Source organism: Streptomyces sp. NPDC002513 (assembly GCF_053595355.1).
This window is the reverse complement of record NZ_JBSFXK010000015.1, coordinates 79,339-119,997: the sequence shown is the minus strand read 5'-3', so window position 1 is coordinate 119,997 and position 40,659 is coordinate 79,339. Positions and strand designations below refer to the sequence as shown.

Annotated in this window: 33 protein-coding genes and 1 tRNA gene (1 of these 34 only partly in view); 12 read left to right on the top strand and 22 right to left on the bottom strand. The window is 69.3% G+C overall.

Annotation, left to right across the window (positions count from 1 at the left end):
- Window positions 1-181: 181 nt before the first annotated feature.
- Window positions 182-2,008 carry a protein kinase domain-containing protein gene (locus tag ACWD5Q_RS13670; RefSeq protein WP_451427157.1) on the top strand — a complete coding sequence of 609 codons (1,827 nt, stop codon included), beginning with the start codon at window positions 182-184 and terminating at the stop codon, window positions 2,006-2,008.
- A 7-nt stretch (window positions 2,009-2,015) separates the two neighbouring features.
- On the opposite strand, the gene ACWD5Q_RS13665 is transcribed toward ACWD5Q_RS13670, so the two are convergent.
- Complete coding sequence (locus ACWD5Q_RS13665; RefSeq protein ID WP_451427156.1) at window positions 2,016-3,446, bottom strand: hypothetical protein; 1,431 nt, start codon at window positions 3,444-3,446, stop codon at window positions 2,016-2,018.
- Between the two features lie 191 nt (window positions 3,447-3,637).
- Window positions 3,638-3,766: a DLW-39 family protein gene (locus ACWD5Q_RS13660; RefSeq protein ID WP_221886882.1), complete on the bottom strand. Its 129-nt coding sequence runs from the start codon at window positions 3,764-3,766 to the stop codon at window positions 3,638-3,640.
- A gap of 335 nt (window positions 3,767-4,101) precedes the next feature.
- On the opposite strand from ACWD5Q_RS13660, the gene ACWD5Q_RS13655 reads away from it, so the two are divergent.
- A complete protein-coding gene (locus ACWD5Q_RS13655; protein WP_451427155.1) occupies window positions 4,102-4,458 on the top strand; it encodes a DUF6344 domain-containing protein in 357 nt (118 codons plus the stop codon).
- A 194-nt stretch (window positions 4,459-4,652) separates the two neighbouring features.
- Here ACWD5Q_RS13655 and ACWD5Q_RS13650 read toward each other — a convergent pair.
- The 9 genes from ACWD5Q_RS13650 to dnaA all read right to left on the bottom strand — a co-directional run bounded on the left by ACWD5Q_RS13650 (window position 4,653) and on the right by dnaA (window position 17,565).
- Window positions 4,653-4,729 (bottom strand) — tRNA-Ile (locus ACWD5Q_RS13650).
- 146 nt (window positions 4,730-4,875) lie between these two features.
- Window positions 4,876-5,592, bottom strand: coding sequence for a DUF3566 domain-containing protein (locus ACWD5Q_RS13645; protein WP_451427154.1), 717 nt, complete (start codon window positions 5,590-5,592; stop codon window positions 4,876-4,878).
- 18 nt (window positions 5,593-5,610) lie between these two features.
- Window positions 5,611-8,205 (bottom strand): DNA gyrase subunit A, encoded by a 2,595-nt coding sequence (gene gyrA, locus ACWD5Q_RS13640; RefSeq protein ID WP_451427153.1) that lies wholly within the window; start codon window positions 8,203-8,205, stop codon window positions 5,611-5,613.
- Between the two features lie 42 nt (window positions 8,206-8,247).
- Window positions 8,248-10,323, bottom strand: a complete 2,076-nt coding sequence (gene gyrB / locus ACWD5Q_RS13635; protein ID WP_451427152.1) for a DNA topoisomerase (ATP-hydrolyzing) subunit B — start codon at window positions 10,321-10,323, stop codon at window positions 8,248-8,250.
- A gap of 361 nt (window positions 10,324-10,684) precedes the next feature.
- Window positions 10,685-11,218 (bottom strand): DUF721 domain-containing protein, encoded by a 534-nt coding sequence (locus ACWD5Q_RS13630; RefSeq protein ID WP_451427151.1) that lies wholly within the window; start codon window positions 11,216-11,218, stop codon window positions 10,685-10,687.
- Entirely contained in the window at window positions 11,215-12,336 is a 1,122-nt protein-coding gene (gene recF, locus ACWD5Q_RS13625) for a DNA replication/repair protein RecF (RefSeq protein WP_451427150.1), read from the bottom strand. The genes ACWD5Q_RS13630 and recF overlap by 4 nt, the downstream gene beginning before the upstream one ends.
- A gap of 22 nt (window positions 12,337-12,358) precedes the next feature.
- A complete protein-coding gene (gnd, locus tag ACWD5Q_RS13620; RefSeq protein WP_451427149.1) occupies window positions 12,359-13,234 on the bottom strand; it encodes a phosphogluconate dehydrogenase (NAD(+)-dependent, decarboxylating) in 876 nt (291 codons plus the stop codon).
- A 176-nt stretch (window positions 13,235-13,410) separates the two neighbouring features.
- Complete coding sequence (gene dnaN, locus ACWD5Q_RS13615) at window positions 13,411-14,541, bottom strand: DNA polymerase III subunit beta (RefSeq protein WP_451427162.1); 1,131 nt, start codon at window positions 14,539-14,541, stop codon at window positions 13,411-13,413.
- Between the two features lie 1,110 nt (window positions 14,542-15,651).
- On the bottom strand, window positions 15,652-17,565 hold the full coding sequence (gene dnaA / locus ACWD5Q_RS13610; protein ID WP_451427148.1) for a chromosomal replication initiator protein DnaA: 1,914 nt from the start codon (window positions 17,563-17,565) through the stop codon (window positions 15,652-15,654).
- 420 nt (window positions 17,566-17,985) lie between these two features.
- Here dnaA and rpmH point away from each other — a divergent pair, with 420 nt between their 5' ends.
- The 9 genes from rpmH to ACWD5Q_RS13565 all read left to right on the top strand — a co-directional run bounded on the left by rpmH (window position 17,986) and on the right by ACWD5Q_RS13565 (window position 25,202).
- Entirely contained in the window at window positions 17,986-18,123 is a 138-nt protein-coding gene (gene rpmH / locus ACWD5Q_RS13605) for a 50S ribosomal protein L34 (RefSeq protein ID WP_003956500.1), read from the top strand.
- An 18-nt stretch (window positions 18,124-18,141) separates the two neighbouring features.
- The gene (gene rnpA, locus ACWD5Q_RS13600; RefSeq protein WP_451427147.1) at window positions 18,142-18,516 is read left to right on the top strand and encodes a ribonuclease P protein component; all 375 of its coding nucleotides are present in this window, start codon (window positions 18,142-18,144) and stop codon (window positions 18,514-18,516) included.
- Entirely contained in the window at window positions 18,513-18,866 is a 354-nt protein-coding gene (gene yidD / locus ACWD5Q_RS13595) for a membrane protein insertion efficiency factor YidD (protein ID WP_451427146.1), read from the top strand. The genes rnpA and yidD overlap by 4 nt, the downstream gene beginning before the upstream one ends.
- A gap of 3 nt (window positions 18,867-18,869) precedes the next feature.
- On the top strand, window positions 18,870-20,147 hold the full coding sequence (gene yidC / locus ACWD5Q_RS13590; RefSeq protein ID WP_451427145.1) for a membrane protein insertase YidC: 1,278 nt from the start codon (window positions 18,870-18,872) through the stop codon (window positions 20,145-20,147).
- Window positions 20,148-20,162: 15 nt separating this feature from the next.
- Window positions 20,163-20,675, top strand: coding sequence for a Jag family protein (locus tag ACWD5Q_RS13585; protein WP_451427144.1), 513 nt, complete (start codon window positions 20,163-20,165; stop codon window positions 20,673-20,675).
- A 388-nt stretch (window positions 20,676-21,063) separates the two neighbouring features.
- On the top strand, window positions 21,064-21,780 hold the full coding sequence (gene rsmG / locus ACWD5Q_RS13580) for a 16S rRNA (guanine(527)-N(7))-methyltransferase RsmG (protein ID WP_451427143.1): 717 nt from the start codon (window positions 21,064-21,066) through the stop codon (window positions 21,778-21,780).
- 306 nt (window positions 21,781-22,086) lie between these two features.
- Window positions 22,087-23,160, top strand: coding sequence for a ParA family protein (locus ACWD5Q_RS13575; protein ID WP_451427161.1), 1,074 nt, complete (start codon window positions 22,087-22,089; stop codon window positions 23,158-23,160).
- Window positions 23,157-24,254: a ParB/RepB/Spo0J family partition protein gene (locus tag ACWD5Q_RS13570; protein WP_451427142.1), complete on the top strand. Its 1,098-nt coding sequence runs from the start codon at window positions 23,157-23,159 to the stop codon at window positions 24,252-24,254. The genes ACWD5Q_RS13575 and ACWD5Q_RS13570 overlap by 4 nt, the downstream gene beginning before the upstream one ends.
- Before the next feature lie 330 nt (window positions 24,255-24,584).
- On the top strand, window positions 24,585-25,202 hold the full coding sequence (locus ACWD5Q_RS13565) for a GNAT family N-acetyltransferase (protein WP_451427141.1): 618 nt from the start codon (window positions 24,585-24,587) through the stop codon (window positions 25,200-25,202).
- Between the two features lie 99 nt (window positions 25,203-25,301).
- On the opposite strand, the gene trxA is transcribed toward ACWD5Q_RS13565, so the two are convergent.
- From trxA to ACWD5Q_RS13530, 7 genes are all read right to left on the bottom strand, one after another.
- Window positions 25,302-25,634: a thioredoxin gene (gene trxA, locus ACWD5Q_RS13560; protein ID WP_007383275.1), complete on the bottom strand. Its 333-nt coding sequence runs from the start codon at window positions 25,632-25,634 to the stop codon at window positions 25,302-25,304.
- Window positions 25,635-25,675: 41 nt separating this feature from the next.
- The gene (trxB, locus tag ACWD5Q_RS13555) at window positions 25,676-26,647 is read right to left on the bottom strand and encodes a thioredoxin-disulfide reductase (RefSeq protein WP_451427140.1); all 972 of its coding nucleotides are present in this window, start codon (window positions 26,645-26,647) and stop codon (window positions 25,676-25,678) included.
- 184 nt (window positions 26,648-26,831) lie between these two features.
- Window positions 26,832-27,434, bottom strand: coding sequence for a hypothetical protein (locus ACWD5Q_RS13550; protein WP_451427139.1), 603 nt, complete (start codon window positions 27,432-27,434; stop codon window positions 26,832-26,834).
- Window positions 27,435-27,757: 323 nt separating this feature from the next.
- Entirely contained in the window at window positions 27,758-28,471 is a 714-nt protein-coding gene (sigM, locus tag ACWD5Q_RS13545; RefSeq protein WP_451427138.1) for an RNA polymerase sigma factor SigM, read from the bottom strand.
- 27 nt (window positions 28,472-28,498) lie between these two features.
- Window positions 28,499-30,220, bottom strand: a complete 1,722-nt coding sequence (locus ACWD5Q_RS13540; protein WP_451427137.1) for a protein kinase family protein — start codon at window positions 30,218-30,220, stop codon at window positions 28,499-28,501.
- A gap of 118 nt (window positions 30,221-30,338) precedes the next feature.
- Window positions 30,339-32,645, bottom strand: coding sequence for a murein biosynthesis integral membrane protein MurJ (murJ, locus tag ACWD5Q_RS13535; protein WP_451427136.1), 2,307 nt, complete (start codon window positions 32,643-32,645; stop codon window positions 30,339-30,341).
- A gap of 46 nt (window positions 32,646-32,691) precedes the next feature.
- A complete protein-coding gene (locus tag ACWD5Q_RS13530) occupies window positions 32,692-35,118 on the bottom strand; it encodes a DUF6049 family protein (protein ID WP_451427135.1) in 2,427 nt (808 codons plus the stop codon).
- A gap of 243 nt (window positions 35,119-35,361) precedes the next feature.
- On the opposite strand from ACWD5Q_RS13530, the gene ACWD5Q_RS13525 reads away from it, so the two are divergent.
- Window positions 35,362-36,831: a CCA tRNA nucleotidyltransferase gene (locus tag ACWD5Q_RS13525; protein ID WP_451427134.1), complete on the top strand. Its 1,470-nt coding sequence runs from the start codon at window positions 35,362-35,364 to the stop codon at window positions 36,829-36,831.
- Window positions 36,832-36,933: 102 nt separating this feature from the next.
- Here ACWD5Q_RS13525 and ACWD5Q_RS13520 read toward each other — a convergent pair whose 3' ends face one another.
- The 4 genes from ACWD5Q_RS13520 to ACWD5Q_RS13505 all read right to left on the bottom strand — a co-directional run.
- A complete protein-coding gene (locus tag ACWD5Q_RS13520) occupies window positions 36,934-37,458 on the bottom strand; it encodes an LppU/SCO3897 family protein (RefSeq protein ID WP_451427133.1) in 525 nt (174 codons plus the stop codon).
- A gap of 85 nt (window positions 37,459-37,543) precedes the next feature.
- The gene (locus ACWD5Q_RS13515) at window positions 37,544-38,836 is read right to left on the bottom strand and encodes an MFS transporter (RefSeq protein ID WP_451427132.1); all 1,293 of its coding nucleotides are present in this window, start codon (window positions 38,834-38,836) and stop codon (window positions 37,544-37,546) included.
- Window positions 38,837-38,916: 80 nt separating this feature from the next.
- A complete protein-coding gene (locus ACWD5Q_RS13510) occupies window positions 38,917-39,999 on the bottom strand; it encodes an inositol-3-phosphate synthase (RefSeq protein WP_451427131.1) in 1,083 nt (360 codons plus the stop codon).
- A 44-nt stretch (window positions 40,000-40,043) separates the two neighbouring features.
- Window positions 40,044-40,659 carry the 3' portion of a helix-turn-helix transcriptional regulator gene (locus ACWD5Q_RS13505; RefSeq protein ID WP_451427130.1) on the bottom strand. It continues 65 nt past the right edge of the window, so the window shows 616 of its 681 coding nt (coding positions 66-681); its start codon lies beyond the right edge, outside the window; its stop codon occupies window positions 40,044-40,046.

Genomic DNA, 40,659 nt, shown 5'->3' with positions numbered 1-40,659 from the left:
GTCCAGCTCCATCTCCTCGACCTCCTCGGCCTGGAACCAACACATCCCCGCTGGCCAGAAACCTGAACGAGCTACCCGCGAAGTACGGAACTAGCCGAGACCTCGGCCGCCGGGGACTCCCGCGCCGGGGGGGTGCGCGGGAGTCCCCGGCACCGTCCGGAAGGGGGAGCGACGTACGACCATGGGTGAGGTCTTCGCCGGACGGTACGAACTGGTCGACCCCATCGGGCGCGGGGGAGCCGGCGCGGTCTGGCGCGCCTGGGACCACCGGCGGCGCCGCTATGTGGCCGCCAAGGTCCTGCTGCAGAGGGACGCCCACGCACTGCTGAGGTTCGTGCGCGAGCAGGCGCTGCGCATCGACCATCCCCATGTGCTCGCGCCCGCCAGCTGGGCCGCGGACGACGACAAGGTCCTGTTCACCATGGACCTGGTGGCCGGGGGCTCGCTGGTCCATCTCGTCGGGGACTACGGCCCGCTGCCTCCGGCGTTCGTCTGCACCCTGCTCGACCAGCTGCTGTCCGGGCTCGCGGCCGTGCACGCGGAAGGGGTCGTGCACCGGGACATCAAGCCCGCCAACGTGCTGCTGGAGGCCACCGGCACCGCACGGCCCCGGCTGCGGCTGTCGGACTTCGGCATCGCCATGCGCCTGGGAGAGCCGCGGCTGACGGAGGCCGACTACGTGGTGGGGACACCCGGCTATCTCGCGCCCGAACAACTGCTGGGCTCGGAACCGGACTTCCCGGCCGACCTGTTCGCCGTGGGCCTGGTCGCGCTGTATCTGCTCCAGGGCGCCAAGCCGGACGCCAGGGCCCTGGTCGAGCACTTCGCGTCCCATGGCACCCCCGGGGCACCGCGCGGCGTTCCCGGGCCCCTGTGGGAGGTCGTGGCGACACTGCTGCAACCGGACCCGGCCGCGCGCTTCCGCACCGCCACGGGGGCACGCAAGGCCCTCGGCTCGGCCAAGGAGCTGCTGCCCGAGCCAGGCGACGACGACGAACAGGTCGAGATCTTCGACCACCTCGGTCCGCTCCCGGCGGGATTCGGGCCCGAGGGGCCGCTGGGTACGGCGTCGGGGGTGACGGGGGGCGCGCGGCGCACGCGGGGCACCACCTTCGGCACATCGGGCGCCGCGGCCGCGGCATCGAGCGTTGCGGCCGACGCATCGGGCCCTGCGGCCGGTGGTGCGGAGGCGAGCGGTACGGGGAAGAGCGGCGTGGGGGCGAGCGGCGTGGCGTGGACCGCGTCCACCGGAGCCGGATCGCAGCGCCCGCAGCCGTCGCAGGGCGACTTCGCCGGGCCCGAGAGCGGACCGGCACGACTCACGACCGGTGCGATCCCGCCACGGCCGACCGCCGCCCCGGCGGCGTCCGGCACGCCCGCCGCCACGCCTGCCGCACCTCCTCCCGCTTCCGCACCTCCTCCCGCTGCCGCATCTTCTGCCGATTCCACCCCTTCTACCACTTCCGCCCCATCCGACCCTTTCATTCCTTCTCCACCTCTCGCCCCCTCCCCATCCGGGCCGCCTCCCCCCGCCGTACGACCGCAGGCCGCGCCGGGCGGCGTACCGCCCAGGCCGGCCGCCGATCCGACGCCTCCCGCGCGGCCGTCCACGATGTCGGACACCGGGAGCTTCCCGCTGCCGCCGCCGCTGCCACGAGCGCCGCTCGGTGCGCTGCCGGACGCGCCCGGGCCGCCGCCCACGCCCCCCGCCACCGTGGCGGCTCCGGCTCCGGCCCCCGTGTACACGGCCCCCGCCCCGCAGCACGAATCCACGTATGTGCCCGCCCCCGGCCCGCACACGGCCCCGGCGACGACAGCCGGGCAGGGCGGGGTCTACGCGGGCGCCGCGCCGTCGCCGTACGCCCCCACCCAGCCGCAGCGGGTCGCACGGCACGGCAGGAGAGCGGCCCCCCGGCGCGCGGGACCGCCGGCGAAGGTCACCGTGCCGGTCCTGCTCCTCGCGCTGGTCTGCTTCGCGGTGGGCTTCTGGGCCCTGACCCGCCTCTGAACGGCGGTCACCCCGCCCATCGGCGCCGGGCCCGCCGCCGGCCGGCCACCACCGTCCACGCCCCGAGCCACAGGACCAGCGCGCTTCCCGTGCCGATCCCGCCCACGGCGACCAGCTTCAGCGCGCGGGTGTCCCCCGCCGCCACGCTGCCGGCGCCGGCCGGGGCGGTGCGGGGCGAGGACCCGCCGGGACCGTTGCCTGCGCCCGCGTCGGACTCCGCCCCCGCGCCCGCCGTCGCTTCCGCCCGGTCCGCGGACGTGACCTCGAACACATCGCGCGGCGCGGACCGCCCGGCGTACACCGGCCCGGCCACCGGGGTCCCGCTCACCCGCACCCGCAGGGTCAGCCCGAACGGACCGCCGCCGAACCGCTCCGCCACGGGTGCCCCGAGGTGGACGGCCAGGTAGTACCAGCCCGCGAACCGCATACCGCCCGCACGGCTGCCGACGGCGCCGCGGTTGGCGTAGTCGACGGGCGGCAGCGGATCCAGCGCCGCCGAGGTCTGTGTGCCGCTGTACCCGGCGTCGGCGTCCTCGACGTAGGCCCGGACGGGGTTGTAGAGCGACATGGCCACGGCGGTGCCGACATAGCCGTCGCCGCCCCCGGAGCTGCCCATCTCCACGGTGGCGGAAAGCTGCTGTCCCCAGTCGACGGGCACCTTGTAGAAGAGGGTCTGCCCGGGCCTGATGCCGTCCTGCCAGACGCCCTGCCCCAGGGCGCTCGCCGTGGCGAAGCCCGCCCCGCCCGTGCGTCGCGCGGCCTCGCCGAGGACGGGCTCCGGGGACCCGGAGTTCCAGGTCCCGGGCGGGGTGAGGGCCCCGGCCCGGCGCGGGGCGGGTTCGGAGACGTAGTCCAGCTCGAGGTCCCAGCCGACGGGCACGGCGGCGGTCAGATCGCGCCGTTCTACGACCACGTAGTACGCCCCCGCCCTCTTGCACCCGTAGGTCCCGGGGCCGGTCTCGCGCGAGGCCCAGGCGGCGATCGGGTGCGGGCTCTGGGTGGGTCCGAAGTGCGAGGTGCCCGAGGAGCACGTGGTGCCGTCGGCGTCCTGGACGGACACCTTGAGGCCGTCGGAGGAGGTGACGCGCGCCCCCGCCCGCGGCACGGCCGTCGCGGAGACATAGGCGTTGGCAAAGGCGTCGAGGTCCAGACGGTAGTAGCGCTTGGCGCCCGGGGGCAGCGGGCTCCGGTAGAGGCGCCCGGGGTCCAGGCGTACGGCGTCCGTGGTGCCCGCCGCACCGGTGACCGTCCCGGCGTCGCGGGCGAACGCGTAGGGGGCGGGCGTGCCGTCGCCGACCGCGGGGGGTGGCGCGGCCCGCGCGGGGAGTGCCGAAACCGTGCCGAGCGCCACCGCCGCGCACAGGGCCGCGAACGCGTGCGCCGGCGTACGACCGCGCCACGAGGACCCGTCTCCCGCTTCCGTACGCCGCTGCCGCACGCTCCACCCCCGCCGTACTCCGCCGTCCCGGGCCCGTCGCCCATCCTGCCCCGCGGGCCACGGCGGCACCCCGGTATTGCGTACGAGCGGCCGAAACGCTTCCCCTCAGGAGCCGGGGGGACGGGAAAAACACAAAACCCCGACCGCACCGGCGGTCGGGGCCTGCTCTGCTGTCTTTTGTCCGTGTGGACTCACGAACCCGTGGACACGGAGTCGGTCGCCTCCGTCCACAGGTCCTGCTCGGCGCGATCCGCCTGGATCTGGCGGTACACGAGGAGCCCGCCGATGGCGGCCAGTGCGACCAGGAGGAGCTTCTTCACCGCGCGACCTCGTCTTTCCTTGACGTAGGGGACTTCTGCCGCCCGACTATACACACCGATCGATATCGATCGGTGACCTGAGCCGGTGCTCAACTCCGCCCCGGGACAGCGCAGTACGGCCGGACGCCCCCGCCGCGTCTCCGCGTGATCATTCCTCACAGAGGGTGACGTTCGGCGCCCTCCCCGCCTTTCCTGACTTTTCCGGGTCTCCTGCGTCCATCCGAGTGGTGTTCATCCGAAGATCGATGCGCCACGGGCGTCGGTCCACCACTTCGCGGCCTCTCTACACATCATGAGGAAAGTACGCAAATCGCTCGACCCGAAAGTGAGGGGTCATGGCCCGCACCCAGGTCATGAAGCTGTGGACCGCCGTCGTCACCGCCTTCCTCGCGCTGTTCACCGCGCTGGGATTCATCACCACGACCACCGCCGCCGCGGATGTACCCCGGCCCCAGCCGGCCCGCAACAGCACCACGGCCCAGGTGACACCCCAGCGACCGGCCCACGGACGCTACCGGTCCCTGCCCCCCACGATGAAACAACGGATCCGCGCCGAGGCCCACGGTTCCTCCCCGGCCTGCCGTCACCGCCTGCCGGTCTCCGCACCGACGCTCCGCCTCGCCCGCTGCGCCCTCAGAGCCCCCAGCCGGCCCGCCGATCCCCCCGATACGACCGGACGGCTCCAGCACTGACCAGACCTTCCGGCCGCGCCACCGCCCCCGCACCAGCGCCGCGGCCCCACCCCGGGCGAACTTGCGTACAACGCCCCACGACGAACGGCCCGGCACCCGCTCCCAGGTGCCGGGCCGTTGACACAGAGAAGGCGGCCGATGCCGGCCGTGAATGCCGAAAACCCCCAACCATAATCGGTTGGGGGTTTTCGCGCTGGTGGGGCTAACAGGATTTGAACCTGTGGCCTCATCCTTATCAGGGATGCGCTCTAACCAACTGAGCTATAGCCCCGCCGTGCTCCGCGGTGTGTGTCCCGCTCGCTGACCCCTGAAGATTAGCGCACGACGTGGGAAGTCCCAAAATCGGTTACCCGGCGGCGGACGGCCGGGCGCCCGGAGCCCGGCCCTCGGGTGCCGCCGCGCTCCTTGGGGCTCCGCTCACTCGTCCTCCGCCAGCGTCAGCTCGACGCCGCCCACGAAGCCCGCGGAAAGGTTGTAGATGAACGCGCCGAGCGTCGCGAGGGCGGTCGCCAGGATCACGTCGATGACCGCGATGATCGTCGTGAAGATGAGCACGTTCGACAGGGACAGGAACGACTGGAGGTCGAAGCCGTTCGCATCGTTGGAGCCGGTGGCCTCCGAGATCGTCCCGCCGACCGTGGAGAAGACCCCCATGGCGTCCATGACCATCCACAGCACCGCGGCCGCGACGATCGTGCAGATGCCGAGCGCGACGGAGAGCAGGAAGCTGACCTTCATCACCGACCACGGGTCGGCCTTCGCCACCCTGAGCCGCGCCTTGCGGGTGCGGGGGGTGGTGCGTGCGCCGGTCCGGGGGCGGCGCACGGCGCCCGTCGCCTGCTGCGCCGGGTAGGCCTGCGGCGGGTGGTAGGGCCCCGCGGCCTGCTGCGGGCGGCGCTCCCCCGGCAGGGGTGAGGCGTCGGCCGGCGGTGTGTTCGGCGCGGCCTGCTGGGCGCCCGGAGCGGCCGGGCCCGCTCCAGCCGCGTGCTGCTGGGTCTGCGGGCCTCGGGTGTCCGTCACAGTTCCCCCCTGGGATCCATGAGACTCATGGGAGTGTGCCGAGTCCGTGGCGGAGCCACGGCCGCCGCCGTCCGTGTCCGAACCGGTCGATCCGGCGCCCGTGGCTCCGCTCACGCTGACTCACTCCTCGTGCTACTCGGCCGAGGGCGCCTCACCCTCGTCCGTGCCGGAGGCCGCGGCTTCCTCGGCGGTCTCGTCCACGGCACCGTCGCCGTCGACCTCCTCCGCCTCGCGCCCCGCCTCGGCGTTACGTGCGATACCGACCACGGCATCGCGCTTGCCCAGGTTGATCAGTTGGACGCCCATGGTGTCACGGCCCGTCTCCCTGACCTCGTTGACTCGCGTACGAATCACACCGCCCGACAGCGTGATGGCGAGGATCTCATCGGTCTCCTCGACCACCAGCGCGCCGACGAGCGAACCACGGTCCTCGACGATCTTGGCGGCCTTGATGCCGAGGCCGCCGCGACCCTGGACGCGGTACTCGTCGACGACGGTCCGCTTCGCGTACCCGCCGTCGGTGGCAGTGAACACGAACGTACCGGGTCGAACAACATTCATCGAGAGCAGCTCGTCTCCCTCGCGGAAACTCATGCCCTTGACGCCCGAGGTGGCACGGCCCATCGGACGCAGGGACTCGTCGGTCGCGGTGAACCGGATCGACTGAGCCTTCCTGCTGATCAGGAGCAGATCGTCATCGGACGAAACCAGCTCGGCCCCGATCAGCTCGTCATCGGAACCGTCCTCCATCTCACGGAGATTGATCGCGATGACACCGCCGGAGCGCGGCGAATCGTAATCCTTCAGAGGCGTCTTCTTGACCAGACCGCCCTTGGTGGCGAGCACCAGGTACGGCGCGGCCTCGTAGTCGCGGATCGCGAGGATCTCGGCGATCGACTCGTCCGGCTGGAAGGCGAGCAGGTTCGCGACATGCTGGCCGCGCGCGTCCCGGCCGGCGTCCGGCAGCTCGTAGGCCTTCGCGCGGTAGACGCGGCCCTTGTTGGTGAAGAACAGCAGCCAGTGATGGGTGGTCGACACGAAGAAGTGGTCGACGATGTCGTCTTCCTTGAGCTTCGTGCCGCGCACGCCCTTGCCGCCGCGCTTCTGCGCGCGGTAGTCGTCGGTCTTGGTGCGCTTGACGTAGCCGCCGCGGGTGACCGTGACGACGATGTCCTCCTCGGCGATGAGGTCCTCGATGGACATGTCACCGTCGAAGGGAACGAGCTGGGAGCGGCGGTCGTCGCCGTACTTCTCGACGATCGCGGCGAGTTCCTCGCTGATGATGCCGCGCTGGCGGACGGGCGAGGCGAGGATCGCGTTGTACTCGTGGATCTTCGCCTGGAGCTCGTCGTGCTCCTGGACGATCTTCTGGCGCTCCAGGGCCGCGAGGCGGCGCAACTGCATCTCGAGGATGGCGTTGGCCTGGATGTCGTCGATCTCCAGCAGGCTCATCAGGCCGTCGCGGGCGATCTCGACGGTGTGGCTGCGCCGGATCAGCGCGATGACCTCGTCGATGGCGTCCAGGGCCTTCAGCAGACCGCGCAGGATGTGCGCCCGCTCCTCGGCCTTGCGCAGCCGGAAGCGCGTACGGCGGACGATGACCTCGATCTGGTGCGTCACCCAGTGACGGATGAACGCGTCCAGGGACAGCGTGCGCGGCACGCCGTCGACCAGCGCCAGCATGTTGGCGCCGAAGTTCGTCTGCAGGTCGGTGTGCTTGTAGAGGTTGTTCAGGACGACCTTGGCGACCGCGTCCCGCTTGAGCACGATGACCAGGCGCTGGCCGGTACGGGACGACGTCTCGTCGCGGACGTCCGCGATGCCGCCGATCTTGCCGTCCTTGACCAGGTCGGCGATCTTCTGCGCGAGGTTGTCCGGGTTGACCTGGTACGGCAGCTCGGTGACCACCAGGCACTGGCGGTTCTGGATCTCCTCGACCTGGACGACCGCCCGCATGGTGATCGAGCCGCGGCCGGTGCGGTAGGCCTCCTCGATGCCCTTGCGGCCCACCACCAGGGCTCCGGTGGGGAAGTCGGGGCCCTTGATGCGCTCGATGAGGGCGTCCAGCAGCTCCTCGTGCGAGGCGTCCGGGTTCTCCAGGTACCACTGGGCGCCGGCCGCGACCTCGCGCAGGTTGTGCGGCGGGATGTTGGTCGCCATGCCGACCGCGATCCCGGCGGAGCCGTTGATCAGCAGGTTCGGGAAGCGGGACGGCAGGACCGTCGGCTCCTGGGAGCGGCCGTCGTAGTTGTCCGTGAGGTCGACGGTGTCCTCGTCGATGTCGCGGACCATCTCCATCGACAGCGGCGCCATCTTGCACTCGGTGTAGCGCATGGCGGCCGCGGGGTCGTTGCCCGGGGAGCCGAAGTTGCCGTTGGAGTCCACCAGCGGCATCCGCATCGACCACGGCTGCGCGAGGCGGACCAGCGCGTCGTAGATCGAGGAGTCGCCGTGCGGGTGGTAGTTGCCCATGACGTCGCCGACGACGCGGGCGCACTTGTAGAAGCCCTTCTCGGGCCGGTAGCCGCCGTCGTACATCGCGTACAGGACACGGCGGTGCACGGGCTTCAGACCGTCCCGCACGTCGGGCAGCGCACGCGAGACGATGACGGACATCGCGTAGTCGAGGTACGAGCGCTGCATCTCCGTCTCGAGCCCGACGGGCTCGACGCGCAGCGTGGTCTCGCCGCCCTCTTCAGGTGTCACGGGGGTGTTCTCGTCGGCCATTGCTGGTGAAGATCCTTCCTGGTGCGGTCAGCTGAGACCGACTCAGATGTCGAGGAAGCGGACGTCCTTGGCGTTGCGCTGGATGAATGCGCGGCGTGCCTCGACGTCCTCGCCCATCAGCACCGAGAAGAGGTCGTCGGCCTGCGCGGCGTCGTCGAGGGTGACCTGGCCGAGGACGCGGTGGTCGACGTCCATGGTCGTCACCCGCAGCTCCTCGGCGTTCATCTCGCCGAGGCCCTTGAAGCGCTGCACCGAGTCGTCCTTGATCCGCTTGCCGTTGCGGCGGCCCAGCTCGATCAGCGCGTCGCGCTCGCGGTCCGAGTACGCGTACTCGAAGTCGTCCCGGCCCCACTTGATCTTGTAGAGCGGCGGGCGGGAGAGGTACACGTGTCCGGCCTCGACCAACGGCCGCATGAAGCGGAACAGGAAGGTCAGCAACAGGGTGTTGATGTGCTGGCCGTCGACATCGGCGTCCGCCATCAGGATGATCTTGTGATAGCGGAGCTTGGAGATGTCGAAGTCCTCGTGCACGCCGGTGCCGAAGGCGGAGATCAGCGCCTGGATCTCCTGGTTCTGCAGGATCTTGTCGATCCGCGCCTTCTCGACGTTGAGGATCTTGCCTCGGATGGGGAGGATCGCCTGGTACTCCGGGTTGCGGCCGGACTTGGCCGAACCACCGGCGGAGTCACCCTCGACGATGAAGATCTCGCACTTGGTGGGGTCGTTCGACTGGCAGTCGGACAGCTTGCCCGGCAGCGACGCGGTCTCCAGCAGGCCCTTGCGGCGCGTGAGGTCACGGGCCTTGCGGGCCGCCACGCGCGCGGTGGCCGCCTGGATGCCCTTGCGGACGATGTCCGTGGCCTCGTTCGGGTTGCGGTCCAGCCAGTCGTTGAGGTGCTCGTAGACCGCCTTCTGGACGAAGGTCTTCGCCTCGGTGTTGCCGAGCTTGGTCTTGGTCTGGCCCTCGAACTGCGGCTCGCTCAGCTTGACCGAGATGATCGCGGTCAGGCCCTCGCGGATGTCGTCACCGGTGAGGTTGTCGTCCCTTTCGCGCAGCAGCTTCTTGTCGCGCGCGTACTTGTTGATCAGGGAGGTCAGGGCGGCCCGGAAGCCCTCTTCGTGCGTACCGCCCTCGTGGGTGTGGATGATGTTGGCGAAGGAGTACACGCCCTCGCTGTAGCCGCTGTTCCACTGCATCGCGACCTCGAGGGACAGGCTCTTGTCCTTGTCCTCGGCCTCCAGGTCGATCACGGTGGGGTGCACCACGTCTCCCTTGCGGGAGTTGAGGTACTTCACGAAGTCGACGATGCCGCCCTCGTAGTGGTACGTGACGGTCTTGACCTCGGGGGTCTCGTCCGCGCCCGCCTCGTCCGCCCCAGAGGTGGCCTTCGCCGACTCGCGCTCGTCGGTGAGCCTGATCGTCAGACCCTTGTTGAGGAACGCCATCTCCTGGAAACGCCGGGAGAGCGTCTCGAAGGAGTACTCGGTGGTCTCGAAGATGTCCGGGTCGGCCCAGAAGGTGACCGACGTGCCGGTCTCGTCCGTCGCCTCGTGCCGGACCAGCGGGGCCGTCGGGACGCCCATCTTGTAGTCCTGCGTCCAGCGGTACCCGTCGGTCCTGATCTCGACGGACACCTTGGTCGACAGGGCGTTCACCACGGAGACGCCGACGCCGTGCAGACCGCCGGAGACCGCGTAGCCGCCGCCGCCGAACTTGCCGCCCGCGTGCAGCACGGTCAGCACGACCTCCACGGCCGGCTTGTTCTCCGAGGCGACGATGCCGACCGGGATGCCGCGCCCGTTGTCCACGACGCGCACGCCGCCGTCGGCGAGGATCGTGATCGCGATCGTGTCCGCGTAACCGGCCAGGGCCTCGTCGACGGAGTTGTCGACCACCTCGTACACGAGGTGGTGCAGGCCACGCTCACCGGTCGAGCCGATGTACATGCCGGGTCGCTTGCGGACCGCGTCCAGACCCTCGAGGACGGTGATGGCGCTGGCGTCGTACGACGCGGTGACCTCGCCGTTCGAGCTGGTCGCCACGCCGGCGTCGGTGGACGGGATGTTCTCGTTGGGGTTGCCGGAATCGGCCACGAAGCGCCCTTTCTGGCACAGCACAAGGCAGGCTCGTCGGCGGTTGCCGGAGCGGCTGCGGCATGTTGCGTTGGTAAGCCTTGATCAGCGTTGCTCAGCGTTACCCGGACGGTCCCCACGATCGGGGCGGGATTGTCTCCCAGTCTACCGGTAGCGCTGACAGTGATGGGGGTTTGCCGGTACCTGGATCCGCATGTGCCGCCCTCAACCGGTCTCGTCCGACTCCCCATATGCGGAACGGGGCTCCAAGAGGCTCTACGAGGCACTCAGCGCTTCCGGCTGTCAACCCTTGGCAACGCCGGAGTCCGGTGGATGTTCGCAACCGCGCGCGGGTACGGCGCAGGGGCCGCCGGCGCATGCGTCCGACGGCCCGACGTGATGGAGGTCACCCGTAGGTGTCACCGGGGCCCATGCTCCCCGGGGCACGCAGAGGGCCGAAGCGGCGGGCGGGGCCGCCGGGGCCATGGACCTTGATCAACCGGACCGTGCCGTGCCCCAGATCCTCGTTCAGGCGCGCGACCAGCTGCGGGGCCAGCAGCCGCAGCTGTGTGGCCCATGCCGTGGAATCGCACCCCACGGTCAGCACGCGTTCGTCCTCGTCGTACCTCTGCGGGACGCAGTGCTTGGCGAGGTCCTCGCCGACGATCTGCGGCCAGCGGCCCATCACACCGCCCACGGCGGCCGGGGTCTCCCAGCCGCGCTCGGTGATCAGCCGGTTGATGGCCGCCCCGAGCGCCATGGGGTCGCGGCGATCGGCGCGCGCGCCGGAGCGCAGACCGCCGCGCCGCGCCTGCTTCTTCTGCTGTGCGGCGTCCCCCCGCGCGCGTGCCTGTTCCTTGGCCGCCCGGAGCGCCACGCGCGCGAGGTCCACGCCCGACAGCTCAGGGGTCTTCTTCGGTGCCGGTTCGCCGGTGCTCATGCGCGCTCCACGGTGCCGTCGGACACGGCGAACCGCGCCCCCGCCAGTACGTGCGGTACGTCGTCGTCGACCGCGGCGGTCACCAGGACCTGCTCGCCGGGCGCCACCAGTTCGGCGAGGCGCTCGCGGCGGCGGGTGTCCAGCTCGGCGAAGACGTCGTCGAGGACGAGCACCGGCTCGTTGCCTTCCGCCCGGAGGAGGTCGTACGACGCCAGGCGCAGCGCCAGCGCGTAGGACCAGGACTCGCCGTGGGAGGCGTATCCCTTGGCGGGCAGCTGACCGAGTTTGAGGAGCAGATCGTCGCGGTGGGGTCCCACCAGGGTGACGCCGCGCTCGATCTCCTGCTTGCGGGCCTCGGCGAGCGCGGACATCAGCTGCTCGTAGAGGGCCTCGCGGGTGTGGGCCTCACCGGGAGCGGACGGCCTGTACTCCAGGGCGAGGGGGCCGCCGCCGGGTGCCAGTTGCTCGTACGCCTTGTCGGCGAGCGGCTGGAGCGCCGCGATCAGCTCGAGGCGCCGGCCGAGCAGCTCCGCGCCCGCGCGCGCGAGGTGCTGGTCCCAGACGTCGAGGGTCGACAAGTCCATGGAGCGTCCGCCGTGGCGGCGGGCCAGCGCGGCCGTCTTGAGGAGGGTGTTGCGCTGCTTGAGGACCCGGTCGTAGTCGGAGCGGACGCCCGCCATCCGCGGGGACCGCGCGGTGATCAGCTCGTCGAGGAAGCGGCGCCGCTCGCCGGGGTCGCCCTTGACCAGCGCGAGGTCCTCGGGCGCGAACAGGACGCTGCGGACGATGCCGAGCACATCACGCGGTCTGCCCTGGGAGGACCGGTTGACGCGGGCGCGGTTGGCCTTGCCGGGGTTCAGCTCCAGCTCGACCAGTTGCTGCCGTTCGCCCTGCCGGACCTGCGCCCGGATGATCGCGCGCTCGGCGCCCATCCGGACCAGGGGCGCGTCGGAGGAGACGCGGTGGCTGCTGAGGGTGGCGAGGTAGCCGACCGCCTCCACGAGGTTCGTCTTGCCCTGGCCGTTGGGGCCGACGAAGGCGGTGACGCCCGGGTCGAGCGGGACCTCGACCCGGGCGTACGAGCGGAAGTCGGCCAGCGACAGATGCGTGACGTGCATGGTCGTTCGCCGACCTCCCCCACTACTTCTTCTCGACCGCGTGGCCACCGAACTGGTTGCGCAGCGCCGCGATCATCTTCATCTGCGGCGAGTCGTCCTGCCGCGAGCCGAACCGCGCGAACAGCGACGCCGTGATCGCCGGCAGCGGCACCGCGTTGTCGATGGCCGCCTCCACGGTCCAGCGGCCCTCGCCCGAGTCGGCCGCCCAGCCGCGCAGCCTGTCCAGGTGCTCGTCCTCGTCGAGGGCGTTGACCGCGAGGTCCAGCAGCCAGGAGCGGATGACCGTGCCCTCCTGCCAGGAGCGGAAGACCTCGCGGACGTTCTCCACGGAGTCGACCTTCTCCAGCAGTTCCCAGCCCTCGGCGTAGGCCTGCATCATCGCGTACTCGATGCCGTTGTGGACCATCTTCGCGAAGTGGCCCGCGCCGACCTTGCCCGCGTGCACCGAGCCGAAGGCGCCCTCGGGCTTGAGGGCGTCGAATATCGGCTGCACCTTGGCGACGTTCTCGGCGTCGCCGCCGTACATCAGCGCGTAGCCGTTCTCCAGGCCCCAGACGCCGCCGGAGACACCGCAGTCGACGAAGCCGACGCCCTTGGCCGCGAGTTCCCCGGCGTGCTTCTCGTCGTCCGTCCAGCGGGAGTTCCCGCCGTCCACGACGACGTCGCCGGGCTCCAGCAGCTCGACCAGCTCGTCGATCGTGGACTGGGTCGGGCCACCGGCCGGAACCATCACCCACACCACCCGCGGGCCCTGCAGCTTGTCCACAAGCTCTTGAAGACTGTGGACATCGGCGAGGTCCGGGTTGCGGTCGTATCCGATGACGGTGTGGCCTGCGCGGCGGATCCGCTCGCGCATGTTGCCGCCCATCTTGCCGAGGCCGACGAGACCGAGCTCCATCAGTTGTTCCTTAGGTTGCGAGTGGCATGGGGGCACTTTCGTACCCGCGTCCGAGCCTAAACCCGGACGCTCATGCACACCTGTGGGCCTACGCGCTCATGCGTAACCCCTCTCACCTGCGGCTTCGCCCGATGAGCCCGGTGATCCACCGGGCGTGGGCACCCGGTGGACCGCTGTCAGCCGCTGAGTCGCACCGGCATGATCAGGTACTTGTACGCCTCGTCCGCCTCCGCGTCCACAGCCGGCTTGCCGCCCAGCAGTGCGGGCTTCGTGGACGTCGTGAAGGACAGCCGGGCCACCGGGGAGTCGATGGCGCTCAGACCGTCCAGCAGGAAGGTCGGGTTGAAGGCGATCGAGATGTCGTCACCCTCCAGCTGGGCGTCGACCCTTTCCACAGCCTGTGCGTCGTCGCTGGAGCCGGCCTCCAGGATCAGCACGCCCTGCTCGAAGCTGAGCCGCACCGGGGTGTTGCGCTCGGCGACCAGGGCGACACGCTTGACGGCCTCCACGAAGGGGGCGGTCTCGATGGTGGCGACCGAGTTGAACTCCGTCGGGAACAGCGTGCGGTACTTCGGGAGGTCGCCCTCCAGCAGGCGGGTCGTGGTGCGCCGGCCGGCGCCCTCGAAACCGATCAGGCCTTCGCCCGCACCCGATCCGGACAGCGCCAGAATCACAGAGTCGCCACTGGTCAGCGCCTTGGCGGTGTCCAGAAGGGTCTTGGCGGGCACCAGGGCGACCGCGGACGCTTCCGGGTTCTCCGGCTTCCACAGGAACTCGCGGACCGCGAAGCGGTAGCGGTCGGTGGAGGCCAGCGTGACCGTGTCGCCCTCGATCTCGATGCGGACACCTGTGAGGACGGGCAGCGTGTCGTCGCGGCCGGCGGCGATGGCGACCTGCTGCACGGCGGAGGCGAAGACCTCGCCCGGGACCGTGCCCGTCGCGTTCGGCATCTGGGGCAGTGCCGGGTACTCCTCCACCGGGAGGGTGTGGAGGGTGAACCGGGAGGTGCCGCACACCACCGTCGCCCGTACACCGTCTGTGGAGATCTCCACCGGGCGGTTGGGCAGGGCGCGGGAGATGTCGGCGAGGAGACGGCCGGACACGAGGACCGTGCCCTCCTCCTCGACCTCGGCCTCCACCGACACTCGCGCGGAGACCTCGTAGTCGAAGCTGGAGAGGCTCAGCTGACCGTCCTCGGCCTTCAGCAGCAGGCCGGCGAGGACAGGCGCCGGCGGACGGGCCGGGAGGCTGCGTGCCGCCCAGGCCACTGCCTCCGCGAGTACGTCGCGTTCCACCCGGATCTTCACCGTAAGCCGCCTCCTGCTGTTGCCGGCGTTCTCGCCCTGCTCGGCCTTCGTCGTCTGACTCGGTGTCGAGAACCCCTGTGACGGGAAGGACACCGGGGACCAGTCTGACGCACACCGCTGACAGTCGGTGCCGCTCGGGGTCAAGTCGTGACGAGGGGCGGTCGGGAGCCGGAGAGCGAGTTGTGCACAGGACCCGCTTCCAGACGAATTCCCCGCTCTCTCTGAGTAGGGGTAGTAGTAGGGCCTGTGGAAACCGTGGATAACCGCGTTTGCCCAGCTCAAAGCAGAGATTTTGTCCACGGGGCCTGTGGGCGGCGGCGGTGGACAACCAGGGGTCTCTGTGGAGAACGGAAAGTTCTGCACACCCCGTGCACAGCCGAGGGGCACTTCTCCCCAGTGCCGTCCCCAGCTTTACCCACCTTTCCCACAGCCCAACCCGGCACCTTGATGTGACGCCTTTCACTCCGTCCGGTGAGAAGCCGCGTCGCGTTGCCGAACAGTGGACAGTCATGTGGAGAAGCAGGGGAACACTGGGGACAACAGGCCGCAGCCTGTGGGTCGTCGGTGGACAACTCCGTGCACAGCCTGTGGATCTTCGTTTCGTCCACAGCCTGTGGAGATCGTTCGTCCACCGATCCACAAGCCGCTGACCTGGATGGATGATCTTCCGACTGCTCAGCCTGTGGATGCGGTCTGGACAACTCCGCAGTCCCCAGCATGTGGACGGAAGAAAGCCGCCGGATCTGTGGAGAGTGGCCGTAACCCGGCGAGTATTCGAACAGCAGGTTGCCGGCGCGCCGCCCCCGAAGGTGCGAAGAGCACTCGCTCCACAGTGCTGGGGACGGCGAGCGGCGCCTCGGTGGGTCCTCGGCGGGTGTCGGGACGAGCGCCTCGGAGCGGACGCGGGGGGCGGCTCGCGGCGCCCCGGGGCGCGGCAGGAAGACGGGGATGAAGACGGGGACGACGAGGCGGCCGGAAGCGTGCGGCCGGGCTCCGCTGTGGCGGCTGGAGGCATTGACGGGGTTTCTCCGCGGCGGCCGGGAACGGCGGAGGGTGCCCCTGGGGAAGATTCCCGGGGGCACCCTCCGCCGTGGTGCGTGTGGGGGGCCGTCAGCCGTTCTTGATGCGGTTCGTCAGCTCGGTGACCTGGTTGTAGATGGAGCGCCGCTCGGCCATCAGCGCGCGGATCTTGCGGTCGGCGTGCATCACGGTCGTGTGGTCGCGGCCGCCGAACTGGGCGCCGATCTTCGGCAGCGACAGGTCCGTCAGCTCACGGCACAGGTACATCGCGATCTGCCGGGCGGTCACCAGGGCGCGGCCGCGTGAGGTGCCGCACAGGTCCTCCACCGTCAGGCCGAAGTAGTCGGCGGTGGCGGCCATGATGGCCGGCGCGGTGATCTCGGGGGCCGCGTCCTCGCCGCCGGGGATCAGGTCCTTCAGGACGATCTCCGTCAGACCGAGGTCCACGGGCTGCCGGTTGAGCGACGCGAACGCCGTCACCCGGATCAGCGCGCCCTCCAGTTCCCGGATGTTCCGCGAGATGCGGGAGGCGATGAACTCCAGCACCTCCGGCGGCGCGTTGAGCTGCTCCTGCACCGCCTTCTTGCGGAGGATCGCGATGCGTGTTTCCAGCTCGGGCGGCTGGACGTCGGTGATCAGACCCCACTCGAAGCGGTTGCGCAGCCGGTCCTCCAGGGTGACCAGTTGCTTGGGCGGCCGGTCGGAGGACAGCACGATCTGCTTGTTGGCGTTGTGGAGTGTGTTGAAGGTGTGGAAGAACTCCTCCTGTGTCGACTCTTTCTGCGCCAGGAACTGGATGTCGTCGACGAGCAGGATGTCCATGTCGCGGTAGCGCTTGCGGAACGCGTCCGCCTTGCCGTCGCGGATCGAGTTGATGAACTCGTTGGTGAATTCCTCGGAGCTCACGTACCGCACGCGGGTGCCCGGGTAGAGGCTGCGCGCGTAGTGACCGATGGCGTGCAGCAGGTGTGTCTTGCCGAGCCCCGACTCGCCGTAGATGAAGAGGGGGTTGTACGCCTTCGCCGGTGCTTCGGCGACGGCGACCGCGGCCGCGTGCGCGAAGCGGTTCGAGGCGCCGATGACGAACGTGTCGAAGAGGTACTTCGGGTTCAGCCGCGCGGTGGGCTCGCCCGGTCCGCTGGTCGGCGCGGGTTGTGCGGCCAGCGGACCGGGCGAACCAGTGGCGGGCAGTCCGGGGCCGGCCGGACCGCCCCGGTGCATATGGCCGCTGCCGGAGGGCGGCTCCGGCAGCTCGCGCCGGTCGGGGCGCTGCTGGTCGAAGTCGGTGCGCGCGCCGTCGTAGTCCGGGCGCTGCTGCTCGTACGGCGAGCGCTCCAGTGACTGCGTGCGGTAGTCGGGCGCCGGTGTCGCGTACGGGTCGCGCTCGGGGAAGCCGAGCCGCTGCTGCTGCCAGCCGTAGTCGTCCTGCGACGAGCGCGGCCAGGCACCGGGCTCGGGGCGCTGGTACTCACCCGGATACGCAGGGCGGGCGGGTGGGAGGTGGTCGGCGCGGGCGGGTGGGAGGTGGTCGGCGCGGGCGGGTGGGAGGTGGTCCGTGGGGTCCGTGGACAGTTGGTCGGGTCGGCCTGACCGGTGGTCGTCCGCGCGGTGGCGGCCGTAGCCCTTGTATCCCTCGTAGCCGCCTTGGCCGTCGTAAGGGTCGCGGCCGGGGAGCTCGGGTTCCTCGTAGCGTGGCTGGGCGGGCGGCGTGGGTGGCGGGGGCTCGCCCGCGGAGTCGTCGACGGTGATCGCGATGCGGATGGGGCGGCCGCACTCGCGGCTGAGGGTGTCGCTGACGATCGGCGCCAGCCGGCCTTCGAGGACGCCCTTCGCGAACTCGTTCGGCACCGCGAGCAGGGCGGTGTCGGCGACCAGCGCCAGCGGCTGGCAGCGGCGGATCCAGTGCTCGTCCTTCGCCTCGACGCCCGGCCCGCGCCCCTCACCTAGGAGCTGTTCGAGTACGCGTGGCCACACTGCGGCAAGATCGGCAGGTACGTCAGCCACAGGGCACGCTCTCTCACAGGTCCCGCGCGGGTGTCGTCGCGGGAGGTTCGGGATGTAGATCGGGCGGTCGGGCCCGGGACGGGACTGGGCCGGGGACAAGGGAACGAGTCGGAGTCCAGTCACGGTAGTCAGGGCGACCGGCGTGGTTCAAGTTGTTGTCCCCAGCCTGTGGACAAGTGTCCCTCATGGGTCGCTGGTTTGACCGGACGGCGCGGCCCCGCGTACCGTAACCAGGTCGAGTTGTCGATGGCTGCTGCCGCCTGCCTCCGATGGGCACAGATCACGTACCAGTGTTCCGACCAGGGAACATGTCGGTGATCGGGAAGCGGTGCACTCGGGCGTAATGCGAGCTACTCGTGGGCGCACGGTGACAGCCAGGTGACACCCCGCCACCCACCGAGTCATTACTGGAGCCCCCGAGTGAGCAAGCGCACCTTCCAGCCGAACAACCGTCGTCGCGCGAAGACCCACGGCTTCCGGCTGCGTATGCGTACCCGTGCCGGCCGCGCCATCCTGGCGTCCCGCCGCAGCAAGGGTCGCGCCCGTCTGTCCGCCTGATCGCGTACAGGTCATGACGTGCTGCCTACCGAGCATCGGCTGAGGCGGCGCGAGGACTTCGCGACCGCGGTACGCCGAGGACGCCGGGCCGGACGCCCGCTCCTCGTCGTCCACCTTCGTAGCGGTGCCACGGACCCGCACGTGCTGGGGGAGAGCGCTCCCCCGACGCGTGCGGGTTTCGTCGTGAGCAAGGCCGTGGGCGGTGCGGTCGTACGCACCAAGGTGAAGCGCAGGCTTCGCCATCTGATGCGCGACCGAGTGGCCCTGCTGCCCCCCGGTAGCCTGGTAGTCATACGAGCGCTGCCCGGTGCGGGTGACGCCGACTTTGCACAGCTGGCCCGAGACCTGGATACCGCACTTCAGCGGCTACTGGGAGGAGGGGGCACGCGATGAAGTACCCGCTGCTGGCCCTGATCAAGATTTATCAGTGGACGATCAGTCCACTGCTCGGGCCCGTGTGCAAGTACTACCCCTCGTGTTCCCACTACGGCTACACGGCCATCGACCGGCACGGTGCGATCAAGGGAACGGCACTGACCGCCTGGCGCATCCTGCGGTGCAATCCGTGGTCGCTCGGTGGTGTGGATCATGTCCCGCCGCGCAAGCGCCCGCGGTGGCACGAAATGCTGCGCGACGCCTGGCGCGCACGCAAGGGCGGGCCCTCCGCCGCCGAACCGGCCACCGAGGGGGATCTGCCCTCGAGCCCGGCCGCAGAGACCTCGTCCCATGCCCAAGGAGCATGATTAGTGGACACGATTGCCAGCCTCTTCAGCTTCATCACGACACCCGTCTCCTGGGTCATTGTCCAGTTTCACTCGGTGTACGGGACGATCTTCGGTCCCGACACGGGCTGGGCCTGGGGCCTGTCCATCGTGTCTCTGGTGATCCTGATCCGTATTTGCCTGATCCCGCTCTTCGTGAAGCAGATCAAGGCGACTCGGGCCATGCAGACCCTGCAGCCCGAGATGAAGAAGATCCAGGAACGTTACAAGAACGACAAGCAGCGCCAGTCCGAAGAGATGATGAAGCTGTACAAGGAGTCGGGTACCAACCCCCTCTCCTCGTGCCTTCCCATCCTGGCGCAGTCCCCGTTCTTCTTCGCTCTGTACCACGTGCTCAACGGCATCGCGACGGGCACGACGATCGGCGTCATCGACAATCAGCTGCTCGCCAGCGCTCGTATGGCGCACATCGTCGGCGCCCCACTGGCCGCGAAGTTCACGGACGGCGCCGACAAGGTCGCCGCGCTCGATGCCTCGCTGACCGACGTCCGGGTCGTCACCGCGATCATGATCGTCCTGATGTCGGCGTCGCAGTTCTACACGCAGCGCCAGCTGATGACGAAGAACGTCGACACGACGGTGAAGACACCGTTCATGCAGCAGCAGAAGATGCTGATGTACGTCTTCCCGGTGATGTTCGCCGTCTTCGGTATCAACTTCCCGGTCGGTGTCCTCGTCTACTGGCTGACCACCAACGTGTGGACCATGGGCCAGCAGATGTACGTCATCCACAACAACCCGACCCCGGGTTCCAAGGCCCAGGCCGCCTACCTGGAGCGTCTGTACAAGCACGTCACACACCACGGCAAGACCCGCAACCGGCGTGAGAAGGCCATCGTCAAGGCGATCGTCGCCAAGGGCCGCGACCGCAACGAGTTCGAGCGCAAGTTCGTCAACGGTCTGACCAAGGCGGGCCTCGCGGCCCAGTCCGACGGCAACGTGATGAAGAGCGAGGCCACGGCCGTCGCCACCGCCGAGGACGGTACGCCGAGCACCGAGGCCCCCAAGCGCCAGCAGCCCAAGCGCCAGACCAAGGCCCAGCGTCAGTCCGGCGGGGCCAAGCCGGCGGATGGTTCCGAGGAAGCGTCCTCGTCGCCGTCGCCGACCGACGCCGATGAGCCGCAGGACACCAAGCCGGACAGCACGGCCAAGAAGGCCCAGCCCGGCTCCGGCACCCGCAGCAAGGCCCAGTCCGGCCAGCGCAAGGGGCCGCAGCGGCCCAAGTCCCCGTCCAAGAAGTAAGAAGGAGTCCATCCCGTGACGGAAGGCACCACCTCCGCGGCTGCCGAGGGTGCAGACGCCCTGACCCGCCTGGAGCAGGAGGGTGAGATCGCGGCGGACTACCTCGAGGGTCTGCTGGACATCGCCGATCTGGACGGCGACATCGACATGGACGTCGAGGCCGACCGTGCGTCCGTGTCGATCATCAGCGACACGGCCGGCCGGGACCTGCAGAAGCTGGTCGGTCGTGACGGCGAGGTGCTGGAGGCGCTCCAGGAGCTGACACGCCTGGCCGTGCACCGGGAGACCGGCGACCGCAGCCGGCTGATGCTGGACATCGCCGGCTACCGCGCCAAGAAGCGCGCGGAGCTCTCGGAGCTCGGCGCCAAGGCGGTGGCCGAGGTCAAGAGTTCCGGCGAGCCCGTGAAGCTCAAGCCGATGACGCCCTTCGAGCGCAAGGTCGTGCATGACGCGGTCAAGGCCGCCGGCCTGCGCAGCGAGTCCGAGGGCGAGGAGCCGCAGCGCTTCGTTGTCGTGCTGCCCGCCTGAATCGGTTCGTAGGTTCCTCCGGCCCCGTCTGTTGAGCAGGCGGGGCCGAACTTTGTCAGCCTGGTAGTTCCCCTCGGCTGTGTCTTCGGCAGCCGTTAGAGCTCCGAGCGAAATGGGCGCCCGGCTCGCGGCGTCTGGCACGCACTCCCCCAAGCTCTTCGAGCAGGGGGGACCTCAGCCGCGTTGCCTAAAGGCCCAAATAGCTCCTCCCCACTCTCGACTCCGCTCGAGCGGGGGGACCCCTAACGAGGACCTTTCGGCGCCTTGCGATCGCACGCACCAGACGCCGCGAGCCGATCGGGCGCCCATTTTGCTCGGAGCTCTTAGTCCCTGATAGTTCTGGTGGTGTGCGCCCAGTGCGCTTGTGCGGTACGGAAGGACGGTCCCCGTGACGGAGGCAGCAGCGCTTCCCCCTGCGCCGGAGCAGGCGCGCGAGGTGTTCGGCGAGCGCTTCGCGGACGCGGTCCGCTATGCGGAGCTGCTCGCGGAAACAGGTGTGCAGCGCGGTCTCATCGGCCCAAGGGAGGTGCCCCGGCTGTGGGAGCGGCATCTGCTGAACTGCGCGGTGCTCTCGGAGGTCGTGCCCGACGGGGTGACCGTGTGCGATGTGGGCTCCGGCGCCGGACTGCCCGGCATTCCGCTCGCACTCGTCCGGGAGGATCTGAAGATCACGCTGCTGGAGCCGTTGTTGCGGCGTACCAACTTCCTCAGCGAGGTCGTCGAGCTGCTGGGGCTTGACCATGTGACCGTTGTCCGCGGCCGTGCCGAGGAGGTCATGGGCAAGATTCAGCCGGTTCATGTGGTCACCGCGCGGGCCGTGGCCCCGCTGGACCGTCTGGCCACCTGGGGCATTCCCCTGCTGCGCCCTTACGGGGAGATGCTGGCGCTGAAGGGCGACACCGCGGAGGAGGAGCTGAAGAGCGCCGCCACCGCTCTGGCGAAGCTCGGCGCTGTGGAGACATCCATCCTTCATGTGGGCGAGGGGATAGTGGATCCTCTGTCGACCGTGGTGCGTGTCGAGGTGGGGGAAAGCCCCGGCGGTGTGCGCTTCGCGGCGAAGCGGGCGAAGGCGGCCCGGACAGGGCGGACGCGGCGGCGTCGCTGATCGTGGGCGCCTTTTCGGTCAGCCGTCGTACTCCACACAAGCTGCCCCGCCTACGCATCTCGGAGTGTCGCAGAGGTCCGGCCAGGGCCGCTGTGCATCGTGTTTCACGTGAAACGTCGCTCACTGCTGCACGGCATCATCAGTCGGGGCCGGGCTGCGGCCGAACCCCGCGACCGTAAACCGCTCGGAACCCTAGGAGGGTTGTCCACCCCGGGGGCTCCGTCCCCCGTACAGGCCACGGAGTTGTCCACAGAGGCGGATTTCTCCACAGAAGACCAGACCTCGCTGGTTCACGACCCCGAAGGCATGGGAGGCTCTGTTCATTGCGAGCTTGAAGTCGAGGAGAGTGAATCCTTGCGGTCCGACGCCAACATCGCGGGACCGATGACCGATCCGGTCCCCGGTCCCCGTACCGAGTCGATGGGGGACGATGTTTCACGTGAAACACCGCCCCCGATGGACGACACTCCCATTGGTCGTGCTGCCCAACTGGCGGTGGAGGCACTGGGGCGCGCCGGTGAGGGCCTGCCGCGACCCGAGCAGACCCGGGTCATCGTGGTCGCCAACCAGAAGGGCGGGGTGGGTAAGACCACGACAACGGTCAACCTTGCCGCGTCGCTTGCGCTCCACGGTAGCCGTGTCCTGGTGATCGACCTCGACCCTCAGGGCAATGCGTCCACTGCGCTGGGGATCGACCATCACGCCGAAGTCCCATCCATCTACGACGTGTTGGTCGAGAGCAAGCCACTCGCCGAGGTGGTCCAGCCCGTTCCCGATGTGGAGGGCCTCTTCTGTGCCCCCGCCACCATCGACCTCGCCGGTGCGGAGATCGAGCTGGTGTCTCTTGTGGCGCGGGAGAGCCGGCTGGAGCGGGCGATCCAGGCCTATGAGCAGCCGCTGGACTACATCCTGATCGACTGCCCGCCTTCGCTCGGCCTGCTGACGGTCAACGCGATGGTTGCCGGGGAGGAGGTCCTCATTCCGATCCAGTGCGAGTACTACGCCCTGGAGGGTCTGGGGCAGCTGCTGCGCAATGTCGACCTGGTGCGGGGACATCTGAACCCTGCCCTGCATGTCTCGACCATTCTGCTCACCATGTACGACGGCCGGACGCGTCTTGCGTCCCAGGTCGCGGAAGAGGTGCGCAGCCACTTCGGTGACGAGGTGCTGAGGACGAGCATTCCTCGCTCGGTCCGTATCTCGGAGGCGCCGAGCTACGGGCAGACGGTACTGACTTACGATCCAGGTTCGAGTGGCGCTCTCTCGTATTTTGAGGCGGCACGGGAAATCGCGCTGAAGGGTGTCGGCGTCGGATATGACGCTCAGCACGCCCACATCGGCACCCAGACGGAACAGAGCATGGTGGAGGGGATTCAGTGAGTGAGCGACGGAGGGGGCTGGGCCGTGGTCTTGGAGCCCTGATCCCTGCCGCCCCGACAGGGGAGAAGGCGCCGACAGTGGCGGGCGGCGGTCCGTCCGTCTCGCCCGGAGCAGCGCCCGTACTGACCACGGACCGAGGAGTGGCGGCCGCGAAGCTGGCCACACTTCCGTCTGTTTCACAGGAGGCCGAGAAGCCGTCGACGACCGGCACCATGGAGACGGCCACGCCTCCGCTGGGTGCCCACTTCGCCGAGCTGCCCATCGACTCGATCACTCCGAACCCCCGGCAGCCCCGTGAGGTGTTCGACGAGGACGCGCTCGCCGAGCTCGTCACCTCCATCAAGGAGGTCGGGCTGCTCCAGCCCATCGTGGTGCGCCCGATGGGGCCCTCGCGCTACGAGCTCATCATGGGTGAGCGGCGCTGGCGGGCCTGCCGTGAGGCTGGTCTGGAAGTCATCCCGGCGATCGTGCGGGCCACGGACGACGAGAAGCTCCTCCTCGACGCCCTTCTTGAGAACCTGCACCGGGCTCAGCTGAATCCGCTGGAAGAGGCTGCCGCCTACGACCAGCTCCTCAAGGACTTCAACTGCACCCACGACCAGCTCGCCGACCGCATCGGCCGGTCACGCCCGCAGGTGTCCAACACGCTGAGGCTGCTGAAGCTGTCGCCGGCCGTGCAGCGCCGGGTCGCTGCCGGGGTGCTGTCCGCCGGACACGCCCGAGCCCTGCTGTCCGTGGAGGACTCGGAGGAGCAGGACCGGCTGGCTCACCGCATCGTGGCCGAGGGGCTGTCCGTGCGGGCCGTCGAGGAGATCGTCACCCTCATGGGGTCCCGGCCGCAGAGTACGCCGCGCTCCAAGGGACCGCGTGCCGGTGCCCGTGTCTCGCCCGCGCTCAGCGACCTGGCGACCCGCCTCTCGGATCGCTTCGAGACCCGGGTGAAGGTCGACCTCGGTCAGAAGAAGGGCAAGATCACCGTCGAGTTCGCGTCCATGGACGACCTCGAGCGGATCCTGGGCTCCCTCGCGCCGGGTGAGGGACCGGTCCTTCAGAGGAGCCTGGTGGACGACGACGTGGAGGAACCGGAGGACTGAGCCGGCCGGTGATACCGGCTGGGGACGATCGGTCCCCGGAGAGAAGGCGGGCTGTGTCCGGTGTGTACCGGAACACGGCCCGCTCTTTGCTTTCTGTCGGTGTCGAGGGAATCGCATCATGGATACGATGCGATCGGGTATGGCGCATCCACCTGGCGGTATGTTCAGCGGGGAGGCGGGGGTCATGCGAGCCATGAGCCGTACCGGACTGGTGACCGCGGGCTTGAGCCTGGGAGCGGTCGGCGGATTCGTCGGCAGCCTGCTCAGGGAGCGGAGTGCTCTGAAAGCCGCCCGTGGTGCTGCGGGCGAAGGAAGCGAGGAACTGCCTTCATGGGGCGTCGGCTCGTACCGCTCACGCTGGACAACCTTTCGGATCTTCCCCCGCGCTGTCGCGCGTGTGTCTTCTGGGAGTTGGACCCCGTCAGTGGTGCGGCAGCGGTAAAGGCCGGAACCTCCGGGCTGGAGAAGGAAGCGTGGATCTCTGCCGTTCTGCTGGACTGGGGTTCCTGTGGCCGGGTGGTCTATGTCGACGACGTCCCGGTGGGCTTTGTGCTGTACGCGCCGCCCGCCTATGTCCCGCGTTCCACGGCGTTCCCCACGAGCCCGGTCTCACCGGACGCGGTCCAGTTGATGACCGCCTTCATCATGCCGGGATATCAGGGCCAGGGGCTCGGTCGTGTCATGGTCCAGACGGTCGCCAAGGATCTGCTGCGGCGTGGCTTCAAGGCGATCGAGGTCTTCGGCGACGCCCGCTGGAAGGAGCCGGCGTGCCTCCTGCCCGCCGACCATCTTCTGGCCGTGGGCTTCAAGACGGTACGTCCGCACCCGACGTACCCGAGGCTGCGGCTGGAGCTGCGCTCGACGCTCTCCTGGAAGGAGGACGTCGAGATGGCGCTGGACCGGCTTCTGGGAGCCGTGCAGAAGGAGCCGGCACTGCGGCCGCTGTGACCGGCAGCCGCTCATGCGAATGGGCCAGCCCTTCCGGGCTGGCCCATTCGTGTTTCACGTGAAACATCGCCGCTTCGGCTCACCGGCGGCGTCGCTCACTTACTCGGCGATGAAGTCCTCGAGGTCGCGAACGATCGCTGCCTTCGGCTTGGCACCGACGATGGTCTTGGCGACCTCGCCGCCCTGGTAGACGTTCAGGGTCGGGATCGACATGACACCGTACTTGGCCGCGGTGCCCGGGTTCTCGTCGATGTTGAGCTTGACGATCTCGATCTTGTCGCCGTACTCGGCGGCGATCGCCTCCAGCGAGGGGGCGATCTGGCGGCACGGACCGCACCAGGCGGCCCAGAAGTCCACCAGGACGGGCTTGTCGCTCTTGAGCACGTCCTGCTCGAATGAGTCGTCGGTCACGTTCTTCAGGGTGCCGGCCACAGTGGGCTCCTTAACTTGGTGGTGCGGTGGGGCAGGAAGGGTCAGACGGTGGTCTTCTCGGGTTCCGCCTGCTGCTCGCTGTCTGCGAGCGCGGCGAGGAAACGCTCGGCGTCGAGGGCGGCGGAGCAGCCGGTGCCGGCCGCGGTGATCGCCTGACGGTAGGTGTGGTCGACGACGTCGCCGGCGCCGAAGACACCGGTCAGGTTGGTCCGGGTCGAGGGGGCGTCCACCTTCAGGTAACCCTCCTCGTCGAGGTCCAGCTGACCCTTGAACAGCTCGGTGCGCGGGTCATGTCCGATGGCGATGAACAGACCAGTCACCGGCAGCTCTGACAGCTCCCCGGTCTTCAGGTTGCGCAGCGTCAGGCTCTCCAGCTTCGGGTTGCCCTTGATCTCGGCGACCTCGCTGTCCCAGACGAACTTGATCTTCGGGTCGGCGAACGCGCGCTCCTGCATCGCCTTGGAAGCGCGCAGGGTGTCGCGGCGGTGGACGATCGTGACCGACCTGGCGAAACGCGAGAGGAAGGTGGCCTCCTCCATCGCGGTGTCGCCGCCGCCGATCACGGCGATGTCCTGGTCCTTGAAGAAGAAGCCGTCACACGTGGCGCACCAGGAGACACCACGTCCGGAGAGGCCGTCCTCGTTCGGCAGGCCCAGCTTGCGGTGCTGGGAGCCAGTGGCGACGATGACGGCCTTCGCCTTGTGAACCGTGCCGGCGGTGTCCGTGACCGTCTTGATCTCACCGTCGAGGTCGACGGAGACAACATCGTCCGGAACCAGTTCGGCACCGAAGCGCTCGGCCTGCGCGCGCATGTTGTCCATGAGTTCGGGACCCACGATGCCGTCCTGGAAACCGGGGAAGTTCTCCACCTCGGTGGTGGTCATCAGTGCACCGCCCGCGGACACAGCGCCCTCGAACACCAGCGGCTTCAGCGAAGCACGGGCGGTGTAGAGCGCCGCCGTGTAGCCGGCGGGCCCGGAGCCGATGATGATCACGTTACGGACGTCGCTCACGGCTTCATTCCTCGTCTCTGGAGACTGCTGCTGCTTCTGCCGGGGGGAGCATCTCTGAGTACTCTCACCCCACCCAACGGATCCTAAGGGGCCCGCATTCCCGGTGTGGCCGGGCACACGGACTACCCGGCACCGCACACCGATGCCAGGCGGCACGAGGCAGGAGCCGTCCGGTGCGGGAATCCTAGGAGCGTTCGTACGAACGGGTCAGCAGCACCTTGCCGGGCGTGACCGCTGTCTTCTTCACACAGGCGGCATCGACGATATAGGCCGTGACCTTGGTGCGGTCGGAGACGTCGGGGGTGACGACAAGATAGACGACGGTTCCCTGATACACCCCCTTGTCGGCGGCGAGTACCGGCTGCTGGGCGTGGATGGCCTGTTCGACGCAGCTCGGAACGCTGCCGGTGGTGTCCTTGAGGGTCCTGTTGGGCTGCATGCCCGAGGACCCCGTCGTGTCACCTTCGGACTGGACGCCCCAGGGCTTGCCACTGCCGGCCCGCCCCCCGCCCGTCTTCTGTCCGGCGAGCAGGTCGTTCACCTGCTTCTCCAGGGTGCCTCCGGCGTAGGTGTGAGCCGCGTCGGTGTGCTGCTCTGAGGCCGTCTGCGAGGTCTTGCCCGCATCGTGACCGAGGGTCTGCATCAGCAGGGCTCCCAGGCCAAGGGCCGCGGTCGTGAAGACGGCTCCCAGCGCGACGGCCCTGCGGCCGTCGCGGCGTGTGCGCCGGGCACGGCCGGGTCCGGTGGCCGCGTGGCTGTGACCCGCAGGGCGGTCGGTCGGAGACACGGACGATGTTTCACGTGAAACATGCGTGACAGCCGGCTCCACGGAAGGAGTCCTGGTGGCGCCGGCCGTGGTCGTTTCCAGCAAGGCCTCCGCGGCAAGCGCGGCATCGATGCGGTCCGCCACGTCGTCCGGCATGTGCTGCGGTCCCGGCAGTGTGCCCAGGAGACCGCGGATCTCCTCGAGGGAGTCATACACATCGGCGCAGAGGGGGCAGTCCTCAAGATGCCGCCGCAGGTCCGCGGTACGAGACGGTGGAAGGAGACCTTCCCTGAGGTCGGAGAGGTCCTCGACTGCCGGGTGCCCGGCCGTGCCGGTCGTGGATGTCACGCTCGCCCACCTCCGCCCTTCACAGCGGCTGAATCGCTCGACCCTGCGTCACGTGGTCCCGCTGCGGGTGGGACGGACACCCCCTGGGTCCGGTTCCGTCCACCGCCCGACTTCTTGCCGTCCGCGCCGCTGCGCTCGGTCCGCAGATGGGTGAGCAGCGGCAGCAGTCTGGCTCTGCCGCGGGCGCAGCGGCTCTTCACCGTGCCGGTCGGTACATCGAGGATGCGGGCGGCCTCCGCCACCGGGTAACCCTGCATGTCCACCAGGACCAGGGCGGCCCGCTGGTCGGCCGGAAGGGTGCCCAGGGCCTCCAGCAGCTCGCGGTGCAGATCGTTGCGCTCGGCGGGGGCGGAAGCCGACTCGTGCGGCTCCAGGAGCTGCTCCAGTCGTTCCGTGTCATCCACGGGCGAGGTCTTCCTGGACGCGGCCTTCCGGGCGCGGTCCAGGCAGGCGTTCACCGTGATCCGGTGCAGCCAGGTCGTGACGGCCGACTGCCCGCGAAAGGTGTGGGCGGCCCGGTAGGCGGATACAAGGGCGTCCTGAACGGCATCAGCGGCCTCTTCCCGGTCCCCCAAGGTTCGCAATGCCACGGCCCAGAGTCGGTCCCGGTGGCGGCGCACCAGTTCGCCGAAGGCATCGGTGTCGCCCGCCACATGGCGGGCGAGGAGGTCCTGATCGCTGGCATCACCGTATGCGGCTTCGTCCGCCACCGGACCCCCTCCCCCTCGATGTCTGGCTCAGCCCGTGAACTTCACTTCGGTGATGGCCTGCTTGTAACCGGCGCCGGTGTACGCGCTGGAATCCGGGCCGGAGTACGGCACGGCGGTGAGCCAGACGAGCACATACTGCGACTTCACCGACTTGCTGACCTTCACCGTGGCGGTCGTACCACTCGTCGAGACACTGCCGATTTTGTCCATCGACGCCAGCGACGACGGCGTCAGTGAGTCGGCCGCGTACAGCTCGACCGCCGTGTGATCGCCGCCGTACCGGAGCCCGATGGACGCCATGCTGAGCTTCTGGGCCGAGCCGAGGTCGTAGACGATGCCCACGCCCGGCTTGTACGGCGCGAGGGCCGGGCCTTCCAGGAACGTGCTGGTCTTCCAGTACGTCGAGCTGTTGCCGTCGTAGGTCTTGGCGACGTCGTTGGGGTGCTGGGCATCGCCCTTGGCGACGAACTCCTGGGCACCCCGGATCCTGATCGGCGTGACGGGGTTGGGCTTGCCGCCGTTCTTGTCGTTCCCGTCGGTCGTCTGCGTCTGACGGGTGTCGTCGGATTTGTTGCCCTGGTCCATCAGAACCTCGGCCAGCTGCCAGCTCCCCAGCCCCAGCGCGGCGATGAGCAGCGCCGAGACGGCCCACTTGAGGGCTTTGCCGGTGCGGCTCTGCAGCGGGGGCGGCGGGGCCGGTACGGGCTGGGTGATGCCCGGACGGGCCGGGGGGCGGCCGTACGTGCCTTGCTGATACGTCGTGCGCTGGTACTCGGGCGGCGCCGTGAACGCGGGCTCCGGCGGGCGGATGCGGGGCATCTCGCCGACCGCCTTCGCCAGCTCCTCGGGCGTGGTGCACGGGGACTCATGGCGGGAGGCGGTGGCGCCGTTGTTGGCCAGCGCCCGCATGGAGAGCTCGGACAGGCCGCGGTGGACGCCGGCACGCACCTGGTCGGGGGCGATCAGGCCGACGCCCTTGGGCAGCCCGGACAGGCCGTAGGCGTCGTCCTCGTACGGCCAGCGCTGGGTGAGGGCGGCGTACAGGAGGGCACCGATGGCTTCCGTGTCGGTGCGCTGCGGGGTGTCGGAGCCGATGCCGCGCAGCGCGGCGTTCACAGCGAGGCCCCGGATACGCCACTGGCCGGAGGCGGTGCGCAGCACGGTGCCCGGGTTCAGGCGCAGATGGGAGAGTCCCTCGCGATGGGCGGCGGCCATCGCCTGGGAGACATGGGTGACCATCTGGTAGGCGTCGTGGGCCTCCAGCGGCCCCGAGGCGAGCAGTGCGGTCAGCTCGGTGGCGTCTGGCAGCCACTCGTGCACGACATAGACGAGGTCGTTCTCCTCGACCGCGTCCAGGACCTGCACAAAGCGGGGGTCGCCGAGCAGCGCGGACGAGCGGGCCGCGGCCAGTACCGAACGGGCCCGCGGGTGGTCCGCCGGCAGGACGTGCACACCGACGGCGCGGCGGAGTTTCTCGTCCACCGCACGCCAGCTGCTGAACCCGTCCAGACGGGTGAGACATTCCTCGAGACGGTAGCGTCTGGCGAGTTTGTGACCGCTGTGCAGCTCGGGGGGTGAGGCCTTTCCGGGATGCTCGGTTCCGCCGCCCCCCTGTGAGTCGTCGCCGTCCGTGTTCAGCTTCCGCATCTGGGCCACCCCGTCGGACGTGGACTGGTCCGCCTTGGCGGTCAGCGGCTCGTCGCCGCTGTTTGCTGCCACGTCGACGGCAGCCGTGCTCCGTTCCGCCACCGTCGTCCCTGCCTCCCCATCCGTTGCGCGCTGTCCGACGCAGAAAACAATTGTGCCCACAGTCCGCCGCTATGCACGACACACAGCGACGCACGATGGTTGTGCGCGTACCCCCGCCTCAGCGCCCCAGGCGCCCGCGGACCATGCCGACCATTGAGTTGAGTTCCTCGATGCGCATCTTGCGTGCGGCCACGTAGAAGACACCGAGGAGCAGGGCACCACCGCCGATCAGGGCGGCGAGCGAGCCGCCGACGCCCTGGCCCAGCGTATGGCCGATCTCGTAGCAGGCCGCCCCGCTCAGCAGAGCGGCCGGCACCGAGGCGATCCCGAGCCGTGCGTAGGTCCGCAGCACCCGGGCGCCGTCCAGGTCGCCGCCCAGCCGCTTGCGCAGCCGCGCCCAGGCGACTCCGACGCCGATCGCGTACGCGAGGCCGTAGGAGGCCGCCATGCCGGCGACGGCCCAGCGGGCCGGGAGCAGGACGTAGCAGGCGGCCGAGGCGCCCGCGTTCACGGCGGCCACGATGACCGTGTTGTAGAAGGGGGTGCGGGTGTCCTCGTACGCGTAGAAGGCGCGGAGCACCACGTACTGCACCGAGTAGGGGATCAGACCGAGGCCGAAGGCCATCAGCATGTAGCCCATGTTGGTCGCGGAGCCGATGCCCGAGGAGCCGAAGATCAGGGTGCACATCGGGATGCCGAGCGAGACGAACCCGAAGGCGATCGGGACGATCGCGACGGCCGTCGTGCGCAGGCCCTGGGAGATGTCGTCCCGGACGGCACCGCCGTCGCCTTCGGAGGCGGAGCGCGAGATGCGCGGCAGCAGGGCGGCCATCAGGGAGACGGTGATGATGGCCTGCGGGAGGCCCCAGATCAGCTGGGCGTTGGCGTAGGCGGCGAAGCCGGTTCCCTTCACCGGGGAGGCCTTGCCGGCGGCCGTGGAGAGCTGGGTGACGACCATGGCCCCCGCCTGGTTGGCGAGGACGAACAGCACGGTCCACTTGGCGAGCATCGCCGCCTTGCCGAGGCCGTGGCCCTTCCAGTCGAAGCGCAGCCGGATCCGGAAGCCGGTCTCCCGGAGGTAGGGGATCATCGCGAGGGCCTGGACGACCAGTCCCAGCAGGACACCGATTCCGAGGAGACGCTCGCCCTCCGGCGGAATGTTGTGGACCGTCATCCCGGAGTGCGCGGCGCTGCCGTAGACCCAGATGAAGGCGCCGAGCGTCACGATGATGACGATGTTGTTGAGGACCGGGGTCCACATCATCGCGCCGAACTTCCCGCGCGCGTTGAGGACCTGCCCCATGACCACGTGGATGCCCATGAAGAAGATCGAGGGCAGGAAGTAGCGGGTGAAGGTGACGGCGACCTCGTTGGCGGCCGGGTCGTCGGCCACGGGAACGGACAGGAAGCGGACCAGAAGGGGTGCGCCCAACATCGCCACCGCCGTGAGCACGCCCAGCGCCACCATGACGAGCGTCAGCAGGCGGTTGGCGTAGGCCTCGCCGCCGTCCTCGTCCTCTTTCATGGAGCGGACGAGCTGCGGCACGAACACGGAGTTCAGGCCGCCGCCGACGGTGAGGATGTAGATCATCGTCGGCAGTTGGTACGCGACCTGGAACGAGTCTCCGAGGAGGCCGAGGCCGAGCGCCGACACGATCAGTGCGGACCGGATGAACCCGGTGAGCCGGGAGACCATCGTGCCCGCCGCCATCACGGCGCTGGACTTCAGCAGTCCCGAGGCCCGCCCGCCCTTCTTGGCGGGGGCCTCGGGTGCGGCGGGAGCCGGTGCGGCCGTGGGAGCCGCCCCGGCGGCCGGTGCGGGCGCGGGGGTGTAGGCCCCGGGCTGGCCGGGTGCGGGGGCGTGGGCCGCCGTCTCGTAGCGGCCCATGGGGCCCTGGCCGGGAGCCGGTGCGGGCATGGACGTCGACGGTGGGTACGGCTGTCCGCCGCCCTGCTGCTGGTCGCGGAAGAGGTGGGCGAAGGCATCCGGCTCGTGGTGTTCCTCGCCGGCCTGGATGACCAGGTCGTCGACGCCCACGTACTGGGTCGTGCGGGGGTCGTCGCCGTAGGGCAGGTACTGCGTCGGGCCGGACGGCTCGGGCGCGGGGGGCTGGGCCCAGACGTGGGGGTCCGGGGCGTACTGCGGCGTCGGCGGCTGCCCGTAGAGCGGCTGCTGGGGCGGGTAGGTGCCCGGGGGCGGCGGGGGGTGCGCGGCGCGGTCGTAGAGGGCCTCGGTGACCGGATCCTGGGCGGAGAGGTCCTGCGCCCGGTAGGGGTCCTGCTGGTAGGCGTCCTGGAGGTACATGTCCGCCTGGGGGTGCGGCGGCGGTACCTGGCCGGGCCCGTGCGGCGGCGGCCCCTCGGGGTGGCCCGAGGGGCCGCCCACGGCGCCCTGGCCGTGGTCACCGTCGTACGGCGCGTTCATGGTTACCCCACCTCATTGTCCGCGGGCCGACCGGCCACGACGTCGCTCAACGGTCCACTCTCTCACCCGTGCTGGACGGGTCGGCGCTTTCGGGTGCGGTGTCCGGTACCGGGTCACTCGGCTGCTCCGGGTCGTGTGCCCCGTGCTCCGCGTCCGACTCCTGTTCGGGTTCCGACGCGGGGCCTTCGGCGTCCTCAGTGTCTACGGTGCCGTCCGCGGAGTCGTTCAGACCCCCCTCTTGCGGGGTGGCGTCCGGGTCGCTCTGCTCCTCCTGGGCCTGTCGCGCGGCCAGGCGCTTGCGCTGGGTGTACATGCGGAATCCGGCGAGGACCAGCAGCAGGACACCGCCCGCGATGACCAGCATCACCGTGGGCGTGATCTCGGTGACGTTCACGTCGAAGGTGACGGCGGGGCCGTACGCCTGGCCGTCCTCCGTGAAGAGCTGGGCGACCACCGCGGCCCGGCCGTTGGCGTTGGCCGTGGTGGTGAACTTCACGGACTGGCTGTGCCCGCCGGAGACGGTGATGGGCTGCTCCGCGTAGGGGCCGTTGCCGATCTTGAGGCGCGTCGGCTGCTGCGAGGTGAGCCGCAGCACCAGGTGGTCGACCCCTTGCATGAGGTTGTTCTGCACCGTCACGGGGATCGTGGCGCTGCGGCCCGACAGCTTGGTCTCCGACTTCTCGATCAGCCGGACCTGGGCGGTGAGCCCGTCGAGGTACGACCCGACGTCGAGGCGGAAGTCCGAGGCCTCGGTGGAGTGCCCCCGCCAGGAGGTGGACATGGCGCGGTCTATGGCCCGCCCGAAGGGGGTGACGACCCGCTCGCGGTCGGTGAGGATCACCTGGAGGTTGTCGAGCTTGTCCTGCGTGTCCTCGATCTGCTGGAACGCGGACTGCGGCAGTTGCTCCCTGCGCAGCGACGCAGGGTAGCGGGAGGTGGACGGCACGTGCGTCGTGGCGAGCGGGTCCGGCTTGGCGTCGGCCGCCGCGGACAGCCCGGCGGGCTGCGACCAGGTGCTGTCCTGGAGGGTCTTCAGCGCCTGTGCCATCGACTGGGCCTGGCTCGCTGACGGCATCCGCTGCGGGGCGACCACGATGCTGCGCTGCTTCTGCGGCTCCTCCAGGTTGGCCATCAGGCTCTGGGCCAGGAAGCTCTGCACCGCCAGTGTGGCGGCGCCGGCCGAGGTCATGTCGCCCTGAAACGCGGTCGACAGGTCTGCGTCCGCGACCACCGCCGTGGTGCCACCGCCGATGGGGCGCGCCGAGGTCGGGGTGTAGGACAGGCCGCCGGTCTCTTGGAGGCTGTCGCTGCGGGCGATGATCTTGTCGGCGCCGGCGGAGGTGGCGACCTTGACGATCGAGGGGTCGATCGCGCCGTTCACGGGCCAGGCGAAGTCGGTCTCGGGACTCACGTGGAGGATGGTCTCCACGGTGCTCGCGGCCACGTCCGTGGCGTCCTTGAGATGGCTCAGGGAGCCGGTGACGTTCTTACCACCGTGCGCGAGCGAGGCGAGGTCGGGGTCGGCGAAGGGGAGGGCCACGACCTCCTTGTTCTGGACCGCCTGCTCGAGCTCGGCGAGCCACTGCTTGGCGACCGCCTGGTTCTTGCCCGCCGTGGCGGAGCCGCCGTCGCCCTTGACGCTGTAGCTGCCCGCCATGGCGTCCACGGAGGCGAGCAGGTCGGGATCGATCACCCAGGTGACGTCCAGGCCCTTGCCCAGCGACAGGAGCTGGGAGAGGCGGCCGCCCGGAGCGATCTCCTTGGCCAGTTCGTCGTTCTGGAAGACGGGTGTCTGCTGCTGGTTGGGCAGGGTCTCCGCGCTCATGTGGACGGAGGAGATCAGCGGCCAGAGGTACGTCGTCTTCGTCTTGGCGGACGCGCCGTCCGGCTGCCAGGGCAGAAACGTCCGCTGGATGCCGAGGACCTGCTCGTACTGCTGCGCGGAGGTCTGGCCGGAGAGCGAGACGCCGAGCTGGTAGACCCCGTCGGCGCCTAGGTCCAGCTCCTTTACGGGCACGGAGAGGGTGAAGTCCTGCGGGACCCCGGGGGCGAGCTTGGGGAACTCCTCGACGTACTTGCCGCCGAGTTCGGTGCCGTCCAGGCCGGGCGTGAAGTCGGTGCGCCGGGCGGCGCTGTCGATCGCCCCGCGACTGTTCAGGGACGGGCCGACCCGCAGGCCCACGTGCGCGTCCGTGACCGTCTGCTTGCCGTTGTTGGTGACCGTGCCGGAGACGGTCAGGGTGTCGCCGTCGGTCGGAGCACTGGGGCTGACCGAGTTGAGGGAGACGCTGACCGCGCCGGAACCGCTCGCTGCCACCGGAGCGCTCTTCTCGGCGGCGTACGCCGGCAGCCCGGCGGGCAGCTGTAGCAGGCCCGCCAGCAGGGGCGCACCCGCGAGCAGTGCTCCGGTGCGCCGGAGCCACCGGCGGGCAGGTGAGGGACTCATCCCCTGGAAGTCTGCCGCCTCGGCCACGCGCTCGCCCGTCCCTCGTCGTCGTCAGTGGTCGTCGGAATGTGCGTCCAGGCATGGTAACGAGGCGCGCGGAGGGGAAGTGCCGCGGTCCGCCTTCCAAGATCGGGAACGAGGGAGGTCTGTCCTCTATAGAGACGTATCGAGCAGGGGATCCGTACACATTGCTTATGCGCGGCTACGGAAGGCTTCCGCACGATTAATGGGGGCGATTCCGTGCGCCTGGGCCACGTACCCTTTTCTGTTGTGCCGAACGCCAACGAAGACAATCCCCGTGCCCTGAGTCAGGTGCAGCGCCGTGCGGTGAGTGAATTGCTGCGGGTGTCCCCTGTCGCCGACGACCTTGCCCGCCGCTTCCAGGAGGCAGGTTTCTCGCTCGCCCTGGTCGGCGGCTCGGTGCGGGATGCCCTCCTCGGCCGGCTCGGCAACGATCTGGACTTCACGACGGACGCCCGTCCGGAGGACGTGCTGAAGATCGTGCGGCCGTGGGCGGACGCCACCTGGGACGTCGGTATCGCCTTCGGAACGGTCGGCGCCCAGAAGGACGCCCGCGTCGGGGATGCCGTACAGCGCTTTCAGATCGAGGTGACGACATACCGGTCCGAGGCGTACGACCGGACGTCACGCAAGCCCGAGGTCTCGTACGGCGACTCGATCGAGCAGGACCTGGTCCGCCGTGACTTCACGGTGAACGCCATGGCCGTCGCGCTGCCCGAGAAGGAGTTCATCGATCCTCACCATGGGCTCGAGGACCTCGCTTCCCGGGTGCTGCGCACTCCGGGTACCCCCGAGGAGTCCTTCTCCGACGATCCGCTGCGGATGATGCGGGCCGCCCGGTTCGCGGCTCAGCTCGACTTCGAGGTCGCTCCCGAGGTCGTCGCGGCGATGAAGGAGATGGCCGGGCGCATCGAGATCGTGTCCGCCGAACGCGTGCGGGACGAACTGAACAAGCTGATCCTGTCCGCGAACCCGCGCAGTGGACTGAGGCTGCTGGTCGAGACGGGGCTCGCCGACCACGTTCTGCCGGAGCTGCCCGCGCTGCGACTCGAGCGTGACGAGCACCACCGGCACAAGGACGTCTACGACCACACGCTGATCGTTCTGGAACAGGCCATGGCGCTCGAGAAGGAGGGCCCGGACCTGACCTTGCGGCTCGCCGCTCTGCTGCATGACATCGGCAAGCCGAGGACACGTCGCTTCGAGCAGGACGGTCGCGTCTCCTTCCATCATCACGAGATGGTGGGCGCCAAGATGACCAAGAAGCGAATGATGGCGCTCAAATACCCGAACGAGCTGGTGAAGGACGTCTCCCGGCTGGTCGAGCTCCATCTGCGCTTCCATGGCTACGGCACCGGAGAGTGGACGGACTCCGCGGTGCGCCGGTACGTCCGTGACGCGGGTCCGCTGCTCGACCGTCTCCACAAGCTCACCCGGTCCGACTGCACCACCCGCAACAAGCGGAAGGCGGCGATGCTCTCCCGTGCGTACGACGGGTTGGAGGAGCGCATCGCTCAGCTCCAGGAGCAGGAGGAACTGGACGCGATCCGCCCCGATCTGGACGGCAACCAGATCATGGAGATCCTGGGCGTCCGCCCCGGACCCGCCGTTGGCCAGGCGTACAAGTTCTTGCTGGAGCTCCGCCTGGAGAACGGGCCGATGGAGCACGATGCCGCAGCGGCGGCACTCAAGGAGTGGTGGGCCGAGCACGGCTCCTGAGAGGGAAGAGGGGCAGGTTTCACGTGAAACATGCCCTCGGATGTGCCGAGGGGCGATGTTTCACGTGAAACATCGCCCCTCCGGTCCGTGCAGACCGTTGCGTTACTTGTTGTCCTTCAGGCACAGCACCACATCGTGGCCGTTGCCGTACTGCACGTAGGAGATCGCCGCATCCTTGACAGCCTCGCATTTGGTGTCATCGGTGCTGCCGTCAAACTTCTGGACGACCTGGTACTGGGCCTCACTGGAGGAGCAGTCGACCTCGTTCAGCTCTGCCTTGGAGTTCGAACCGTTGTTGTGCATGCAGGCGCCCACCGACGTGGTCTCCGCATCCGTCTCGTTCGCCCACCAGCCGATGCCGAACTTCACGGCCAGGACGAGGATGCCGACGATGAGGCCTCCGACGATGCGCAGCGCCTTCTTGCTCGAGCGCTTGCCGGGACCCGCCTGCGGCGGCATCGGAGCGGGGGCTCCCTGGTTCGGGAACGGGGCGTAGGGAGCCTGCGGGGCTCCGGGATAGCCGGGCTGCTGCGGCGGAACTCCGGGCTGACCGGGCTGCTGTCCCATGGGCGCGGGCGGTTGCTGGGCGTACGGGTTCGTGCCCTGGGGCGGCGGCGGAGTGGTCACTGTGAGGGTCCCCCTCGAATGTAAATGCGGAATGCATGAAATAAGACGCCCGTAAAGTACCGGTCCCCGCTGACAACCTTGAAGCTCAGAGCGGTTCCGTAGCCTTGATGTGACACTTACCGGTGAGGAAGCGGGACATAGTCACAGCAACTGCCGCGTAGATCACGGCGACCGTGACCACCAGGGCGGCTGAGCGGCCGTCAGGAGGCAGCATGACGGCGGCGAGCCCGGCCGCGCCGACGAAGGCGGTGTTGAAGAGCACGTCGTACACCGAGAAGATCCGGCCTCGGAAGACGTCCTCGACCGCCGACTGGACGATCGTGTCCGTGGAGATCTTGGCGCCTTGGGTGATGAGCCCCAGGACGAAGGCCGCGACCAGCAGAGGGCCGGTGGCGAACGGAAGGCCGAGCGCGAGCTCCAGCACCGCGGCCGCCGCGGCGCACACGACGATCCAGCGGCCGGGACCGAGGCGTCCCGCCGCCCACGGCGTCACCACGGCCGCGGCGAAGAATCCGGCGCCGGACACCGCCAGCGCCACCCCCAGCAGGGCGAGCCCGTGGGCCGGGTCCGCGGCCAGGGCGTACCGGCACAGTATGAGCAGCAGAACCAGCAGGGCTCCGTAGCAGAACCGCATCAGTGTCATCGCGGCGAGTGCCCAGGCGGCCTCCCGGCGCGGAGGCTCGGCCAGATGACGTACGCCTGCCACCAGGGCCCGCAGAGTGCCGACGAGGGCTGTGCCCAGCCGTGGTGGCGCCCCCGTCCGGTCGGGACCCAGCAGGTCCGGCGCCAGGCTGAGAGAGACGAGGGCCGACCCCAGATATAGCGCCGCGCCCAGCAGCACCACCGCCGCGTCGGAGCCCGCGGCCACGAGGCGCACCAGGAAGGCGAGTCCGCCGCCCGCGGTCGCGGCGAGTGTGCCGGCCGTCGGGGAGAGCGAGTTGGCCATCACCAGGCGCTCGCCGTCGACCACGTGCGGCAGCGCGGCCGACAGTCCCGCGAGGATGAAGCGGTTGACCGCGGTGACACAGAGCGCGGAGACGTAGAAGAGCCAGTCCGGGACGTGAGCCAGCATCAGAGCGGCCGTCACGCAGGCCAGCAGGGTGCGCAGCAGGTTGCCGTAGAGGAAGACCTGACGCCGCCGCCAGCGGTCCAGCAGGACTCCGGCGAAGGGGCCGACGAGGGAGTACGGCAGGAGCAGTACCGCCATCGTGGAGGCGATGGCCGCGGCCGAGGTCTGCTTCTCCGGAGAGAAGACGACGTAGGCGGCGAGTGCGACCTGGTAGACACCGTCGGCTCCCTGGGAGAGCAGCCGTACGGCGAGCAGCCGTCGGAACCCCTGGAAGCGCAGGAGGACGCTCAGGTCGCGCACGACGGACATGGGGCCCAGCCTCACATACGCGCAGGGTCCCCGGGCACCTGGCCCGGGGACCCCTCACGGTTCGCAGGCGAAAATCGGCCTCAGCGGTCGACCTCGCCCTTGATGAACTTCTCGACGTTCTCGCGGGCCTCGTCGTCGAAGTACTGGACCGGCGGGGACTTCATGAAGTACGAAGACGCCGAGAGGATCGGGCCGCCGATGCCGCGGTCCTTGGCGATCTTCGCGGCACGCAGGGCGTCGATGATGACACCCGCGGAGTTCGGGGAGTCCCACACCTCGAGCTTGTACTCGAGGTTCAGCGGGACGTCGCCGAAGGCGCGGCCCTCGAGGCGGACGTAGGCCCACTTGCGGTCGTCGAGCCAGGCCACGTAGTCGGACGGGCCGATGTGGACGTTCTTCTCGCCGAGGTCCCGGTCGGGGATCTGGGAGGTGACGGCCTGCGTCTTGGAGATCTTCTTGGACTCCAGGCGCTCGCGCTCGAGCATGTTCTTGAAGTCCATGTTGCCGCCGACGTTCAGCTGCATCGTGCGCTCCAGGACGACACCTCGGTCCTCGAACAGCTTCGCCATGACGCGGTGCGTGATGGTGGCGCCCACCTGCGACTTGATGTCGTCACCGACGATCGGGACGCCCGCCTCGGTGAACTTGTCGGCCCACTCCTTGGTGCCGGCGATGAAGACCGGAAGGGCGTTGACGAAGGCGACCTTGGCGTCGATGGCGCACTGGGCGTAGAACTTCGCCGCGTCCTCGGAGCCGACGGGCAGGTAGCAGACGAGGACGTCGACCTGCTTGTCCTTGAGGACCTGGACGATGTCGACCGGCTCCTCGGCGGACTCCTCGATGGTGGCGCGGTAGTACTTGCCGAGACCGTCGAGGGTGTGGCCGCGCTGGACCGTCACGCCGGTGGAGGGGACGTCGCAGATCTTGATGGTGTTGTTCTCCGAGGCGCCGATGGCGTCCGCCAGGTCGAGACCGACCTTCTTGGCGTCCACGTCGAACGCGGCGACGAACTCGACGTCGCGGACGTGGTAGTCGCCGAACTGGACGTGCATCAGGCCCGGGACCTTGGACGCCGGGTCGGCGTCCTTGTAGTACTCGACGCCCTGCACCAGCGATGCGGCGCAGTTGCCCACGCCGACGATGGCTACGCGAACCGAACCCATTCCGGTTGCTCCCTGTGTGTACGTGGTGAAGCCCCGACTGGACCTCACGTGGTGGTGTCGTCGGACGGATCCGGCCGGGTGCTGTCCCGGTGCCGGGGCAGGCCGCCCGTCTCTCCGGATGTGCTGCCGTGAGCGGAGCCGTCGGCGGTGGAACCCCTGAGGTCCCGTCCGGCCCGCTCGCTCTCGATGAGCTCGTTCAGCCAGCGCACTTCGCGCTCCACGGACTCCATCCCGTGGCGCTGGAGCTCGAGGGTGTAGTCGTCGAGACGCTCCCGGGTGCGCGCCAGGGAGGCCCGCATCTTCTCCAGGCGTTCCTCCAGCCGGCTGCGGCGGCCCTCGAGCACGCGCATGCGCACGTCGCGGGACGTCTGCCCGAAGAAGGCGAAGCGAGCGGCGAAGTGCTCGTCCTCGTACACGTCGGGGCCCGTCTGCGAGAGCAGCTCCTCGAAGTGCTCCTTACCGTCCGCCGTCAACCGGTAGACGATCTTGGCGCGGCGCCCCGCGAGCGGAGCGGCGTGGGCGTCGTCGGTGGTACTGCCCGTCTCCTCGATCAACCAGCCGCAGGCGACCAGCGTCTTGAGGCACGGGTAGAGCGTCCCGTAGCTGAACGCACGGAATACACCCAGTGATGTATTGAGTCGTTTGCGCAGCTCGTAGCCG

Excerpts from the sequence above, each read along its gene's own strand:
- ACWD5Q_RS13670 (WP_451427157.1), top strand. The coding sequence starts at position 182 with ATGGGTGAGGTCTTCGCCGGACGGTACGAACTGGTCGACCCCATCGGG.
- ACWD5Q_RS13655 (WP_451427155.1), top strand. The coding sequence starts at position 4,102 with ATGGCCCGCACCCAGGTCATGAAGCTGTGGACCGCCGTCGTCACCGCC.
- gyrA (WP_451427153.1), bottom strand. The coding sequence starts at position 8,205 with ATGGCCGACGAGAACACCCCCGTGACACCTGAAGAGGGCGGCGAGACC.
- ACWD5Q_RS13630 (WP_451427151.1), bottom strand. The coding sequence starts at position 11,218 with ATGAGCACCGGCGAACCGGCACCGAAGAAGACCCCTGAGCTGTCGGGC.
- recF (WP_451427150.1), bottom strand. The coding sequence starts at position 12,336 with ATGCACGTCACGCATCTGTCGCTGGCCGACTTCCGCTCGTACGCCCGG.
- gnd (WP_451427149.1), bottom strand. The coding sequence starts at position 13,234 with ATGGAGCTCGGTCTCGTCGGCCTCGGCAAGATGGGCGGCAACATGCGC.
- yidD (WP_451427146.1), top strand. The coding sequence starts at position 18,513 with ATGAAGTACCCGCTGCTGGCCCTGATCAAGATTTATCAGTGGACGATC.
- ACWD5Q_RS13575 (WP_451427161.1), top strand. The coding sequence starts at position 22,087 with ATGGGAGGCTCTGTTCATTGCGAGCTTGAAGTCGAGGAGAGTGAATCC.
- ACWD5Q_RS13565 (WP_451427141.1), top strand. The coding sequence starts at position 24,585 with ATGGGGCGTCGGCTCGTACCGCTCACGCTGGACAACCTTTCGGATCTT.
- murJ (WP_451427136.1), bottom strand. The coding sequence starts at position 32,645 with ATGAACGCGCCGTACGACGGTGACCACGGCCAGGGCGCCGTGGGCGGC.
- ACWD5Q_RS13515 (WP_451427132.1), bottom strand. The coding sequence starts at position 38,836 with ATGTCCGTCGTGCGCGACCTGAGCGTCCTCCTGCGCTTCCAGGGGTTC.
- ACWD5Q_RS13510 (WP_451427131.1), bottom strand. The coding sequence starts at position 39,999 with ATGGGTTCGGTTCGCGTAGCCATCGTCGGCGTGGGCAACTGCGCCGCA.